Annotated in this window: 46 protein-coding genes, 4 pseudogenes and 2 CRISPR repeat arrays (2 of these 52 only partly in view); of the genes and pseudogenes, 25 read left to right on the top strand and 25 right to left on the bottom strand. The window is 72.7% G+C overall.

The annotated features are described in order from the left end of the window. From LX15_RS15140 to hisG, 4 genes are all read left to right on the top strand, one after another. On the top strand, positions 1-439 hold the 3' portion of the coding sequence (locus LX15_RS15140) for an SAM-dependent methyltransferase (RefSeq protein ID WP_253670225.1). The gene continues 401 nt to the left of window position 1, outside the view; only the last 439 of its 840 coding nucleotides appear in the window; the start codon falls outside the window, past its left edge; the stop codon is at positions 437-439. Beyond that, on the top strand, positions 436-1,350 hold the full coding sequence (locus LX15_RS15135) for a spermine/spermidine synthase domain-containing protein (RefSeq protein WP_253670224.1): 915 nt from the start codon (positions 436-438) through the stop codon (positions 1,348-1,350). Before LX15_RS15140 ends, LX15_RS15135 begins: the two co-directional genes overlap by 4 nt. Positions 1,351-1,374: 24 nt before the next feature. Then, positions 1,375-2,391, top strand: a complete 1,017-nt coding sequence (locus LX15_RS15130; protein WP_253670223.1) for a DMT family transporter — start codon at positions 1,375-1,377, stop codon at positions 2,389-2,391. 115 nt (positions 2,392-2,506) lie between these two features. Further along, the gene (gene hisG, locus LX15_RS15125; RefSeq protein ID WP_253670222.1) at positions 2,507-3,379 is read left to right on the top strand and encodes an ATP phosphoribosyltransferase; all 873 of its coding nucleotides are present in this window, start codon (positions 2,507-2,509) and stop codon (positions 3,377-3,379) included. Between the two features lie 148 nt (positions 3,380-3,527). Here the strand turns inward: hisG and LX15_RS15120 are convergent, their stop codons facing one another. Next, positions 3,528-4,352, bottom strand: coding sequence for an LLM class F420-dependent oxidoreductase (locus LX15_RS15120; protein WP_253670221.1), 825 nt, complete (start codon positions 4,350-4,352; stop codon positions 3,528-3,530). Positions 4,353-4,497: 145 nt separating this feature from the next. On the opposite strand from LX15_RS15120, the pseudogene LX15_RS33570 reads away from it, so the two are divergent. After that, positions 4,498-4,911: pseudogene (locus LX15_RS33570) on the top strand (acyl carrier protein); the annotation flags it as partial. A 22-nt stretch (positions 4,912-4,933) separates the two neighbouring features. Then, positions 4,934-5,186: pseudogene (locus LX15_RS15115) on the top strand (NAD-glutamate dehydrogenase domain-containing protein); the annotation flags it as partial. A 259-nt stretch (positions 5,187-5,445) separates the two neighbouring features. On the opposite strand, the gene LX15_RS15110 reads toward LX15_RS15115, so the two are convergent. Continuing rightward, on the bottom strand, positions 5,446-6,717 hold the full coding sequence (locus LX15_RS15110) for an alpha/beta fold hydrolase (RefSeq protein ID WP_253670219.1): 1,272 nt from the start codon (positions 6,715-6,717) through the stop codon (positions 5,446-5,448). Between the two features lie 155 nt (positions 6,718-6,872). Further along, positions 6,873-7,352 carry a CcdC protein domain-containing protein gene (locus LX15_RS15105; RefSeq protein WP_253670218.1) on the bottom strand — a complete coding sequence of 160 codons (480 nt, stop codon included), beginning with the start codon at positions 7,350-7,352 and terminating at the stop codon, positions 6,873-6,875. A gap of 68 nt (positions 7,353-7,420) precedes the next feature. Between LX15_RS15105 and LX15_RS15100 the strand changes: the two genes are divergently transcribed. Beyond that, a complete protein-coding gene (locus tag LX15_RS15100) occupies positions 7,421-8,116 on the top strand; it encodes a TetR/AcrR family transcriptional regulator (protein ID WP_253670217.1) in 696 nt (231 codons plus the stop codon). A 244-nt stretch (positions 8,117-8,360) separates the two neighbouring features. On the opposite strand, the gene LX15_RS15095 is transcribed toward LX15_RS15100, so the two are convergent. Then, complete coding sequence (locus LX15_RS15095; protein ID WP_253670216.1) at positions 8,361-8,798, bottom strand: hypothetical protein; 438 nt, start codon at positions 8,796-8,798, stop codon at positions 8,361-8,363. Positions 8,799-8,909: 111 nt separating this feature from the next. Beyond that, entirely contained in the window at positions 8,910-9,950 is a 1,041-nt protein-coding gene (locus LX15_RS33135; RefSeq protein WP_253670215.1) for a type VII secretion protein EccE, read from the bottom strand. A 181-nt stretch (positions 9,951-10,131) separates the two neighbouring features. Between LX15_RS33135 and eccB the strand changes: the two genes are divergently transcribed. The 6 genes from eccB to LX15_RS15060 all read left to right on the top strand — a co-directional run bounded on the left by eccB (position 10,132) and on the right by LX15_RS15060 (position 17,070). Then, positions 10,132-11,544, top strand: a complete 1,413-nt coding sequence (gene eccB, locus LX15_RS15085) for a type VII secretion protein EccB (protein WP_253670214.1) — start codon at positions 10,132-10,134, stop codon at positions 11,542-11,544. 9 nt (positions 11,545-11,553) lie between these two features. Further along, entirely contained in the window at positions 11,554-13,788 is a 2,235-nt protein-coding gene (locus LX15_RS15080) for a sensor histidine kinase (RefSeq protein WP_253670213.1), read from the top strand. Continuing rightward, on the top strand, positions 13,785-14,426 hold the full coding sequence (locus tag LX15_RS15075; RefSeq protein ID WP_253670212.1) for a DNA-binding response regulator: 642 nt from the start codon (positions 13,785-13,787) through the stop codon (positions 14,424-14,426). The genes LX15_RS15080 and LX15_RS15075 overlap by 4 nt, the downstream gene beginning before the upstream one ends. Before the next feature lie 96 nt (positions 14,427-14,522). Then, positions 14,523-15,170, top strand: coding sequence for a LuxR C-terminal-related transcriptional regulator (locus LX15_RS15070; protein ID WP_253670211.1), 648 nt, complete (start codon positions 14,523-14,525; stop codon positions 15,168-15,170). Between the two features lie 17 nt (positions 15,171-15,187). Next, positions 15,188-15,853 (top strand): sensor histidine kinase, encoded by a 666-nt coding sequence (locus LX15_RS15065; protein WP_253670210.1) that lies wholly within the window; start codon positions 15,188-15,190, stop codon positions 15,851-15,853. 89 nt (positions 15,854-15,942) lie between these two features. Further along, positions 15,943-17,070: a S8 family serine peptidase gene (locus LX15_RS15060; protein ID WP_372502727.1), complete on the top strand. Its 1,128-nt coding sequence runs from the start codon at positions 15,943-15,945 to the stop codon at positions 17,068-17,070. A 1,194-nt stretch (positions 17,071-18,264) separates the two neighbouring features. Here the strand turns inward: LX15_RS15060 and LX15_RS15055 are convergent. The 6 genes from LX15_RS15055 to eccCa form a co-directional block, all read right to left on the bottom strand. Continuing rightward, a complete protein-coding gene (locus tag LX15_RS15055) occupies positions 18,265-18,570 on the bottom strand; it encodes a hypothetical protein (RefSeq protein ID WP_253670208.1) in 306 nt (101 codons plus the stop codon). A gap of 16 nt (positions 18,571-18,586) precedes the next feature. Beyond that, positions 18,587-19,861 (bottom strand): WXG100 family type VII secretion target, encoded by a 1,275-nt coding sequence (locus LX15_RS15050; protein ID WP_253670207.1) that lies wholly within the window; start codon positions 19,859-19,861, stop codon positions 18,587-18,589. A 2-nt stretch (positions 19,862-19,863) separates the two neighbouring features. Continuing rightward, positions 19,864-20,202 (bottom strand): hypothetical protein, encoded by a 339-nt coding sequence (locus tag LX15_RS15045; RefSeq protein ID WP_253670206.1) that lies wholly within the window; start codon positions 20,200-20,202, stop codon positions 19,864-19,866. Between the two features lie 167 nt (positions 20,203-20,369). Further along, positions 20,370-20,672 (bottom strand): WXG100 family type VII secretion target, encoded by a 303-nt coding sequence (locus LX15_RS15040; protein WP_253670205.1) that lies wholly within the window; start codon positions 20,670-20,672, stop codon positions 20,370-20,372. A 63-nt stretch (positions 20,673-20,735) separates the two neighbouring features. Next, positions 20,736-21,077: a WXG100 family type VII secretion target gene (locus tag LX15_RS15035; RefSeq protein ID WP_308213470.1), complete on the bottom strand. Its 342-nt coding sequence runs from the start codon at positions 21,075-21,077 to the stop codon at positions 20,736-20,738. A gap of 298 nt (positions 21,078-21,375) precedes the next feature. After that, positions 21,376-25,392, bottom strand: coding sequence for a type VII secretion protein EccCa (eccCa, locus tag LX15_RS15030; RefSeq protein WP_253670203.1), 4,017 nt, complete (start codon positions 25,390-25,392; stop codon positions 21,376-21,378). Between the two features lie 143 nt (positions 25,393-25,535). Here eccCa and LX15_RS15025 point away from each other — a divergent pair, with 143 nt between their 5' ends. From LX15_RS15025 to eccD, 5 genes are all read left to right on the top strand, one after another. Further along, positions 25,536-25,922, top strand: a complete 387-nt coding sequence (locus LX15_RS15025) for a hypothetical protein (RefSeq protein WP_253670202.1) — start codon at positions 25,536-25,538, stop codon at positions 25,920-25,922. A 166-nt stretch (positions 25,923-26,088) separates the two neighbouring features. After that, positions 26,089-27,096, top strand: a complete 1,008-nt coding sequence (locus LX15_RS15020) for a WXG100 family type VII secretion target (protein WP_253670201.1) — start codon at positions 26,089-26,091, stop codon at positions 27,094-27,096. Next, positions 27,093-28,220, top strand: a complete 1,128-nt coding sequence (locus LX15_RS33130) for a polymorphic toxin type 44 domain-containing protein (RefSeq protein ID WP_253670200.1) — start codon at positions 27,093-27,095, stop codon at positions 28,218-28,220. The genes LX15_RS15020 and LX15_RS33130 overlap by 4 nt, the downstream gene beginning before the upstream one ends. A 10-nt stretch (positions 28,221-28,230) precedes the next feature. Beyond that, on the top strand, positions 28,231-28,593 hold the full coding sequence (locus LX15_RS15010) for a YbaB/EbfC family nucleoid-associated protein (RefSeq protein WP_253670199.1): 363 nt from the start codon (positions 28,231-28,233) through the stop codon (positions 28,591-28,593). Next, on the top strand, positions 28,590-29,972 hold the full coding sequence (gene eccD / locus LX15_RS15005) for a type VII secretion integral membrane protein EccD (RefSeq protein WP_253670198.1): 1,383 nt from the start codon (positions 28,590-28,592) through the stop codon (positions 29,970-29,972). Before LX15_RS15010 ends, eccD begins: the two co-directional genes overlap by 4 nt. 98 nt (positions 29,973-30,070) lie before the next feature. Here the strand turns inward: eccD and LX15_RS15000 are convergent, their stop codons facing one another. From LX15_RS15000 to LX15_RS14990, 3 genes are all read right to left on the bottom strand, one after another. Then, positions 30,071-30,670, bottom strand: coding sequence for a GNAT family N-acetyltransferase (locus tag LX15_RS15000; protein ID WP_253670197.1), 600 nt, complete (start codon positions 30,668-30,670; stop codon positions 30,071-30,073). Between the two features lie 1,078 nt (positions 30,671-31,748). Then, complete coding sequence (locus LX15_RS14995) at positions 31,749-32,795, bottom strand: metallophosphoesterase (RefSeq protein WP_253670196.1); 1,047 nt, start codon at positions 32,793-32,795, stop codon at positions 31,749-31,751. Positions 32,796-33,036: 241 nt separating this feature from the next. Further along, positions 33,037-33,849 (bottom strand): APH(3'') family aminoglycoside O-phosphotransferase, encoded by an 813-nt coding sequence (locus LX15_RS14990; RefSeq protein ID WP_372502725.1) that lies wholly within the window; start codon positions 33,847-33,849, stop codon positions 33,037-33,039. 453 nt (positions 33,850-34,302) lie between these two features. Here LX15_RS14990 and LX15_RS14985 point away from each other — a divergent pair, with 453 nt between their 5' ends. After that, a complete protein-coding gene (locus tag LX15_RS14985) occupies positions 34,303-40,077 on the top strand; it encodes an outer membrane protein assembly factor BamB family protein (protein ID WP_253670195.1) in 5,775 nt (1,924 codons plus the stop codon). Positions 40,078-40,097: 20 nt separating this feature from the next. Here the strand turns inward: LX15_RS14985 and LX15_RS14980 are convergent. Both LX15_RS14980 and LX15_RS14975 read right to left on the bottom strand, forming a co-directional pair. After that, positions 40,098-41,713 (bottom strand): annotated as a pseudogene (locus LX15_RS14980) (amidase). 23 nt (positions 41,714-41,736) lie between these two features. Continuing rightward, positions 41,737-42,924 carry a macrolide family glycosyltransferase gene (locus tag LX15_RS14975; protein WP_253670194.1) on the bottom strand — a complete coding sequence of 396 codons (1,188 nt, stop codon included), beginning with the start codon at positions 42,922-42,924 and terminating at the stop codon, positions 41,737-41,739. Positions 42,925-43,170: 246 nt separating this feature from the next. Between LX15_RS14975 and LX15_RS14970 the strand changes: the two genes are divergently transcribed. The 3 genes from LX15_RS14970 to LX15_RS14960 are packed head-to-tail and all read left to right on the top strand — an operon-like array spanning position 43,171 to position 43,875. Further along, positions 43,171-43,311 carry a hypothetical protein gene (locus tag LX15_RS14970; RefSeq protein WP_253670193.1) on the top strand — a complete coding sequence of 47 codons (141 nt, stop codon included), beginning with the start codon at positions 43,171-43,173 and terminating at the stop codon, positions 43,309-43,311. A gap of 4 nt (positions 43,312-43,315) precedes the next feature. After that, positions 43,316-43,525 (top strand): hypothetical protein, encoded by a 210-nt coding sequence (locus LX15_RS14965; protein WP_253670192.1) that lies wholly within the window; start codon positions 43,316-43,318, stop codon positions 43,523-43,525. Continuing rightward, positions 43,522-43,875: a hypothetical protein gene (locus LX15_RS14960; RefSeq protein WP_253670191.1), complete on the top strand. Its 354-nt coding sequence runs from the start codon at positions 43,522-43,524 to the stop codon at positions 43,873-43,875. Before LX15_RS14965 ends, LX15_RS14960 begins: the two co-directional genes overlap by 4 nt. Before the next feature lie 132 nt (positions 43,876-44,007). Next, positions 44,008-44,280: direct repeats of the CRISPR family, unit length 29 nt. A 207-nt stretch (positions 44,281-44,487) separates the two neighbouring features. Continuing rightward, positions 44,488-45,246: direct repeats of the CRISPR family, unit length 29 nt; unit sequence GGACTCACCCCCGCGTGCGCGGGGACGAC. A 355-nt stretch (positions 45,247-45,601) separates the two neighbouring features. Here the strand turns inward: LX15_RS14960 and LX15_RS14955 are convergent. After that, entirely contained in the window at positions 45,602-46,204 is a 603-nt protein-coding gene (locus LX15_RS14955; RefSeq protein ID WP_253670190.1) for a TetR/AcrR family transcriptional regulator, read from the bottom strand. A 141-nt stretch (positions 46,205-46,345) separates the two neighbouring features. Here LX15_RS14955 and LX15_RS14950 point away from each other — a divergent pair, with 141 nt between their 5' ends. Beyond that, the gene (locus LX15_RS14950) at positions 46,346-47,122 is read left to right on the top strand and encodes a class I SAM-dependent methyltransferase (protein ID WP_372502726.1); all 777 of its coding nucleotides are present in this window, start codon (positions 46,346-46,348) and stop codon (positions 47,120-47,122) included. A gap of 157 nt (positions 47,123-47,279) precedes the next feature. Here the strand turns inward: LX15_RS14950 and LX15_RS14945 are convergent, their stop codons facing one another. The 4 genes from LX15_RS14945 to LX15_RS14930 form a co-directional block, all read right to left on the bottom strand. Beyond that, positions 47,280-48,479, bottom strand: coding sequence for an MFS transporter (locus tag LX15_RS14945; RefSeq protein WP_253670188.1), 1,200 nt, complete (start codon positions 48,477-48,479; stop codon positions 47,280-47,282). Between the two features lie 527 nt (positions 48,480-49,006). Next, positions 49,007-49,591 carry a hydrolase gene (locus tag LX15_RS14940; RefSeq protein ID WP_253670187.1) on the bottom strand — a complete coding sequence of 195 codons (585 nt, stop codon included), beginning with the start codon at positions 49,589-49,591 and terminating at the stop codon, positions 49,007-49,009. 74 nt (positions 49,592-49,665) lie between these two features. Beyond that, entirely contained in the window at positions 49,666-51,081 is a 1,416-nt protein-coding gene (locus LX15_RS14935; RefSeq protein WP_253670186.1) for an MFS transporter, read from the bottom strand. Then, positions 51,078-51,530, bottom strand: coding sequence for a MarR family winged helix-turn-helix transcriptional regulator (locus tag LX15_RS14930; protein WP_253670185.1), 453 nt, complete (start codon positions 51,528-51,530; stop codon positions 51,078-51,080). The genes LX15_RS14935 and LX15_RS14930 overlap by 4 nt, the downstream gene beginning before the upstream one ends. 238 nt (positions 51,531-51,768) lie before the next feature. Between LX15_RS14930 and LX15_RS14925 the strand changes: the two genes are divergently transcribed. Continuing rightward, on the top strand, positions 51,769-53,085 hold the full coding sequence (locus LX15_RS14925) for a serine hydrolase domain-containing protein (RefSeq protein WP_253670184.1): 1,317 nt from the start codon (positions 51,769-51,771) through the stop codon (positions 53,083-53,085). Positions 53,086-53,228: 143 nt separating this feature from the next. On the opposite strand, the gene LX15_RS14920 is transcribed toward LX15_RS14925, so the two are convergent. The 3 genes from LX15_RS14920 to LX15_RS14910 form a co-directional block, all read right to left on the bottom strand. Beyond that, a complete protein-coding gene (locus LX15_RS14920) occupies positions 53,229-54,053 on the bottom strand; it encodes a class I SAM-dependent methyltransferase (protein ID WP_253670183.1) in 825 nt (274 codons plus the stop codon). Between the two features lie 85 nt (positions 54,054-54,138). Beyond that, the gene (locus LX15_RS14915) at positions 54,139-55,011 is read right to left on the bottom strand and encodes an alpha/beta hydrolase (protein ID WP_253670182.1); all 873 of its coding nucleotides are present in this window, start codon (positions 55,009-55,011) and stop codon (positions 54,139-54,141) included. A 245-nt stretch (positions 55,012-55,256) separates the two neighbouring features. Next, positions 55,257-56,417: an FAD-dependent oxidoreductase gene (locus LX15_RS14910; protein WP_253670181.1), complete on the bottom strand. Its 1,161-nt coding sequence runs from the start codon at positions 56,415-56,417 to the stop codon at positions 55,257-55,259. A gap of 276 nt (positions 56,418-56,693) precedes the next feature. Here LX15_RS14910 and LX15_RS14905 point away from each other — a divergent pair, with 276 nt between their 5' ends. Continuing rightward, complete coding sequence (locus LX15_RS14905) at positions 56,694-57,299, top strand: TetR/AcrR family transcriptional regulator (RefSeq protein ID WP_253670180.1); 606 nt, start codon at positions 56,694-56,696, stop codon at positions 57,297-57,299. 212 nt (positions 57,300-57,511) lie between these two features. Here LX15_RS14905 and LX15_RS33565 read toward each other — a convergent pair. Further along, positions 57,512-57,671, bottom strand: a pseudogene (locus LX15_RS33565) (IS5 family transposase) (its annotated part continues 173 nt past the right edge of the window); the annotation flags it as partial.

Raw genomic sequence — 57,671 nt, 5'->3', positions numbered from 1 at the left:
GTTCGACGGGATCTACGGGACGGGCGCGTTCTGCCACTTCGACCCGTCCCGGCTGTTCGCCCGGTGCCGGGACCTGCTGCGGCCGGGCGGGCGACTGGCGTTCATGGAACGGGTCCGCACCGGGGAACTCACCGACGACGAGTGGCGGCGGCTGACCGAGGAATGGGCGTGCCCGACCGTCAACACCGTCGAGGAGTACCGCCAGCACCTCGACGTGGCCGGCCTCCGGGTCGACGAGGTCCGCGACCTGACCCCGACCTTCCGCGACTGGCAGGACCGCTCCGTCGTGGTGCGGCTGCGCCGGCGCACCGAGATCGTCGCGTTGACCTCGGAGCAGTACTTCGAGACCAGCACCCGCCTCGCCGACCACGAGAACGCCGTGACCAAGGCGGGCAAGCTCGGCTACGTCCTGGTGACCGCGACCCGGGTGGACGGATGAGCGGGCTGTTCCCCCGACAGGTCGTGGAACCGATCACGCGGCACGAGGCGCACGTGCACGAGGTGGTGGAGGTGCTGGCGCACGGCCGCACCGCCGTCCAGTCCTACGAGATCGTGCGCCTCGGCGGCTACGGCCGGGCAATGGTGATCGAGGGCCGGGTGCAGTCCACCGAGGCGGACGAGGCGATCTACCACGAGGCGCTGCTGCTGCCCGCCTTCGTCCACGCGCCGCGCGCGGAGAGGGTGTTGTGCCTCGGCGGGGCGAACGGCGGGATGCTGCCGAGGATCCGCGCGCTGACCGAGGTGCGTGAGGTCGTGCAGGTCGACGTCGACCGCGAGCTGTACGAGCGGTCCGTGGAGTTCCTCCCGCACATGCACGGGGACGCGCGGCCGGACCCGCGTTGCCGCGTCCTGTTCGGTGACCCGCGTCAGGTGGCGTCGACCCTGCCGGGTCGGTTCGACCTGGTCCTGGCCGACCTGCCCGACTCCGTGGACGGCACCCACGTGCCGCGCATGTTCACCGCCGAGTTCTACGGCGAGCTGTCCGCTCTTCTGGCCGACGGCGGGGTGTTCGCCACCCAGGCGGGGCCGGCCAACCCCCTCGACCCGACCTTCCTCGCCAGCGTGCTGCGCACCGCGCGGTCGGTGTTCCGGCACGCGGCGGCGTACACCGTCTCGGTGCCCGCGTTCGGCATACCGTGGGCGTTCGTGGTCGCCTCCGACGGCGTGGACCCGGCGACGCTGACCGCCGAGGACTTCCACCGCAGGATGGCGCTGGTGGAGCCGGGCGCGGCGCGGACCTACGACTGGGAGACCCACCGGCACATGTTCGCCCTGCCGAGGCCGCTGCGGGAGGCCTTGACGGGGAACGGGAGGATCATCCGGGACAGCGAACCGTTGTCCGTCCCGTGACGGCCGACAGCCATGGAGACACCAGTGGTCAGCGCTGACACGTCGAGGACGTCCGCGGGCGTCGTGGTCGGGATCGCCGCGAACATGACCTGGGGGCTGGCCTTCCTGGTCCCGGTGCTGCTCGCGGAGTTCAACCCGGTGGCGATCACCGTGGGCCGGTACCTGTGCTACGGCCTGCTCTCGCTGGTCATCGCGCTGGTCACCGGGAACAGGCTGCGCTATCCCCGCGCGGTGTGGGGCAGGGCGGTGCTGTTCGCGGTGACCGGCAACATCGGCTACTACTTCCTCGTCGTCCAGGGCGTCGAACTGGTGGGCGCGCCCGTGGTCGCGGTGATCATCGGGACGCTGCCGGTCACCGTGGCGCTGTACGGGAACTGGTCGCACCGCGACGTGCCGTTCCGGCTGCTGGCCCTGCCCCTGGTGCTGATCGCGTGCGGACTGGTCGTGGTGAACGCGGTCGAGGTCGACTGGTCGGGCGTCGGGACCCGCTCCCTGCCCGCCCAGCTCCTCGGCGTCGCCTGCGCGCTGGCCGCGCTCGCGCTGTGGACCTGGTTCGGGGTGGCCAACTCCACCTTCCTCAAGGCCAACCCCGGGATCTCCTCGGCGGAGTGGTCGACGGTGATCGGTGTCGTGACGTTGGCGCTGTCGCTGGTCGTGACGCCGGTGTTGTTGTCGGGGCGCGGGGTGGCCGCCGCCGGCTCGGCGGCCGACCTCGCCTGGTGGCCGCTCGTGGTCGGCAGCGTCGTGCTCGGGCTCCTCGTCTCCTGGGGCGGCACCCTGCTGTGGAACAGGGCCTCGCAGCTCCTCCCCGTGTCCGTGGCGGGGCAGCTCATCGTCTTCGAGACCATCTCCGGGCTCTGCTACGTCTTCGTCGCCACCGGGAAGACGCCGCCCTGGTTGGAGATCGCGGGCATCGTCCTGGTCCTCGGCGGTGTGCTCGTCAGCCTCCGCCGGCTCCGCCAGGGCAGCCGGGGCGGTCGGGGCGGTCGGGGCGTCACGGGCGCGCGCTCGGACACCACCCGGGAGCGCGACAGCGCCTGACGACCCGTCCAGGGTTCCGCGACCGCCCTCGGGACGGTCGGACCGGCCCGCCGGCGATCTTCCCTGGTCAGGGACTGGGCTGGCTGTCCGATGTGGATCTGCCAGACTAGGGGTCATGACTCTGCGTATAGCGGTACCCAACAAAGGGTCACTGAGCGCGAAGGCGATCGAGCTGCTCCTCGACGCCGGCTACCGCGCCCACCGCCGCAACCGCGAACTGCGCGTCACCGACTCCGCCAACGACATCACGTTCTTCTTCCAGCGCCCCAAGGACATCGCCACCTACGTCGGCTCCGGCGACCTGGAGGTCGGCATCACCGGGCTGGACCTGCTGACCAACTCGGCCGCCCCGGCCCGGCCCATCCTCGACCTGGGCTTCGCCCGGTCGGAGTTCCGGTTCGCCGCCCCGCCCGGCACCATCACCAGCGTCCCCGAGTTGCAGGGCCGGCGGGTCGCCACCAGCTTCCCGGTCCTGGTCGAGAAGCACCTCGCCGACCACGGCGTGCGGGTGGAGCTGATCCGGCTGGACGGCGCGGTGGAGAACGCCATCGAACTCGGCGTCGCCGACGCCATCGCCGACGTCGTGGAGACCGGGGAGTCGTTGCGCAGCGCCGGGCTCGTCCCGTTCGGCGAGCCGGTGATGCGGTCGCAGGCGATCCTCATCCAGAGCACCCGGCGGGCCTACACCGACGACCAGGCCGTCGCCATCCAGGCGCTGACCCGTCGGCTGCGCGGCGTGCTGGACTCCCGGCTGTACGCGGTCATGGACTACAACTGCCCGAAGGCCGTGCTCGATCGGGCGTGCGCGCTCACGCCCGGCATCGAGTCGCCGACGATCTCCCCGATGGCCGACCGGGGGTGGGTGGCGGTGCGGTCCCTGGTCCGCAGGGACGAGGCGCAACGCGTCATGGACGAGCTGGAGGCCATCGGCGCGAAGGCGATCCTGGTGACCGCGCTGGAGGGATGCCGGATCACCCCGGCCCCGTGACACCGGGGGTCATGGGCGGGCACGGCGTGGTCCGGACACCGGGCGGCGACGGCGTCCGGACCGGGAACCGTGAGACGCGCGGGGCGACCGGCGTCGCGAGCGAACCGCGGGGAGCCGGGCTTGGGACGCGAGCCGTGTCCCTCCGGGCTCAGTCCTGGTAGCGGGCGATCACGTCCGCGAGGGCGTCCAGCCTCCGGAGCCCGTCGGACTCCGGCAGGGTCGTCAGGTGGAAGGTCACCCGGTCCGCGCCGGCCGCCACGTACGCGTCCACCGACGACGGGTCGTCCGGGTCGGCGACGACGTTGATCACGACGCCGGTCCTGCCCCGCTCGGCCAGCCACTCGCGCACCCGGCCGATCTCGTCGGGAGCCAGCTCCGTCGGGAACCAGCCGTCGCCGTGCGCGGCCACCCGGGCCAGGGCCGCCTTGCTGTTGCCGCCGACGTAGAGGGGCGGGTGCGGCTTCTGGACGGGCTTGGGCCACATGGTCAGTGGGGAGAAGTCCACGTGCTCGCCGTGGAACTCGGCCTCCTCCTGGGTCCAGATCAGCTTGAGCGCGGCGAGCTGCTCGTCCATCCGGCGGCCCCGGGTGCCCGGGTCGACACCGTGGTTGCGCATCTCCTCGCGGTTCCAGCCCGCGCCGACGGCGAGGATCACCCGGCCGCCGGAGAGCAGGTCGAGACTGGCGACCTCCTTGGCGGTGTGGATGACGTCCCGCTGCGGCAGCAGGGCGATGCCGGTGCCCAGCAGCAGCCGTTCGGTCGTGGCCGCGGCGGCCGTCAGCGCGACGAACGGGTCCAGGGTGCGGTAGTACACCCGCTCCAGCTCCCTGCCGTCCGGATACCGGGTGCCCACGGGGATGTGGGAGTGCTCGGCCAGGAACACCGCGTCGAATCCCCGGTCTTCCAGCGCGCGGCCCAGCACGTCGGGTCGGATGCTCTCGTCGGTCACGAACGTCGAGATGCCAAACCTCATGTGATCTCGAACTCCGCGCGCCGGCCGCGCTATTCCCCGGACCGGATGGTGATCGACGCGCCGACGGCGGGGTGAACCGGTCGGGCTCACCTGGTCGGACCAGTCAGGGTGGGCATTTGGTCGCTGTCGGGCGGGGAGGCCGGACATGGCGGGGCACGGGGCCGGGGGAGGGAGCTTCAGGGCGGCGGGCTGGCCGGCGGGCGGCGGGGACGCCGTGCCGCGAGACCGGAGACCCGCGCGGGCGAGGACCTGTCCGCCCAGCGGAGCCGGGAGCGCCACCACGGCCGCACTGTCCACTGTGGATGGTGATCATGATGGGAACCACCCCGTGCTCGCGGGTGACCGGACTGGCGGTGCACCTGCCGACCACCCGGCCGTCCACCGACGAGGTCGAGGCGCGGCCGGCCGCGCGCGACCCCGGGTGCCGCTTTCCCTCTCCCCCCAACACACACAACGGATCGACCGGACGAAGTCCCTCGACGAGCGGGGCGTGGACTCCCTGATGGGTATGGAACTGCTCGTGCTGGTCCGCAAGCGGTTCCAGCACCAGATCTCGCCGATGGAGCTGGTGCGGACCTCCGGTCGCGGCGTTCGACCACCGGCACGTGTTCCTCGACCCCGACCCGAACCCCTCGGTGTCGTTCCGGGAGCGCAAGCGCCTGGTCGAGCTGCCGCGCTCCTCGTGGGACGACCACGACCGGAGCAAGATCAGCAAGGGCGGCGGGGTCTTCCCCCGCACCCTGAAGTCGATCCCGGTCAGCCCGCAGGTCAGGGAGGCGCTCGGCCTGCCGGACGGCGTGAGCCGGCGCTCCTCCCGAGCTGATCAAGGCGATCCGTGGCCGCCACTACGAGCTGGCGGCCTGCGCCGACGCGTCCCGGCCATGGCCGAGCTGGCCCTCGCCCATCTGGAACGGCTCGCGACCGAGGAACACCGGGCCTGACACGGTGATCACGGGACACGGTGATCACGGCACACGGTGATCACGGGACACGGTGATCACTGCTGACGCGGTGATAGCGGCTGACGTGTGGTCGCGGCTCGCCGGTGCTTCCACGGCACCGGCGAGCCGCGATCGTCGCGGGGTGGCGAGGGTCAGACTCGACCGGCGGCCATGTCCATCAGCCGGGACAACACGCGGTCACCGGACGCGCGCACGCCGTCGTGCTCCCACTCGTTGGTGATCCAGGCGCGCAGCGCGCCGACCGACCGTGCGGTGGCCAACGAGATCTCGACGGGCACGTACATGTCGTCGTGGTAGACCGCCGCCGCCACCGGCACCTCGTTGGCGGCCAGCCGGGCCGGGTCGTACAGCGGGGGCCAGTCGGCGCGCTCGGCCAGCAGCCCCACCGCCTCGGCGAACGGCCGCAGGCCGGCGATCTCCTCGAACATCCAGGGGTACATCATCTCGCCGGTGAACAGCAGCGGGTCGGCGTCCTCGGCGAACTCGGGGAAGGCGTCCATGGCGCGGGCGGCGGCCCACGCGGTCGCGCCGCCCTGCGCGTAGATCGACTCCTGGAGCACCGCGTACAGCGGGTTCTCCACGAAGCCGGTCAGGTTCATGACCTGCTGGAGGAAGGCCGGCGAGAGCGCGTCGCCGTGGATCGCCTCGTCCAGCAGCCAGTGCAGGCGCTCGAAGCCGTCGCCCATGCCCAGCATCTGGCCGAGGACGCGCAGCCGCCGCACCGTGAGCCGGTCGCCGTCGGGCAGCAGGACGGTCTCGCGGTCGAGCAGGTCCGCGATCCGCCGGACCCGCTCGCGGTCGCCGGGGTAGCGGGAGTAGTAGGCGGTCACCTTCTCCCGCACCTTCGGGTAGGTGAGGGCGTAGACGTCGTCGGCGGTCGTCTCCAGCCCGGAGAGGCCACCGGTGACGTAGCAGGCGCGCAACCCCTCCGGGGCCTGCGAGAGGTAGGTGAGGGTGATGAACCCGCCGAAGCTCTGCCCCAGCGTCTCCCACGGCTCGTCCCCGCAGAGCCGCCGCCGGACCAGTTCGGCGTCGGCGACGATCGAGTCGGCGCGGAAGAACGCGAGTCTGTCCGCCAGCTCGCGACCGGAGAGCGCGGAGGCCGTGCGGGAGGTCACCGGCGTGCTGCGCCCCGTTCCCCGCTGGTCCAGCAACAGGACCCGGTGGGTCTTCAGGGCGTGGCCGAGCCAGCCGCCCGCCACGTCGGTCGGCCTCGGCGCCTTGCCGCCGGGGCCGCCCTGGAGGTAGAGCAGCCACGGCAGCTCCTCCGAGGCCCGCGTGGGGTCCACCAGCTCCCGCGCGAACAGCTCGATCGTCGGCCCCGAGGGGTCGGCGTGGTCGAGCGGGACGGTGAACGTGTGGTCGGTCACCGCCGCTCCCGGCATGCGGTAGCTGGTGCTCATGCGGTCCTCTCCTCGCATCCAAGATCCGGCTGCCAGGCGACCCTATGTCCCGGGTCGCCGCATGCGAGGCTCGGGCTCCTCGGCGGGGCGGCCGCCGTGGTCGCGGTTGAGGGCCGGGGTGGGGGAGCTGGGGAGACGGTGGGGCGGACCGTCGGTCAGCGGTGACGCCTCTCGGGGGCGAAGGGGATACCCGTTGCCATGCCTTTGCGGACCATGACCAGGGACTCGCCGAGGAAGCCGACCCCGACGGAGAGCTGGATCGGGCGCGCGGCCTCGTGCATCCCCATCGCGACCGCGAGGAAGCCGAAGCCGGCCATGACCACCAGCGAGCCGACGATGACCAGGAACGTCCACCCCGTGTAGCGCTGCCACAGCACGCCGTCCCTGGTGAAGACCTGGATGGTCGTGGCGCGAACCGCGCCCAGCGCCATCCCGAGCAGGGAGCCCGCCGCCACCCACACCACGTCGGTCGGGGTGAGGTCCTCGACGTGCCGGAGCGCCCACAGGCCCAGCGCGGTGAGCACCAGCGGCGGCACCACCAGGTCCCGCAGGTTGAGCGGTTCGCCGCGCAGGCGCCTCACCACCACCGCGACCGCCACGACGGCGATCAGCACCGCCAACGCCGGACCGCTCATGTCGTCCCCCCGTTTGTAGCTTGACCATGCTAAAAAAGAATTTAGCGTGGGCGTGCTATAAAGACAAGGTGCCGAAGATCGTCGACCCCGAGGCCCGCCGCCGCGCCGTGGCCGACGCCGTCTTCCGGGTCAGCGCCCGCGACGGCCTCGAACACGCCTCGCTCCGCAACGTCGCCGACGAGGCGGGGCTGGCCATCGGCTCGGTGCGCCACTACTTCAGCGACCACGCCGATCTCATGATCTTCGCGATGCGCGAGCTGGGCCGTCGCGTCAGCGAGCGCGTCCTCGCCCACGCCGAGCGCCTGCTGAACCCGGAACCCGGCCAGACCAGCGCCCACCGGCGTGACGCGGCCGAACGGTTGTTGGGGGAGCTGCTCCCGCTCGACGAGTCGCGGCGGGAGGAGGCCGTGCTCTGGCTCACCTTCACCACCGCCGCGCGGACCCGCCCCAGGCTGCGCCCCTTCGCCGAGGAGATGGACGAGGGCATCCGCACGGTCGTCCGGCGCGTCCTGACCGAGGCGCGTCGGGCCGGTGGCCTCCCCTCCGACCTCGACATCCCGTTGGAAACCCAGCGGCTGACCGCCCTGCTCGACGGGCTGACGCTCCACGCGGTCCTGCACCCCGAGCGGGTCACGCCCCGGACGATGCGCGCCGTCCTGCGGCGACACCTGGACGAACTGGCCCGGTCGGGCCGTGGTCGTCGGCCTCCGTCGTCCCCGAGGCGAAGTGCCCGGAAGGTCCCGGGACCTCCGGACGCGAGGTAGGGACTTTCGACCAGGGCGCGACCCCTGCCCGCTCTGCCAGGCTGGTGCCAGCGAGCCAGACCGGATCGTCCCGAACCGGAGCGGGACCGGTGACGGAAGGCGGGAGGCTCGCCGGGGACCAGTCACATCCTCGCGGTCCCGTCAGGGCAGGGCTGACGGGTGGCGGGGTCACGAGGCGGGGTGGTCAGACGCGCGGTCGGCCACCCCGCCTGTTCCCGTCCCACCGCGCTCCCGCGCCTCCGGGTCAGGGGACACTCGCCCAACCAGGCCAGCTCCCGCGAAGCACCGGCGACGCCGTGCGGACACGGGGCCAGAGACGGATCCGGTAGGAGTCCATCCCTTCGGCGCCCTGAGCCGCCGCCGAATAACCGCGCCCCGAGACGCGAGCGCGGTAGCACCCCGACGACACCCGCCCCTCGCACCGGGTCGGCGTGAACCCGCCGGAGGGCTCGAACACCAGCAGACCGTCGCGCACGTCGAGATCGACATCGACGACGTGGTCCCAGCCGTCGTCCGACGGAGGCTCATCAGCCCACACCTCGACCCGCATCGGGGCGCCGAAGCTCTTCCGGAACGGGACGACGAGATCAACCAGTCCGGCATCGACACCGACCCACCTGCCGGACCGTCGCGCGTCGTCGAGCGCCCGCAGCACCGCGTCGCTCTGGGGTCCTCGTCCCACGGGGCACGGGAGTAGACGTAGAGCTGACCGTGGTCGATCTCGACTCCGCCGGTTCGCCGCCTCCGCTCGTCACAGCGTCCGTCGGCGAGGCTCCGCTGAGGGAACGAGGGATCAGAGCGCGAGGGGGAGGGTCGCGACGACGTGCTCCCCGTGCCGTCCCGTGACCGGACGCAACGGCACCTCAGGAGGCGCGGCGGCGAACGTGCGGCCGTCCCACGGGCGGTCACGGGGGATGGCGACGCGGATCGCGGCACGCCGCCGGACCTGACCCCTCGACGTGCGGTCCACCGTGTAGGAGGTGCAGGTGAGCACGGCCCCTGGCGCGCACCACCCGAGGACGGAGGTCAGGTCGGCCCCCCGCTTCGGCACCAGGCACACGTGCCGGAGCCAGCCGACCGACCAGTGCCGCCAGGTCTCCTCGACCCTGTGCCGGCCGTGGCCGCCGTGCGCCGAGTCGGGGTTGGAGCCCAACGCCACGAGAAGGTCCTGGTGCAGTTCGAGCGTGTCCAACACCGAACCGGCGTGACCGGCCTCCGCCAGGTCGTTGACCAACCGGAGCGCGGCGGCGGACACGGCCTTCCGCGCGCCGGTCTCGCCGTCGCCCCGCGCGAGCGCGGCCGACGGGTCGTCCCCGGTCCGGTAGCGCAACGCCAACCAGTGCACCCGGATCGGCGTGACGGCGTGCGTCCGGGGGTCCGGGGGACCGGGAACCGCCCACACCACGAGCTGCGCGCTCGCCAGCCGGACGTCCGCCCGCTCAAACGCCTTGTGCAGCAAGGAAACCAGCGTGCGCGGATCGGGGTGGGAGGAGGGCGCGACGCGCACCACCGCGCTGTGCGACGCGCCCTGGTCCACACTCACCACGCCCACGGGATTCCCCGCCCTGTCCACCTGCGTGGCGAGGTCCAGACGCGGGAGCACCGCCAGGAGCGGGGTGGCCGCCTCCTGCCCCGACCTCGACGGCCGTGACAGGAACCTGACGTGGACCACCGCCCACTGGTACAGGCACAACCCGCCGAAACGCACCGAGGTCGCGAGCACCGCGAGGACGGCGACCGCGACCACCGCGACGCCCAGCGCGTCGAACGGGAACCCGAAGGCGAGCACGGACAGCGCGGCGACCTCCCACACCGCCACCTGGCCGACGCTCACCGGGAGGAGGCGCCTTCCGTAGTCCGGACGGAGGTCGGGAATACGACTGGTGGTCGACAAGACGTTCACGGACACGCACCGTCCCCGGGCCTGTGAGGTGCAAGAGTGGGGAACAAGATCCTTCCGCTCAGTAGTATTCCGACACCTGACCGCAACGCCAAGTGCTCGCCGGGGGTCGCCCGTGTGGACGCAACGAGACCAGGTGCAGGCCGCCCAGTTCCTGCGGAGGCGGCTGGTCTCCGCCCTCGTCTCCGCCGACCCCAACCACCCGGTGTCCCCGGTGCGCCGCGCGGTCCTGGGCACCGCGCTGGGACTGGCGGCCCTGCTGCTCGTCTCCGGCGTCGTGGGGGTCGTCGGCCTGCTCCGGCCGGGGTCGGCGGGCAACTGGCGGCAGGGCGGCCAGGTGATCGTCGAGAAGGAGACCGGCGCGCGGTTCGTGCTCGGCGAGGACGGCGCGCTGCACCCGGTCCTCAACTACGCCTCGGCCCGGCTGCTCGCCGGCGGCGACGGCAAACGAACGGTGACGCTGTCGGCCAAGGCGCTCGCCGACGCCCCGCGCGGCGCGGCACTGGGCATCCCCGACGCCCCCGACTCGGTGCCCGACAGCTCCCGGCTGCTCGCGGGCTCGTGGGTGAGCTGCACCCGGCGCTCCCGCGACCAGCCCCACGACGCCGAACCCACCTCCACTGTCCTGTTAGGACACTCGGTCGGCGGTGACCAGCTCGCGCCGGGGCAGGGCCTGGTGGTCGGACTGGGGACCGGAGCCCGCTTCCTGGTCACCGAGGGCCGACGGCACCTGCTCCCCGACAACCGCGCGATCACCGCGCTCGGCTACGCCTCCACCACCCCGCTGCCCGTCTCCTCGGCCTGGCTCAACACCGTTCCGGTCGGCCGTGACCTCGGCGTCGTCGCCGTCGCCGGCAGCGGCTCGGCGGGACCCACCGTGGGCGGGGTCGCCACCCGCGTCGGCCAGGTCCTGGTCTCGACCGGCGCGGACGGCACCGAGGTGTTCTACGTGGTGCGGCGGGAGGGCCTCGCGGTGGTGACCGAGACCGAGGCGAGCCTCGTGCTCGGCTCCCCGAGCGCCGCCGCGGCCTACGGCGACGCCGTGCCCCGCCCCGTCCCGGTGACCGCCCTCGACGTGCCGACCATCGCCCGGCCCCACTCCGGCGACGAGGGCGAGTACCCGCCGCGACGCCCGACGCCGACGCGCGTCGCCGACGACACCACGGTGTGCGCCACCGACATCGAGACGGGCAGGACCAAGATCCTCGTGGGCGCCGCGGTGCCGGGCGGCGACCACGCCAAGCCGATCCGGGTCACCCAGCCCTCGCCGCGCACCGCCACCGAGGTCTACGTCCCCGGCGGGGCGGGCGCGCTCGTGGCCGAACAACCCGCGCCGGGCGTCGGCGTCGGCGGCGTCCACCTCCTCACCGACACCGGCTCCCGGTACCCGGTGCCGGGCGAGGAGGCCGTCAAGTCCCTCGGCTACGGCGGAGTGACGCCGAAACCGGTCCCGTCCACCCTGCTCGCCCTGTTCCCCTCCGGCCCGGCGCTGGACCCCGCCCGAGCGCGGCGCGCGGTCTCGGGCTGAGCCGCGGCGATGCGATCGGCCGAACGGCAGCTCCTGCGGACCGGACTGCGCTACGCCCTGGGCATCCGGACCGTCGTGCCGGCCGTCTCCAGCCTCGCCGTGCTGGTGTTGGAGACGCCGAGGTCGCCGGCGCTGACGGTGGCCGTCGTCCTGGCCCTCAACGCCTGGAACCTCTGGTTCGCGTACCGCTTCCCCCGGGGCTCCGGCCGGTGGCTGGTCCCGGTGGACGTGCTGGCGCACTGCGCGGTCTGCCTGTCGCAGGCGTGGACGGTCGACCCCGAGGTGAACGCGAGGGGCACGAACTGGGTGCTCGTCGTCGCCTCGATCACCGTGGTGTCCTACCCGTGGCAGCTCTCGGCCCGCGCCCTCGCCGCCGCGACGGTGGCGATCATGGCGGCCTACGTCGGCGGCGCCGCGCTGGCCGCGCCCGACCCGTGGCAGGTCCTGACCCCGATCCAGCTCTGGATGGGCGTCGAGGCCCTGCTGTCCCGCGCCCTCTACCTGCTGGTCCGGCGTGGGGCTAAGGCGGCCGACGAACTCGTCGCGCACGGCGAGCGGCTCCGGCGGGACGCCGCCGTCGCCGCGGCGCGCCGCGCCGACGAACGCGAGTACCTGGCCGCGCTGCACGACACCGCCTCGGCCACCCTGTTCATGGTCGGCGTCGGCGTGGTCGGCGGCAGGGAGCAGTGGCTGTCACGGCAGGCCGAACGCGACCTGAAGGTCATCACCGGCTACGCGGAGGTGCCCGACGGCGAGGCCGACCTCGTCGCCCTGCTCCACGAGGTGATCCACCACGTCCCGCTGCGGGTGCGGTGCGCCGCGCCGGAGACCCTGCGGATGCCGGCGGTCGAGGCGGTCGCCCTGTGCCACGGGGTCCGCGAGGCGCTCACCAACGTCGTGCGGCACGCCGGCGTCGCCGAGGCCGAGATCCGCGTGGAGCGGCGCGGCGACCTCGTCGTCGTGGAGGTCGCCGACCGGGGCCTGGGGTTCGACCCGGCACGCGTGACCGGGCACCGCTACGGCGTGACCCGCTCCCTGATGGAGCGGATGGCCAGGACCGGGGGCCGCGCCGAGGTCGTGAGCAGCCCCGGCGCGGGGACCGTGGTGCGCATGGAGTGCTCGCTGGCCGCGCCCGCCCCGCCCGAGGGCGACGCCGAGGTCATCGCCGGCCGGTACATGCAGGGCCTGCGGTGGGCGGTCCTCGGCATGAACCTGGTGATCCTCTACGCCCTCGACCTGCCCAAGCTCCTGGCCAACCTGGACTCCTACGACCCGTGGTGGGCGCAGCCGTCGGTGATGGCGGCCCTGACCGGGGTCACCGCCGTGGCCGGCGTCGCCACCGCCCGTCGCCGCCCGCTCGGCTGGGCGCGGTGGCCCCTGCTGGCCGTGGTGTTCGCCGCGTCGGTGCTGGGAACCGCGTCGGTGCGGGCGGACCACCGGCTCGGCGTCGCGCACTGGTCGGAGGGCGACGCCGCGTGGTGGGTGGTCCTGCTCCTGCTCGACAGCGGGCTGCCGGTGTTCGTCCTGGTCGTCGCCGCCCAGTACGCGACGACGTTCGCGCACGTGGCGTGGCTGGGTGGGTCGGCGCTCACCCTCGCCAACGTCGTGCACGCGACGATGATCGTGCTCAGCTTCCAGATCACCGTCGGGGTGATCGCGGCCGTGCTGCGGCCCATCGCCCGCTCCGCCGCGCGGATGGCGGCCGAGGAGGAGCGGCTGCGCACCGCCGAGGTCGTGGCCGGGCAGCTCCACCAGGACCGCAAGGAGCGGTACGCGGCGCTGGGGGAGACGACGACGCCGCTGCTGCGGGGCCTGGCCTCGGGCGAGCTGGACCCCGGCGACGAGACGGTGCGGCGGCGGTGCGCGGTCGAGGCCGCCAGGATGCGCCGGCTGTTCGCCGAGGACGCCACCGTGCCCGACCCGTTGCTGCATGAGCTGAGGGCGTGCATCGAACTGGCGGAGCGGACCGGGATCACCGTCCTGTTCGCGGAGCGGGGCGAGCGCCCGCCGGTGCCGAAACACGTGCGGCTGGCGTTGACCGAGCCCGTGGTCGCCGCGCTGGCCACCGCCGCGAGCAGCGCGCGGGTGACCGTGGTCGGCGCGCGCGACGCGCTGACCGTCAGCGTCGTGGCCGACGCGCCGCCGGAGTCGGTCACCGCCGTCGACCAGGCCGGGGTGATCACCTCGGTGGTGACCGACGGCAGGCAGGTCAGGGTGAAGGCGACCTGGCGAGGAGGGACATGATCACCGTCGCGGTCGTGGACGACCACCCCGTCGTCGTGGCGGGCATCCGCACCTGGTGCTCGCTGGCCGACCCGCCGATCACCGTGGTGGACTCGGGCCCCACGGTCTCGGTCGCCTGGCTGGAGCCGGGGGCCAGCGCCGACGTGGTCGTGCTCGACCTCCAGCTCGACATGGGCGGACCCGCCTACGGCGACCTCAAGCGCCTGGTCGACGCGGGCCGCCAGGTGGTCATCTACACCATGCGCGACGACAAGGAGACCGCGCTGACCTGTCTGGAGATCGGCGCGTTCACCTGCCTGACCAAGGCGGAGGGGGAGGCCCACCTGGTCGCCGCCGTGACCGCCGCCGCGCGCAACGAGCCCTACACGCCGCCGGCGCTGTCCGGCGCGCTGGGCACCGACACCCGGCCCAACCGGCCCCGGCTCGCGCCGAGGGAGGTCGACGTGCTGCTGGAGTGGTTCCACTGCGAGTCCAAGGAGATGGTGGCCAAGGAGCTGAACCTCTCGGTGCGCACGGTGAACTCCTACCTGGCCAGGGTGCGGGTCAAGTACGCCAACGTCGGCCGGCACGCGCCCACGAAGGCCGCCCTGGTGGCCAGGGCGATCCAGGACGGGTTGATCAGCGTCGACGAGCTGTGAGGTGAGGGTCGAACGAACCTCATCGCCCCCGTCCCCTCCTGGATAGCGTGACGACGAAGATCGGCTTCGGCGACGGGAAGGACGGGGGCCACGGCGATGAGGGACGTCGGGCGGACCAGGGTCGGGGTGATCGAGGACCATCCGCTCTACCGGGCGGCGGTGTCGCGGGTGCTGGCGGACGCGCCCGACGTCGAGCTGGACGCCGTCGCCGAGTCCGTGCCGCAGTTCGCGGCCCGCACGAGCGGACCCGGCGGCGTCGTCCTGCTCGACCTGAGGTTGCGGGGCGTGTCCGACACGGCGGCGGTCATGGAGGTCGTCGCGCTGGGGCACCGGGTGCTGGTGCTCTCGGCGCACGCCAGCCAGTCCGAGGTGCTCGGCGCGGTGGCCGCCGGCGCGCGCGGCTACCTGTCCAAGGAGGCCGACGGGACCGAGATCCTCCGCGCGGTGCGGGAGATCGCCAGGGGCAACAGCTACGTCTCGCCCATGCTCGCCTCCGTGGTGCTCAACGCCTCCCGGGGCGCGTGCGGCCCCACCGCCGAGCTGTCGGCGCGGGAACGCCAGGTGCTCGCGTTGCTCGCGGCGGGCGACCGCGACCAGGACATCGCCAGGGCCATGGCGATCAGCGTGCGCACCGTCCGCTCCTACCTCGACCGCATCAGGGACAAGACGGGCCGGCGCCGCCGTCCCGAGCTGACGCGGTTCGCGATCGAGGAGGGCCTGCTCCACGAGGCCAGGACGGCCTGAGGCGGCGTGGGGTCGTCATGGCGGGTTTCCTGGTGGGCGCGCTCGTCGGCGCGCTGGTGGCGGCGGCCGCCGCCGCGTGGGCCTTCCACCGCGGGGTCCGACGCGGGCAGGCGGCGGAACGGGACAGGAACAACCGGTTCGTCCACGACACGGCGCTCCAGGGGCTGGAGGCGATCGCGTTGCTCGCCGCGCCGGGCACGCCCACCGGTCCCGACCGGGTCGCCGAGATCCACCGGATCGCCAGGGCCGGCGCGACCGAGCTGCGCGCCAGCCTCACCGCGGAGGCGACCTCGGGTCGGCCGGCCCGGCTCGGTCAGCGCCTGGGCAGCGCCGTCGTGGACCTCGCCAGGGACGGGCTGCGCGCGCAACTGATCATGGGCGAGGTCGACGACGTGCTTCAGGAGCCCCGGTGCCTGGCGCTGGACGGGGCCGTGCGGGAGGCGCTGCGCAACACCCTGCGCCACGCCGCGACGGATCGGGCCGTGGTGCGGGTCCGCGAACACGACAGCGGCATCGAGGTGACCGTCCGGGACCACGGCGCGGGGTTCGACCCGGCCACCACCGAGCTGGGCTTCGGGATCAGCCAGTCGATCCTGGCCCGGCTGCGCGAGGTGGGCGGGCGCGCCGACATCGTCTCCACCCGGGGCCGGGGCACCCTGGTCACGTTGTGGGCCCCCCGATGACCCGGATGGCCTCGATGACCCGGATGACCCGGATGGCCTCGATGACCCGGATGACCCCGATGGCCCCAATGGCCACACGGTGCGGGGGAGTGCTGTTGACCGCGCTCGTCGTGGGCGCGTGCACGGTCGCCGGGGAACGCCCCGCCGTGGCCGCGCAGTGCGCCGCCCCGGCCGGCGTGTACCGGGACCCCGTCGGATGGGCCACGCGCCTGGTGGACCCCGCGCGGATCTGGCCGCTGACCACCGGAGCAGGGCAGGTCGTCGCCGTCGTGGGGACCGGAGTGGACGCGGGCAACGCGCAACTCGCGGGCGGGCAGCTCCTCCCCGGCCCCGACAACCAGGACTGCGACGGCAGGGGGACGTTCGCCGCTGGCATCGTCGCCGCGCGACCCGACCCGTCGACCACCTTCTCCGGCATCGCGCCCGGGGCGCGGGTTCTCGCGCTGCGCGCCGCCGAGTCGACGACCGAAGGGCCCGCCGAGGGCGAACCCGACGCCGTGGCCGGCGCGATCACCCGCGCCGCGGACTCGGGCGCGTCGGTGATCCTGGTCGTCACGCCGACGCGTCGGAGCAGCCCCGCGTTGGAGGCGGCGGTGCGGCACGCCCTGGCGCGGAACAGCGTGGTGGTCTCGTCCGTGGTCGGCGACAAGCCGGACGCGCGCAGCTACCCGGCGGCGCTGCCCGGGGTCGTCGCGGTCACCGGCATCGACCAGTCGGGCACCCCGGTGCCCGCCGAGTCCGGTGATCACGTGTCGATCGCCGCGCCGGGCAAGGACCTGGCCGGCACCTCCGCCGGGGCCGGCGGGCGGATCGGTCACCGGTGGGGCGTCGCCGACCCCGCGCTGTCCGCCGCCTCCGTGGCGGCGACCGTGGCGTTGCTGCGCGCCTACCGGCCGGGCCTCACCCCGTCCCAGGTGGTGACGCGCCTGACGGCCACGGCGGTGCGCCCGCCACAGGGCGTCCGTGACTCGCGGCTCGGGTGGGGAGTCCTCAACGCCTACGCCGCCGTCGCCGCCGAGGGCCTGGACGGTCCTGCCCCCTCGGCCGGCCCGTCCGAGCGGGCCGGGACGGTGGCGCCGGCGGCGGGGCCGCCGTCCCTGCCGCCCCAGCCACGGCTTCCCGGGGCGCTGGCCCTCCTCGCCGTGGTGGTCGCCGCCCTCGCCGCGCCCGTCGCGCTCCTCGTCCGCAGGGGGCGCGCCCGCCGCTGGAGGGCGTGAGCCGCTCCGGAGCCCCCCGCTTTCGGTCCACTGTGGACGGCCCGTGTGTACTCGTGTGCACTCGTGTGCACTGTTGCCCGACAGTTGTCCACTGTGGATGCTCGTGTGTGGATGGGGAAGCGAACGAGGCGAAGCGAGACGCACCCACGTCACCAGTTCAGCCTGACCACCGACATGCCGGCCTCCTTCTGCGCCCGCGTTTCACCCTGGCGGCGCGGCAGCAACGAGAGGAACCCGTGGCGCGGAGCGAGTGGCACCGCATCTTCTTTGACGGGAGGAGTCTGGTGGGGTTGCTGGGTTACTCGGAGAACGCGTACTTGCGGGGGCGTTCCGTTGAGTTGCCCACAGCGGCCTGCTGGACGAGCACCCTGACCGAGGTGACTTGAGAGAAGCTTGCTGAGCACTCGGGTCTGTCCCGTCATCGGTGGTAACGGGCAACGAGGACGGGCAACCATGGCGACGGTGGAGATCGACCCTTGTAGGCAGCTCGTGTGGTGTAACGGGTAGCCAGGCGGCGGAACTGCTTCAGCCGGTTGGAACAGCGCTCGACGACGTTTCGACCCACACAGACGTTCTGGTCGAACCCGGGCGGCCGGCCCTCACGGGAGCCTCGCGCGCGGCTCGGGTCGGCGGATGGGAGGAGGCCCTGTCGGCGATCACCTGCTCCGGTCTCGTGCGTGGCCGGCCGGGTCCATCCCGCCGCGCCATGATCGCCTCCAGCGGTGGCGGCAGGGGTGGGTTGTCGCCGGCCTGGGGTGAGCGGGATCGACATCGGTAGGCCACGTCCGTCGACGGCGAGGTGGGGACTTGCTGGTCAGCTCGCCGCGGGATCGGCCGAGGGCTTCGCCGTCGGGCGGCGAGCCGTTCGGTCCACTCGCTGGCGCAGCCCCCCTTGCGCGGCTTCTCCAGGATCGCGGTGATCACCTGTCGGTGATCCCGCCATCCGCGGCCACGCCCCGACGCCCGTCACAGCGGCTGGATCGCCGCCCACGCCCGGTCGGTCAGTTCACCACGGCCAACCCTGCGCCAGAACTCGCAGACACCCTGATCACCGACTTGCAGGACACCCGTCTAGACCCCGCGGTCGGGCCATCGCTGGGTGTGCTCCACCGCCGGACCCCGCAGGGCTCCCACGGGATCGGCGGTGTTGTGGCAGCGCCCTCGTCGGCGGCAGGAGCATCGTCCCGACCAGACTCACCGCGCCCGGTTGATCTCCTCGGACGTCGCCCGGTCGGTCGCCTCGTACTGCGCGGCCGCCTCGTCGAGGCGACGCAGGATCTCGTCCAGATCCCTGGCGGCGGTGTCCAGCCGCGCGCCGATCTCGGCGAGGTTCCGCCGGTGGACGTCGGCCGCCCGCTCCGAGGAGGGAAGCTCCCCGAAGGCCGTGGCGGGCGGCGTGTGCGCGGCCACCTCGGACCGGGTGCCGGTCAGCTCCTGGCGGGAGGGGGCCACGTTCGCCGCGGTCGCCCTGATCGCCCTGGTCTCGACCTCGAACGCCATGACCTGCCTCCCGCTGTCAGAGCCGTCGTCCCGCCGGCGGTTCCTGGTCGGGCTCGGGGGCCTCCCCGATCACCGAGGGCGTGATCGCGGCCGACTCGCCCCAGACCTCCTCGGTCTCGGTCAGCCACGGCGGGACGCGACGCCCCGAGCCCGCGTCGCCGGCCGCTCCGCCGAACGGCATGAGGGGCATCATCGGCATCGCGCCGGGACCCGACCGCTGATGCCCGGCCGCCGCCCCAGCGGCCAACGCGCCCGCGCCGGCCGCCGCGGTGAGCGGGGACACGCCGCCGAGCATCCCGGGATGCGCGGACGGGGGAGGAGGCGCGTCGCCGCCGAGCGAACCGCCACCACCGGCGGCGAGGCCCGCGCCGAGGTCGGCCCCGCCGAGACCACCACCGCCGAGACCACCGCCGCCACCGAAGTCCGCAGGGGACGCGCCCTGGGGGTCGGGAACCGTCGCCGACGGCGGGGGCGACGGCGCGGCGTCCGCCGGGTCGGGCCGACCGTCACCGGGTTTCCGGTTCGCCCCGCCCGGCAGCGCCCAGACCGGCACCCGGGGGAGCCGGCCCCCGACCCCGAACCGGCCGGCCGCGGCGGCCGAGGCCGCGGCCAGGCCGGCCGGAAACATCCGACTGAACAACGGACCCCCGCCGGACGCGGCCCCGGCGCCACCGCCGCCGGTGGCGCCGGGGGCGGGCCTGGCCGGCACACCGTCGGCCATCGAGGTGGGGACCGCGTTCTCGGCCGTGCCGTAACGTCCGGCCAGCTCGGTCATCACGGCCACCGCCCTGGCGTGGGCGGCGTGGGAGACGCGCAGCGCGTCCTGGTGGGCGCGCACCGCGCCGGCCGCCTCCGACTGGAGCCGTCGGGCGCGGGCCACGTCGTCCGACGACGCCCAGGCGCCCAGGTCCACCGGCAGGGTCGCCATGCGGACCGTGGCGGCCGGCAGGTCGGGCACGGGCACCGGAGCCGGCATCGCGGCCTGGGCCCTCGCCAGGGCGTCGGCCGCGTCGTGCACCAGGTTCCTCAGGGTGAACGCGTTGTCGGCGGTGCGGCGCAGCCCCCGGCACAGATCGGTGATCATCGCGAAGTACTGGTCGGCCGCGCCGCCCCGCCACCGGTCCCGGAACTGGCGGAGCTGGGACTCCAGCACGCCGGCCTGCTCGTGCAGCCGGCGGGCCACGGCGTCCCACGACTCGGCCGCCGCGCGCGACCGGTTGGGGTCGCCCGCCCGCAGCATCGCATGGAGCTGCTGGTGGCTGTAGCGGGAGAAGTCGGTTCTGGCGCGCATGGTCAGGTCCTGTCGCCGTGCGGGCGCAGGGGGAACAGCTCGGCCGCGACCTGGTGGTCGACCCGCTGGTACGAGGAGGCCACCGTGCCGGTGACGTCCTCGGCGAAGTCGAGGGCCTGGCGGGCCCGCTCCAACACGCCGCGGAACTCGCGGACCGCCCCGCCGTGCCGTTCGGCGAGCGCGTCCGCCTCGCCGAACGCGCCGAACGGCAGCGCGGCCGTCGCCATGGCGTCGAGCCGGGCGAGCAGCGCCGCCGTGCCCGCGAGCTGGGTCCCCAGCTCCCTGGCGAAGTCGGTGAGGGAGTTCAGGTGAACCTGGAAGGAAGGGTTGTTGGCCGGCACCGCGACCTCCTCCGCCGTGGTCGGTGTCCCGTGGCCGGAGCCGGGGACGGACGGCGCCCCGGGCGGACGACCCGGTCCCGCGACGGCGCCCGGTCGCCCACCCGGAGCGGGAGTGACATGTGGACAGTGCACAGTGGACAATCAGTGCCGGGGTCGGCGGGGAGGCCTCAGCGCAGGCCGAAGTTGGCCGCCCTGAGCTGCTCCTCCCGGTGCTGCCGGGCGACGGCCTGCTGCACCGTGTCGGAGAACCGGTGCAGCGTCAGCACCGTGCTCCTGACCGCGCCGGCCAGCTCGTCCTTGGACCGGAAGAGCGCCTGGGCCGACTCGCTGCCGGACTCCAGCCAGATGCTGGCCAACGGCTTGAGCGAGTCCTCCAGCCGCCCCTGGCACGCCTCCAGCGCCCTGGCCTTGGCCGCCAGGTGCTCGGCGGCGCCGGCCAGCCGGGTGAAGTCAACCTTGATCTCGGACATCTCGGTGTCATCCCTTCCGAGGAGCTTGTCGGGTCATGGCCGGCACGGGTCCCGGCCGAGGGCCTACTGGGCGCCCCGCAACCGGTTCAGCACGTCGCCGCCGTCCCCGCCGTTCACCAGGCCCCGCAGGCCCTGGAAGTCCTGCCGGAGCTGGTCGTCGGTCTGGAACATCTGCCGGGAGCTGTCCTGCACCCGCTCGGACAGGAACTCCAGGCAGCTCCGGACCTTGGCCTGCTCGTCCTGCAACTCCTGGTGCAGCAGGCGGAACGCGTCCGCCTGCGCGCCCTGGTAGCCGGTCAGGGCCCACGCGGCCAGCTCGGACTGGAGCGCGTCCATCTGCGCCTTCATGGCGCTCGCCGCGTCCTGGAAGTCGCTGACCGCCTTGGCCATGCTCCCAGCTTCCACGTTGAAGCCACTGTTCACCGTTGGTCGCCTCCCGCCGCTCGTCTCGTTGGTTTCCCCACGACGCGGCCAACCCTAGGTTCGACGCGACCCCTGGTGGACGGCACAACTGCCGGTGGCGGTGGCGGCACTATTACCCGCATCCTCCGGCCCATCCGCCCGGGTCCGCCCGGTCGGCAACCGCGATCCCTAAGGTCTTCACGGCCTCCGCGATCACCACGGGCTCCACGATCACCACAGGCTCCGATCACCACAGGCTCCGATCACCACGGGCTCCGATCACCACGGTCACCCCGCGGCCTCACTGGTGCGGCGGCGTCCACGCCACCTGCACCAGTTCCGTGCCCGTCCGCCGGCTCACCAGGTAGCCCCTGCCCGGGGGTTGCGGCGTGGTCTTGACGTCGCCGAGCAACACGCCCTCGTCCCTGCTGCCCGACATGACCAGCCCCGGCGACCCCAGCTCCTTGATCCGGGTGAGGACCGGGTCGAACATGCCGCGCGCCGCGCCGCCGCTGCCCCTGGCGACGACCAGGTGCAGGCCGATGTCCCGCGCCTGCGGCAGGAACTCCAGCAGCGGGGCCAGCGGGTGGGACATGCTCGCCTGCGCGGCGACGAGTTCGTAGTCGTCGACGAGCAGGAACAACTCGGGGCCGCTCCACCAGTCCCGCGCGCGGAGCCGGTCCGGCGTGACGTCCGGTCCCGGCAGCCGTTCCCGCATCGCCTGCGCCACCTGCGTCACGTAGCCCTCCAGCGCCGGCCCCGACCCCGCGTAGCCGAGCAGGTGGTCGCCCCGGACCGCGTCGAGCAGACCTCGCCGGTAGTCCACGACGAGGATCGCGGCCTCCTCCGGGGTGTAGCGGCGGACCAGTCCGGCCGCGACCGTGCGCAGCAGCGCCGTCTTGCCGCTCCCGACGTCGGCGAACGCCAGGAAGTGCGGCTCCAGGTCGAAGTCCAGGAACACCGGCTTGAGGTCGGACTCGGCGAGCGCGAACGGCACGGCCCGGCCGGGGCGCTCGGCCGCGGTGGGCATCTCCTCGTACGGCACCTCGCGCGGCAGCAGGCGGACCGGGGGAGCGGGCCGACCCGGCCACGCCTCCGTGATCCGACCGACCAGGTCGGCGGTCCCGGCGGCCAGCGTGCCGGGGTCCTGGTCGGAGTCCAGCCTCGGCAGGGCGCCCAGGAAGTGCAGCCCCTCCGGCGTCAGGCCCCGCCCCGGCGCGCCCACCGGCACGTTCTCCGCGGCGCGCCGGCTCACCAGCGAGTCGGAGGGGTCACCGAGCCGCAGCTCCCAGCGGGTGCCGAGGGCGTCGAGGAGCTGGGACCGCACGGTCATCCAGCGGTTGGCCGAGATCACCACGTGCACGCCGAGGCCGAGCCCGCGCAGGGCGAGCCTGGTGATCGCCTCCTCCAGGTTCTCGTACTCCTCGCGCAGCGTGCCCCAGTCGTCGACGACGAGGAAGACGTCGCCGAACTCGCGCTGGTCGTGGACGAGCGGGGCGACCTCGGCGCGGCGCGCGCGGAAGGTGGTGATCGAGTCGATCCCGTGCTCGGCGAACAGCGTCTCCCGCTCCTCCAGGATCGTGGTGACCTCGGCGACCAGCCGTCGGCACCGCTCGGGGTCGCGGCGCGGCGCGTGCCCGCTGACGTGGGGCAGCCCCGCGACCGGGCCGAGCGCGCCGCCACCCATGTCCAGCAGGAAGCACTGCACCTCCTGCGGGGTGTGGGTGAGGGCGAGCGTGGCCACCAGGGTGCGCAGCAGCGTGCTCTTGCCGCTGCGCGGGGCGCCGAGCACCAGCGCGTTGCCGCCCGCGCCGGCCAGGTCCGCCCACATCAGGTCGCGGCGTTGCTCGAACGGCTTGTCCACGACGGCGACCGGGACCATCAGGCGGCCGTTGCCCTCCCAGCCGACCGGGCACAGGCCGCGCGCGGGGTCGATGCCCAGCGGGGGCAGGACCTGGTCGAGGGTGGGTGGCCGGTCCAGCGGCGGCAGCCAGATCTGGTGCGCGGGCGGCCCGTTGCCGACCAGGCGGGAGATCATCGCCCCCATGATCGTTTCGCCGCCGCCACTGCCGCCGCCACTGCCGCCGCCGTTGCCGCCGCCGTTGGCGGGCGTGGCCGAGGGGTTCTGGGCGGCGGGCGCGGTGTCTGGTGGCTCCACGCGCGCCAGCGCGAACGGCAGGACCCGCCGGCCGGGCGGTGGCGCGGCGGCCGGACCGGCCGCCCTCGGCGGCAGCTCCCCGGAGACGTAGGCGGCCTTGAACCGTTGCAGCGTGTCCGTCCCGCTCTTCAGGTAGCCCGAACCCGGGATCGCGGGCAGGTGGTAGGCGTCGGGAACACCCAACACCGTCCGGCTCTCCGACGAGGAGAAGGTGCGCAGGCCGATCCGGTACGACAGGTGCGCCTCCAGCCCGTGCAGCCGGCCCTCCTCCAGCCGCTGCGAGGCGAGCAGCAGGTGCACGGCGAGGCTGCGCCCGAGCCGGCCGATCATCACGAACAGGTCGACGAACTCCGGCCGGCTGGACAGCAGCTCGCTGAACTCGTCGATGATCACGAGGAGGGACGGCAGCGGGGCGAGGTTGGCCCCGCCCTCCCTGGCCCGCTCGTAGTCGCGCACCGACGCGAAGTTCCCCGCCGCGCGCAGCAGCTCCTGCCGCCGCACCAGCTCGCCGTTGAGGGCGTCGGCCATCCGGTCGACCAGCGTGAGGTCGTCGGCGAGGTTCGTGATCACCGCGCAGGTGTGCGGCAGTCCCGTCATGCCGGCGAACGTGGCCCCGCCCTTGAAGTCGATCAACGCGAGGTTCAGCGTCTCCGAGGAGTGGGTGACCGCCAGCCCGGTGACCAGCGTGCGCAGCAGCTCGCTCTTGCCGGAGCCGGTCGCGCCGATCACCAGGCCGTGCGGCCCCATGCCGCCCTCGGCCGACTCCTTGAGGTCCAGCTCCACCGGCCGCCCCTCGGGGTCCAGTCCGATCGGGACCCGCAGCCGGTCCCTGGGCGCGCGGGGGCGCCAGGTGACGCGGGTGTCCACGTCCCTGGGGTCGTTGATCCCCAGCAGCCCGGCGAGGCCGAACACCGTGGGCGCCGAGGACCGGGCGGTGGTCACGGCCCGGTGGCGCGGGGTCATGGCGCGGGCCAGCGCCTCGGCCGAGGCCTCGTCCAGCCGGTCCGGCCGGCCGAGGAACTCCACCCTGGCCTCGGACCCCGCGCCGGTCATCCTGCCCATCCGCTCGCCGGCCACGCGCAGCCGCAGCGCGGTCGGGTCCGGCGGCGTCGCGGGGTCCACTTCGGACACGACCACCACGGTCACGCCGTGCCGCCCGCCGGCGGGGGCCAGCCGGGTGTCGCCGTGGGTGCGGCCCCCGTCGACCACCACGAGCAGGTGCGCGTGGTCGAAGCCCATGCCCGTCCGCCGGGTGAAGGCGGGGCGGTCGCCGAGGTCCGCGCCGAGCAGGTCCGCCAGCGCGTCGAGGTTGTCCGCGACCAGCCGGCCCGGACCGGCCGCGTCGGCCGCCGCCGGGTCCTGGGCGTGCGGCAGCCACTTCACCCACTCCCAGTCGGCGTGCCGGTCCCACGCCAGGCACAGCGCCAGCCGCAGGTCGACGGGGGAGTGGAAGACGACCGTCTGGGCCAGCAGCGCCCGGAGCAGGTCCAGCGACCGCGCCCGGTCGCCCACCAGCTCGACCCTGGCGAAGGAGCGCAACGAGATCGCCACCGGCAGGTCGGGCACGGTCGAGTGGGCGCGGATGAAGTGCCGCAGCGACGTGGAGGAGACCGGGTCGAGGTCCTCCAGCGGCACCGTCTGCGGGGCGCGCAGCCGGGTGGCCAGCCGTTGCGGGCCGAGGCCGAGCCGGACCTGGCCGAAGTCGGGATCGGACCGGGACCGCTCCCACAACCGCTCGCCCTCCACGAACGTCCACAGGTCGCCGGGGTCCGGTTGGGCGAAGAACAGCGCCGCGCGTTGCTGCCCCGCCACCTCGCGCACCCGTCGCCGCAGCCCCGCGAGGTACCGCTGGTAGTCCCGCCGCTCCTCGTTGATCTTCGTCCGGGTGGCCCTGCCGCCGCCGGCCAGCGTGGTGACGATCATGCCGACCGTCACCACGACGAACAGCCCGCCGAAGACGTAGGTCATGGCGCCACCGTCGCGTCCGATGTAGACGAACGACATCGCGCCCATGCCCAGCATCATGGGCAGCAGGAACAGCATCTGGAGCGCGGCCTGGTGCGAGCCCCTGGTCAGCGCGGGGGGCGACTGGAGCTGGATCTCCCCGGTCGGCTGCCGCGGCGCGCGCGCCCGCCGTGCCCTGGTCGGCCGTGGTGCCATGCCCCGCAGTCTGCTCGGGCGCGACGGACCCGAGGTGGGTACTTTTGCCGTCCGCCGACCCCTCGACCGCGCCCTACTCTCGCCGCCGAGCGACGACACGGCCGGCACCGGCCGTGGGACGACACAACTGGGAGGCGACCGGGATGGGCGGCGACGACCGAGGGAGGAACATCCCGTCCGAGCTGCGGCAGGTCCACGTGCGGACCGACGGGGTGGCCAAGGTGGCCGGCAACATCAGCGGCATCCTCGTGGAGACGCGGACGCTGGTGGACCGGCTGGACGCCACGCGCGTGCCGGCCGAGGCGTTCGCCGGCATCGGCGGCGTCCTCGCCGCCGTGAACCAGCGGCTGCACGACGAGATCACCCGCACCCTCGTCCAGATGTGCTCGGTGTGGCAGGCGGTCAACGAGCTGACCGAGGACGACGCGGTCCACTACCGCCGCAACGACGCGGGCATCAGCGACGCGATCACCCGCCTCGGCCGGTCCTCGGTGCGGCCGGGGGAGTGGGGCCTGTTCCGCCGGGGCTAGACCGGCCGGCGGGCCGTCCGCCGGCGGCTGGTGCCGACCGCCGCCGGCTGATGCCGGACCGTCGCCGTCTCGCCGTCGTCCGGTGGTGCCCGGCGTCGTCCCCGTAGTGTCGGTGTTGTCGGTGTTGTTGTTGTCCGGCCGATCGTGGAAGTGAGGTGAGGGACCGATGTCCGGAGCACTGTCCTGCGGCTGCGTCGGCCGGCTCAACGGCGCGATCTTCCCGGTGATGCGGTCCGTGGAGACCGGCGCGCCGGAGCGGATCATGTCCCACGCGCGCCAGCTCGCCGAGCAGGCCGTGCGCCTCCAGGAGCTGCGCGGGCGGCTCCAGACCGCGGCGCGGGACCTGCGCGAGGTGTGGCCGGCGGGCGGCAAGTCCGCCGACACGCAACGCAAGCTGGCCGAGCTGCTGGGCCGGTTCGACAACATGATCAGCCTTCTCTCGGGCACGGCCGAGGTGCTCACCAGCGCCGCCGACGTCATCCAGCGCAGCCGCGTCGCCTTCGCCAAGGGCATCGCCGCCGGCGACGCGCGGATCATCCCGCTGCTCGCCGCCGCGGCCGCGGGCAAGCCGGGGGCGATGGCCAAGGCCAAGATCACCGCCGCGCAGACGACCATCTCGCTGCGCGGCATCATCAACGGCTTCGCCGAGATCCTCAAGGGACTGGGCCTCCAGGAGGCCGGCACGATCCTGAGCAAGGTCGCCGAGATCGCCGGGCTGTTGCAGGAGCTGTTCGAGCACAACTCCGCGCAGGCGGGCGAGAACAACGGCGCCGGCCAGCTTCCGGGCCCCACGCCGGGGCCGACCCCCGTGCCGCCCCCCGGCCAGAACCCCTCGCCCGCGCCGAGCCCGGAGCCGGCGCCCACGCCCCTGCCCCTGCCGGTGGGCGCGGACGCGGCCTCGCGCATCCCCGACGCGATCACCAACTACCGCCCGCCCGCCCTGTTCCCGACCCCCGGCGGGACGCCCGGCTCCGACCTGTCCTGGATCCCGGTCGACCAGCCGGGCCCCGGCGCCGCCGCCGGCCGCGTGGAGGTCACCGTCACCACCAAGGACGGGGCCACCACGACCGTCAGGGCGATGCCGGGACAGGACGCCGTGTTCGACATGAAGGTGGGCGCCGACCAGGTGCGGGTCGCCATCGACGGCGACGCCGACGGCCGGGTGACCGCGTGATCACCCCGGAGCAGGCCGCCCGGTCCAGGGCGGTGCTCGCGGCGCACACCCAACACTTCCTGGACGAGCTGGAGAAGATCCGGCGGAGCGTCACCGGGGACCCCTCGGAGCTGGAACGCCAGGCCGAACGCCACCGGATCCACGCCGACCGGCTCCAGAAGGTCGTCGAGTCGGTCGGCGCGCACACCCGGTCGCTCGGGCGCGACTGGACCGGCCAGGCGTACGAGGAACACGCCGCCGGCGTGCGCCGCTGGACCGCCCGGCTCGGCCACGTCGTGCGGGCGCTGCGCGCCGAGAAGAACTGGCTGTACCGCTGCTCCTACGCGCTCCGCACCGCCCACGCCCGCATGGAGCAGGTGATCGCCGCGTTCCGGCTGGGCGCGCAGCGCGTCGCCGCCAAGGCCGCGCTCATCCCGCTGCCCCTCCTGCTCCACGCCCTGAGCGACGAGGTCGCGTACCAGTCCTTCATCCAGGCCAGGAACGTGCGGGACTGGCTCGCCAGGATCCTCGACGAGGCGGAGGTGCGGAAGTTCCCCACCACCGTCTCCTCGGGCACCCGCAACCCGCCCCTGCCCCCCGCGCAGGGGTGGGGGCTGGGCACGGGCACCGAGTTCACCGACAGCGTCGAGTTCCTGACCTGGCGGATGCGGACCGACGCCGCCAGCCCCGAGGCCGCCGCCATCCGGGGCAGCGGCGGGGTGGCGCTCAACCTGCGCGCCTTCGTCGACCTGTACGAGGACGGCAGGAAGTGGGACCTCAAGCCGGACTTCCTGCGCATGTGGGACATGCTCGGCCGCAACGAGCTGTCCACCCCGCTGCCCCCGGAACTGGGCACGATCCACGGCCGCCAGGCCGCCATGCCGTTCGACCTCCTCGGCAACGTCCACTTCGGATACGTCTCCGCCTCGCTCGGCCTCGGCTCCGGCAGCGTCGCCGCGTGGGGCGCGGACGTCTGGGACGTCTGGAAGTACGGGAAGGTCGACCGGGGCGACCAGATCGGGATCGAGATCGGACGCGAGCTGTACGCGCGGCACGGCGCGGCCGTGCGCCAGGAGCACGTCGTCGAGGAGCTGCGACGACGGTGGGACGACCTGGTCGAGGTCGGCAAGATCCACGTCAGGTGAGGAGGGAGCCATGGCCGAGCACCGCGACGACGTCATGGACGTCGAGGACATCATGGAGCAGGTCCGCCGGCAGCAGGAGGAGCTGGAGCGCGTCGAGCGCGACGTGCGGGGCATGGAGGTCCGGGGCCACTCGCGCGACCACGAGGTGACCGCGACCATGCGCGGCGACGGGCGCTTCACCGACATCGCCATCGACCCGGACACGGTCCGCCGCCACGACCCCGAGGAGATCGGCGCCATCGTGCTGGAGGCGGTCAACAACGCCATGGACCGGCTGGCCGAGGCGACCACCGCCAGCTACGCCCCGCTGATCGAGGCCGCCACCAGGGCGGCCGACCTGCCCGACTGGCCGCTGGAGGCGCCCCGGCCATGACCACGCCGTCGGCGCCGTGCCGGGTCACCGTCGTGGCCCCCAGCTCCAGGATCGACGTCGCCCTCCCCCGTGAGTGCACGCTCGCCGAGGTGATCCCGCAACTGGTCCGGCTCGCCGGCGCGCCGCCCCAACCCGGCGACCACAGCACCGGCTGGGGGCTGTCCCGGCTGGGCGAGCCCGCGCTCGCGCCCGGCCTGACCGTCTCCGCCGCCGCGCTGCGCGACGGTGAGGTCCTCCACCTGCGGCCCCGCGAGCGGCACGAGCCCCCGCTGCTGTTCGACGACGTCGTGGACGCCATCGCCAGCGCGGCCGAGAACCGGCGGGGCTCCTGGCGGCCCGCCGTGGGGCGCCGGCTGGCGTTGACCGCCGCCGCCCTGTTGTTCCTCGCCAGCGCCCTGCTCGTGCTCGCGGGCCTGTCCGGGCGGCCCGCCGTCGCGTGGGGCGTCGGCGTGGTCAGCCTGCTGCTGTTGCTCGCCGGCGGCGGGCTCGTGCGCGGACTGGGCGACCCGCAGGCGGGCGTGGCCTGCGCCGCCGCCGGGCTGCTCGCCGCGCCGCTGGCCGGAGCCACCGCGCCGCCACCGTACGTGGCGTGGCCGCCGGAGGCGGGGTCCCTGGCGCTCGCGCTGGGAGCGACCACCGTGTACGCCGCGCTCGCCGCCACGGTCGTCGCGCACGCGACGGCGTGGTTCGTCGCGGTCGCGACCGCCGCCGGCTGCGGTGCGCTGGCCACGGCGACCGTCCTGCTGTTCGACGTCCGACCCGCACACGCCGCCGCCGTGACCGCGCCGCTGGTGGTCGCCCTCGCGGCGGCGGCCCCGATGGTGGCCCTGCGGCTGGCCGGACTACCCCGCCCCCGGGTGCCCAGCGACATGGAGTCCTTCCGCGCCGATGACCAGCCGACGCCCGGCGCGGAGGTCCTCGGCAGGACCGAGGCGGCGGCCGACCTGCTCACCGGCCTGGTCGGCGCGCTCGGCGCCGTGGCGGCCGGCTGCTGCGCCGTCCTGTTGCTCGACGCGCCGTCGACCTGGTCCGCGGTGCTCGTCGGCCTCACCGGGCTCGCCTGGCTGTTGCGCTCCCGCGCCTACGCCGGGGCCGCGCAGCGCGTCGTGCTGGTCGTGGTCGGACTCGTGATCCTGACCGGGCTCGGACTCCTTCTGGCGTCCACAGTGGACTGGACATGGCTGCTCGGCGTCGCGGCGGCCGTCGCCGTCTCGGGCGCGGTCTGCCTCTGGTACGCCCAGCGCGTCGCCAGGAACACGCACTCGCCCGCCACCGCGCGGTGGTTCGACGCGCTGGAGTACGCGGCGCTGATCGCGCTCGTGCCGGTCGCCGGCGCGGTGCTCGGCGTGTACCAGGCGGTCCGGGAGGCCGTCGGCTGACCGCCGCCCCTGCCCGGCGGTCCCGAAAGATCCCGTCCTGTCCAGTCCTGTCCCGTCCTGTCCTGTTCGTTCCGGTCAGGAGCGGGGCGTTCTCCCGTTCACCACAGCTTGTCGATCTCGCCCGAGTACAGCTCGATCCGGGCGTTGTGGAAGGAGAGGTGGTTCTCCCGCGCTCTCGGGGAGAAGAAGTCGCCCATGACCACCGCGTCGAGATGTGGCTGGTCGCTGGGGTAGGGCGCCTCGCGGGTCCCGCCCACGAGCACCGCGCCGGGGAACAGGTGCCAGCCCGCGCTCTCGTAGAACCGCCGCACCGGCCGCGCGCAGGTGAACACCCCGACGTCCAGACCGGACGCCGCCATCGTCTCCCGGGTGGCCGTGACCAGGCGTCGCCCGTACCCCCGGCCCCGCACCGACCGCCGGGTCACCACACTGCCCAGCCCACCGGCCCGGTAGTGCTGGCCGGCGTGCGCGATCTCCTTGGTCAGGATGTCCAGGGCCGCCAGCACCACGCCGTCGTCGACCAACAGCATGGATCGCGGGTTCAGCGCCGGATCATGGGTGACGACCCGACCCCCGCGCTCGGCGGGGTCGAGGGGCGGGATCACCGCCTCGCCCGGCCACGCCTCGTGTTGGAGTTCGATGACCTGGTCGCGGAGTTCCGGTGGGGTCTCCGCCTCGGGGAACGACAAGATCCGCACTTCGCCCATTGTGCGCGAACTCCCCGCGCCGGCAAGGTCTCCGCGCCGGCGCACGGAGCCGTGCCTTCCCCGCGCCGGCGGCCGAAGACCAGCAGGGGAACCCCGTGTCGCCGTTCTCACCTGTTCCTGGTCGCCGCTCCCGCCGGCGCGAGCCCCGGGGCCTGCCCCAAAGCCAGATGGGCAGGGTGGTCAGATCGACCATCCCTCGGTAGGAGATGGCGGTCTTGTCGCCGCGGGTGGCGACCGCGCGATCTGCTTCAACCGGTTGAAGCAGGGTTCGACCACGGTGCGGCGTGGGGAGTCACGGGATCGGAGGTGGGTGGGCGGCCACCGATCCGGGCGCGACGGGCACGGTGGGCTCGCTGGTCACGGTCGTTCGGGGATGTTGGCGCGGATGCCCCGCTGATGAAGCTGAGTGCGACGAGCGCGGCTGGAGTTGCCCTTGTCCGTGATCACCCGGTCTGGGCGGGTGTGGGGCCGCCCCGGCCCCGGTGGCCGGAACCGCACGGCTGCCAGCGCGGCCTCCAACATGGCGCGGTCGTTGACGTTGCCGCCGGTCGACACGACCGACGCGGCCGTCGCAGGCGAGGTGGATCGTCGTGTCGGGTTCGCCGTGGGCGTGTCCGATGGCGTGATCAGTTGGCTCACGGTGCCTGCCGCCCTGGTATGGTCCGCGCCCCGTGGGGGCGCGGAGGTGCGGCGCACCGGCGGTGTGTTGTGGACGCACACAGTGCTGGAGTCGACCCCGGACCTCCCGGTTGAGATCGTCAATCGCCCTCGCCTTCGAACACAGCGTTGTCAGTGTGCCGGTGCGTGACCACCGCCAGAGCGGGTTGTCGACACCTCTCCCCGGGCTGGCCTATGCCGTTCCGGCGGGTCATGCCCGTCTTCACCTTGACTAGCACCCGGTTGATCACGCGACGCCTCATCCAGCCGTGGGCGTCCCTTCACACCGGAGGCGGGCAGCAGCGGTTCGATCGCCTGCCCGCTTCTCGCCGGTCAACTCGTGCCCGCGTACGACGCCCCAGGATCAAGATCAGCCACACCAACGTTCTTCGCGGACAGGCTCTGGCGCGGTTCAGCCTGCGCGGGTGCGGCTGAAGGCGAGCGTGGGACGGGACGTGGCGACGTCGACGGTGTAGGCGTCGAGGACCACGCGGTCCTCGCGGATCTTCATCAGCATGAAGCCCAGGCTGGCGAGGTCCTGCCAGAACGCCTTGTTGGTCCGCCGGCCGGAGCCGTCCCCGTGCTTGGCGGAGGCGCCGCAGACGACCTGCTCGGTGCCCTTCCAGTCCGGGCCGGTGTCGAGGAGCTGCATCGTGTGGTCGTGGCCGGAGAGCACGAAGTCCGCCCGACCCACCACGATCTCCCGGTACAGCTCCGCCAGGTGCCGGCCGCTGGTGTAGTCGCCGATGACGATGCCGTCGTACTCGCCCGCGTTGCCGTGCTTGCCGTTGTTGCGGAAGGGGTGGTGCGCGAGCACGACCTTCCACGTCGCCGTCGACTGGGCCAGCGCGCGGTCCAGCCACGCCCGCTGGGCGCGCATGAACGGACCGTTCCAGTGGTAGTGCGGGTCGGTCTGCATGACCGTCGACGCGACGGGGTTGGTGTCCAGCGCGAAGAACTCGACCACGGGGCGGTCCGACCGCTGCGGCAGGGCGACCGAGTAGTACCGGGCCGGCATCCACCAGCGGGCGGACCGGGAGTGGTAGGCCACCTCGTGGTCACCCCGCGATGGCCGGCCGCCGCTCCCCGGGATGATCCCGCTACAGTCATGGTTCCCCAACACCATCAGCCACGGCACGTCCAGTCCGGCGTTGGGCAGCTCGAACTTCGTGTGGAACTCGTCGTCCTCCGGGCTTTCCGGGCCGTTCTCGTAGATGTTGTCGCCCAGCCCGACCGCCAGCGACACGCCCTCCCTGGCGCACACCTCCTTCGCGGCCCGCGCGACGGCCCACTGCCCGTCCGCGCCGGTGCCGGCGTCCCCGGTGACGAGCACCGTCAGCTCCCGCCCGGTCGGCATCGGGAACTTCCGCACCGACTCCCCGGCCCGCGCCACTCCGGGCAACGCGCTCCACGCCGCGATCGCCACCGCGCCGGCCAGGACCTTCCACCGCTCCAACATCCGGGTCGCCTCCGTCCGCTCCGCTGCGGCGTTGTCTATCGGGCGGGGAGGAACCGGCGACCACGGCCGGATGAATCCGTGGCCAACATGTGATCAAGACCGGGAGTGTCTGTCTTCCTCCTTTCCGCCCGCACGGCGCGCATGCGGGCGCTGGTGATCACACGCCCCAGACCGGACCGCAGGCGCACGTCAGCCCCGGCATGCTCCGGTCGTGCGGGACCTCGCCCGCGTGCGCGACGCATCAACCCCAGGTGAGCGGGTCGAGGTGGAGGTAGAAGCGCAGGCGCGCGGGGTCGATGCGCTCGGCTCCGTAGGTCTCTTCGAGGACGTGGTCGGCGCGGGCCTCGTCGTCGCCGACCCACGTGTCGCGGGCGTTGGCGCGGAGCAGGGCGAGGTCGACATGGCGGTCCGCGACACCGAGCCGGCCGAGGTCGATGACCCCGACGCAGGACAGGGTGTCCGGGTCGACCAGGAAGTTCGGCAGGCAGGCGTCGCCGTGGCACACGACGAGGTCGTCGGCCTCCTGGGTCAGGCGCTCGTCCAGTTCCGCGCGCAGAGCCTCCAGCAGGGCCGTGGGCGGGATGTCCTGCTGGTCCTCGGGGAGGAAGTCCGGGTTGACGGCGTCACGGCGCACGACGTCCTCCGCGAGCCGGAACATGGACGGGAGAGTGCGGTCGAAGGGGCAGTCCGTCGCCGGCAGGTCGTGGATTCGGCGCAGCACGCGCACGATCGACGGCCACGCCGTCAGCAGCGCGCCGGAGGACAGTTCGCTGGCCGGGACTCCGGGGACGGTCGTGGTCACCAGGCACGCGCCGAGCGGCGTCACCGTCCACTCCAGCACCGAGGGGCCAGGCACGCCCGTGCCGGTCAGCCACAGGACGCGGTCGTGTTCACCGCGCAGCTCGTCAACGCCGTCCGGGCTCACGCACTTGGCGAACGCGACGCCGTCGTCCCGACGGAACACTGATGCTGTCGACTCGCCGGTGTTCACCGGTATCCACTCGCGGCCCGCGGGGAGTGGTGGCAGGAGAGCGGCGAACGGTGAGTTGGTCACGCCGTCATTGTCCTCTCGCGCACGCGGGCGATGGCCCTGTGCTCCGGGTGACGGCCGCGCGTCTGGTCTGGCAGGGCGCGAACGCGGAACGTTTTGGTCCTTTGTGGACTGTCCTCTCCGGTCTCCGCGTCGGGCGTGGACAGTTGTGGTCTGTCGTGGGTGATGGAGGAACCGCTGTCCTGGTTGGGAGCGGCTGGTGTCGGGAGGTGGTGTTGGCCAGCGGGGTGGAAGGGTGGGGACGCCCCTCCACCCCATCCGTGTTCGGCCCCTCGTTCACGGGCGTGAGGCGTGAGTGCCTGTCCAGTGTTGTCAATCCCCAGATCTAGGGATGGTAGGCGGAGGCGCGGTCGAACAGGGTGGAGAGGACACCGAGGCGGTGGCCGTGACGCGTTGGCTGCGGGCAACCAACCCGGTGGTTGGCCAGCATGTCGGGCGTCGTGATGAGGAGTGAGGATGACCAGCGAATCCGGAACAGCGGCGTTCACGGCGGCCACGGGGTTCACGGCGTTCACGGTGGAGCGGGTGGTCGTGCGGGAGCACGTCGCCTTCCGGCCGTCCGCGTCCGTGCTGGGGGTCGGCAGGGACGGCAGGGCCTACCTGGTCGGGTACCAGTCGACGGGCCAGGCCAACGTCAACTACATCCTGGCGACCACGATCGACGGTCGTGACCGGCGCGGGCTGGCCTACCAGCAGGGGAACGAGATCCCGTGCTCGGTCACCGCGAACGACGCGGCCCACGGACGCTACCTCGCCAGGGCCGAGGCCCACTTCGCGGGCGCGGTCAGCGTGCTGGGCCCCGACCTGGACCCGCAGCCGGTCGGCCGGTGGGTGGGCGCCTACTTCGGCGACGACGTGGGCTGGGACGCGCCCTACCGGGTGGAGGCGGGGGAGGTCAGCGGCCGGTTCTACGCGCTGGCGCAGTACGGCCTCTTCCCGCCACCCGGATCGAGGCCGGGGACCCCGCCGGACCGGCGGCCGACCGTCGTCGTGATCGGCAGCCCACCGGAGCCGGTGACCAGACTGGCCAGCCACCCGCTGCCCTTCGCGCCCGAGAAGGTCACGGTGCTGGACTTCCGGCTGCGCGAGGGCGGCACCGCCGGTGATCCGCAACCGCTGTTCTACGTCCTCTATACGAACAAGGAGAGGAACACCCGACACCTGGCCAAGATCGACGCGAGTGGTCGGGTGCTCTGGGACCGAACGGACCCCGTGATCCAGAAACTCAGGGGCGACTACTACAAGCCGGGCGGGTTCGACGTCGACCAGGCCGGCTACCTGTACGTGGTCGAGCCCGAGGGGGCGGTGGTGCACCGCTACCCGGACGACGGCACGGGCGCGGCCGTCCCGCTGCGCCTGCCCGCCGACCGACCCTCACCGGTGGGCGCGCCCTACCGCGCCCTGCGGGTCTGGGGACGTCAGATCCTGCTCCAGCGGGCCCATGACCGCGAGCTGTACTCGGTCCTCACCCTGCCAGATCCGTCCACATCGGACACCGACGTGGTGTTCGGCCAGTCGGTGCACGCCGACCACGACGTCGTCCGGGCGGAGTTCGGCGACGAGCCAGCCGTCCGGGGCGCGCCGTGGACGGCGGGACGAACGGTGACGGCACGCCTGACCATCGACCGGTACGGCCGAGGCACGCAGCAGCGGGTGCCGGCACCGAGATGGCGGGCGTGGCTGCGCTCTCCCGGAGGCCAGGACCACCGCGAACTGACGGTGACGCCCGACCCCGGCGACGACACCCTCTTCCGGATCGCCGTGCCCGCCGACGCCACCGGACTGTCACAGCTCACGCTCAGCCCCGACACCGGGCCGTCCCGCTCGGGCGATGAGATGGACTACCGGTTGCACCGCTTCGTGGAGATCCGACCCGAGTCGGCCACCGGCTCGGTCACACTGAGCACGGTCTCGCGAGCGGTGGTCGGCACATCGTCCAACAACCCGACGGACCACCCGTTGAACCGCACCCGCTACGCGCGCGGCGAACCCGTCGTGGTGACCGTCTCGGTTCGCCAGAAGCCGGCCACCATCGAACAGATCACGCTGCGACTGGACGACGTCTCGGGCAGCGCCCCTGTCACGGTCGCGCGCACCACCCTCCCGGTCTCCGCCGAGCCCGTCACGATCACCGTCCCCGCCGCGCTGACGGAGGTGCTGCGGCCGGGGCGATACCTGCTCACGGCCGAGGCGCCCGGCCTCACGATCGCCCCGCAACCACTGGAGTTCGGACCGGCCCAGCCGGTCAGCGCCTATCGCCGGGTCTGGTTCGAGGACCTGGCGCGCATCGTCCCCACCACCGCCGACCTGTGGAACGCCGCCGACACGGTCGCAGCGCACCTGGAGCGGGTGCGCAGGCAGGGATGGACGATCACCGTCGAGCGGCTGGGCAGCAACCTCAACCGGTTCCTGGTCCTTCCGCTGGAGTGGGACACCGCGGTGCTCGGCCCCCTGCGCGCCCGGCTGCTCGCCGATCCGGTCGCGGTGGACCCGATGAAGCTCTGGCGGCTGCCGTCCACTCTGGACGTCATCGCCGGGCTCGGCGCGCTCGGCGTGCGCGAGCGCGGCGTGCTGGTGATCAACGACGCGACCCTGCCGCTGCCGGAGGAGATCGACCCGCGCGGCAACGAGGACAGCCGCACCCCGATCCTGCGCTACTTCGACCTGTTCCAGGCCAACGGCGTCTGCTCGGCGTACCCCGCGTTCCAGGGTTGGCACTGGGCCGCGAACTGGCTGCGCCTCGAAGTCAGCGTCGACCAACTGAACAAGTACGCCAAACCCCGCGCCAGGGAACTCTACTCGCGGGAGCTGGTGGCCACGCGCACTGACGGGACCTGGCGGCCGCTGGTGGCCGCGATGTTCACGCACGCCCTCGAACACGCCCCGGCGGCCCAGCGCCTGCTGCGCGAGGTCCTCGACGCGGGAGCGGACGCCGGCGCGGGCTCCGCCGAGCTGATCACCTCCGTCGCCGGGCCGTTCCGCTTCGCCTTCGTCTACCCGCCGGAGACGTTCGTCGAGGTGGACGAGGTCGACCTCCAGGCGCAGTGGGAACAGTTCCCGCTCATGCTGCACACCGCCTTCGCCGTCGACTACTACGTGCGACCCGGCCGGCCGAGCACGTTGCACGAGGACAACTGGAACGACAGCGGCACCGGCGACCAACTCCTCAGCCAGGCCTTCGCCGCGCTCATGCGGGGTGGCGACACCAGCGGCCACAGCGCCCCGGTCCCCATCTTCCGGCAGCAGTCGCTCGTGCCCGACCCGAGGAACACCGCCGGTGGCTGGCCGTCGATGGTCCGCGTGCTGGCCGGTGTGCTCCACGAGTACGGCGAGTGGATCAGCCGGTTCCGCGGCGCGGACCAGGTGGCGATCCTGGTGTCCCGGCGTCAGTTCGCCGTCGAGACGTGGTTCGCCGCGATGCCCGAGCACTTCGGTCGGATCTTCGAGGCGTACCTGGGCCTGCTGTACGCCCACCTGCCCGCGAGCATCGTCTTCGTCGAGGACCTCGGCACTCCGGGGGTGCGGCCGCTGACCGACTACGCGGCCGTGGTGCTCGTGCATGAGCGGATCGCGTTCGACACCGACGTGCTCACGGCGCTGCGCGAGGCGGCGCGCGCCGGTGTGCGCGTGTTCCACGACGGCGAATGCCGCGACTCCGTGGTCGCCGAGGTGGGCAGTGCCCCGCTGCGCTCGCCGACGAACCTGACCTTTGACAGGAGCTTCGTCTTCGACGCGGTCGATCCCGCCGCCGCGCTCTTCCCCCAGGCCGGCAATGACGCCTCCTACCACAGCTCCAACCCCAACCCGGTGCTGCGGAGCTGGTACCAGATCTGCCTCGACCACGGCCGTGACCTCCGGTCGGCCCTCGGCGACGTGGTCAGCGGCCCGCGAGCCACCGCCGACGACCCCCAGGTCCTGGTCAGCGAGCGCACCCTGGGCGAGGCGCGGATCGTCGTCGCGCTGAACAACTCGATGTTCGACGTGGACAACGCGATCTTCCGGAGGGCGGAGAACTTCAGCGCGGTCCGCGCGCCGCTGACCTGCCGGCTGCGGCTTCCCGCCGCCAGCGGCGTGGTGTACGACGTGCTCGCCGGCGCGCGGGTGTCGCCAGCCGAGGACGGCACGGTCACCGCGGACTTCCGGCACTGGCCGGTCGCGATCTACGCGCTGCTCCCCGCACCCGTCCTCGGGCCGGTGGTCACCGCGACCACCCGCGCCGACGGGCCGAACGGCACGTCCCGCGTCCACTGGTCGGTGCGCATGCGCGGCGCTGACCCTGATCTGCCTTTGCCCGTCCGGGTCCGGATTCGGGGCGAGGCCACCACCGTGCTGTGGGAGACCCACACCACCGCGCCCGCCGAGGGAATCCTTCCCGCGCCGGTCAACGCGGGCACCAGGCTGTGGGTCACCGCCGTCGACCTGCTCAGCGGCCAGACCGACACCACCGACGTCGCCGTCGTCGTCCCCAGCGAACCGATGGACCTGCTCACCGGACCCGAGGCCCTCGTCGCGGATCGGTCGACCTCGACCGCACTCCCGCCGCAGGAGAACTGGGAGCCCGCGACCCAGCGACTTGGCGCTCACGTCAACGGCATCGCGCTGACCGGCGACACAGCCGTGCTGACCACGTCGAACTGGGACAGCAACCTGTACGCCCTCGACCTGACCACCGGAGCGCAACGCTGGCAGACCCGGATCGGCCAGCAGTACACCTTCAGCCCCCGCACCATCTCCGGCGGTGTCGCGGTCCACGGCATGGCCCTCGACACCCACAACGGCTACGGGCTGCACCTGGTCCGGGCCGAGAGCGGCACCGTCGAGCGGCGTTTCGACCTGCACGGCACCGCGCCCCGCTGGTTCCACCGCATCAGCTCGAACAGGTCGGACGGCCTGCCGCCCGCGTTCGCGACACCGCCCAGCGGCGCCTGGGTGGTGACCGCCGGCAACCTCGGCCTGGCCGCCTGGCGTCGCGACGGTACCCCGCTGTGGCACCAGGACTGGTGGCAGGAGCCGCTGTCCCAGCGGCCCGGCGCCGCCAGCGAAGCCCATCTCACGGCGGTGGACGAGGACACCGTGCTCCTGGTCGCCCGGCAGAAGGCCGTCACCTACCAGGTCAGCACCGGCGCCGAACGCTGGAGCCGTGATCTGGCTCCGCTGGTCACCACCATCGGCGGCAAGGCGACGTCGGCCGCCCGGAGTCCGGACGGCCGCCTCCTGGCCGTGGCCACCACCTACGACACCGGCCGACTGTTCCTGCTCGACCGCGCCCACGGCACGCTCGTGGCCACCCTGCCCGCCACCGCCGACGAACTCGCCTGGAGCCCGGACAGCCGGACCCTGATCACCCTCCAGGGGACCCGGGTCATCCTGTTCCGCGCCACCGCCGGAGTCTGGTCGCAGCACAGCTCCTACCCGGCCGCCGACGTCCTCCACCACCTCGACGTCGCCGAGGACGGCCGGATCGCCTGTGGCGACGAACAGGGCAACCTCGTCGTGCTCAACCCAGAAGCCGAACCACTGCTGGTCACCGACGTCGTCGGGCTCCCCGTGCCGACATGGCTGCCGGGAGGGGACCTGCTGGTCGGCACCTGGCTCGGCCTGGTCAGCCGGATCGACGGCGTCACCTACCAGCGCAGGTGGACCACGCTGCTGCGTTCCACCGCCGCCACCATGCGCGAGAACCTGCTCGCCCCCGAAACGGCCCCTGTCACGGCCGTGACCGGCTCCGGCAACGCCATTCCGCCGGTGACCGCGCCCAACCTCCTCAACGACCCCGCGCACACCGTCGTGCAGTTCGTCGGATGGGACGAGAAGAGGCCCGTGGCACTGCGGGCCGACCAACTACTGGCGACCACGCCCAACCCCACACCACCGGCCATGCCGTTGCTGTCCGACCCGATGATCGAGTTCACTGCGGAGTCATTCGCCCTGTGCTACCTGCACATCCGCCCTCCGGAAGCCGTCACCTTCGACGCGCTCACGCTGTGGGACGACCCGGCGCATCCCGAGTCGTGGCTGCGTCACCTGCGACTGGACGTTCGGCGCACCCCCGACGATGTGTGGCGGCCGATCACCCACCTCGTCGCGGGCACCGCCAGCCGCAGCTACCGGATCACCGACCCCGCCCAGCCCGTCTCGGCGTCCGCGCTCCGGCTGGTGGTGCCGCCGGGCCTCGCCGGGAACCTCCGACTCGCGGGAATCGCGCTGCACCGACTCGGCACGACACGATGAGCCACGACACGATGAGCCGGTCAGTTCGTCTCCGGCAGGTTGGGGAGGAACCGGGGAGCGCGCCGTGCGGAAGCGACCCGCTCGAACGCCGCCGCGAGCGAGAGCACCTCGGCGTCCGCCCACCGGCCCGCGAAGATCGACAGGCCCACGGGAAGCGGTCCCACGAAGCCGGCGGGCACGGTGGTGTGGGGATAGCCGGCCACGGCGGCGGGCGTGGAGGACGGGATGATGTCGTTGTCGCCCCGCACACAGTCGATTCGCCACGCGGGTGGATTTGTCGGCGCGACGATGGCGTCCAGCCGGTGCTCCTCAGGGTCTCGTCGATCGACCTCCGGGACAGCTCGGACAACCTCGCCCGTCGGGCCTGGTACTCGGGGTCGTCGGGCCGTGGTGCGGCCTCGGCCATCTCGAACAGTTCCTGGCCGGGGAAGCAGGTCCGCTCGGCGGGATCGGACCGGTTGTAGGCGATCAGGTCGGCCAGGGTGCGCGGACCGCCCCGCCGGGTCGCCAGGTAGGCGTTGACGTCCCTGCGGAACTCGGTGAGCAGCGCCGGCATTTCGTCAGCCGCCAGCTCCTCCTGGAACGGCAGCGACACCTCGACCACCGTGGCGCCGCTCGTGCGGAGCCTGTTCACGGCGGAGGTCATCACGGCGTCGACCTCCGGACCCAACGCCGGCAGGCGCCACATCCCGATCCTGGCTCCGCGCACGGCGTTCGGGTCGAGTGCCCTGGCGTAGTCGGTCGGCTGGTGGTCCGGGACGGCGTGGGTCGCCGGGTCGTCAGGGTCGCGAGCCCGCAACGCCGACAGCGTGATCGCGAGATCGACGACGTGCCGCGCGATCGGCCCCGTCGTGTCCTGCTCGGCGGAGATCGGCACCACCCCGGTCCGGCTCACCAGCCCCAGGCTCGGCTTGTGCCCGGCGACACCGGTCATCCCCGCCGGGCAGACGATCGAGCCGTCGGTCTCGCTCCCGATGGCCACCTGCGTCAACGAGGCGGCGACGGCCGCCGCCGAGCCGGAGGAGGACCCACACGGACTGCGGTCCAGCACGTGGGGATTGGTGGTCTGGCCGCCGACGGCGGACCAGCCGGACGTCGGCTTGGTGGAGCGGAAGTTGGCCCACTCCGACAGGTTCGCCTTGCCGAGGATCACCGCGCCCGCGGCGCGAAGCCGCGTGACCTGGAAGGCGTCCCGCTGAGGGCGGGAATCCCGCAGTGCGCGTGATCCGGCGGTGGTGGGCATCGCGACGGTGTCGATGTTGTCCTTGAGCAGCACCGGAATCCCGTCGAGCGCGCCGAGCACACGACCGGAACGCCTCCGCGCGTCGCTCGCGGCGGCCTCGGCGAGTGCTCGTTGGTTGACCGCGACGACAGATCGCACCCTGTCATCGACGTCGTGGATTCTGCGCAGGTAGGCGGCGGTGAGCCGGACGGAGGTGAGCGTCCCCCGGTTCATCCACTCCTGGAGGTCGGGGATGGTGGCGGCGTCGAGGTCGAAGCCGAGCGCGGCGGGCGCGGGGCTGGTCGCCGCGTCGGCCACGGACGCAGGGGAGGCCGGGGAGGCCGGGGAGGCCGCGAGCACCACGGTCGCCGTCAGGAGCGAGGTCGCCACGAGGAGCTGACGCACGCGGTTCATTGGACGCCCAGCGGTCCGGCGGGTCAACCTGTGGTTGTTCCGAGCCCGAGGTACTGCTCGATTTCGTCAGCCCCTCGGACCGCGCCACCACTCCGCCGGATGGCGTCCTGCATCCGGTCGAGGTTCGCGCGTACAGCACCGCTGGAGGCCACACGCGTCACCACCGCGCGCAGTTCCTCAGGGGAGGGGGTTGCGCTGTCCAGCCGTTCGCCCAGTCCGAGTTCCTGGACCCGGTTGGCGTTGATGACCTGCTCCGGCGTGTGCGGGAAGGCGACGATCGGAACCCTGAAACACAGCGCCTCCATCGTCGAGTTCATCCCGGCGTGCGAGACGAACGCCGAGGCGTGGCCAAGCACGGCCGGCTGCGGGAACCACGGCCTGATGTCCACAGTGGACGGAATCGGTCCGAGGGAGGCGGGGTCCACGTCCCGCACGGTCATCGCCACCTGCCACGCGCCGTCGCGGAAAGCCTCAAGACAGGTGCGGTAGAACGCCGCGTCCGTGAAGACACTGCCCAGCGACACGAACAGCACCGGAAGATCCGGAACCCTGGGCGTCCACGGCTCCTTCCGCTCCCGCTGGCCCAGCAGCGGGCCGACGAACCGGAACCGGTCGTCGAAGGTCTCGCCAGCCGGCTGGAACTCCCGGGGAACGAACACCAGGTTGAGCGCCTCGACCACGTCCATCGTCCCGGCGAAGTCCAGATGGACGCCGTGCTCGTCGGAGAACCTCGCGCACTCGGCGGCGAGCGCCACCATCACGGGATGATCGGCGTCGATCCCACCCATCAGATCGTCGTCCAGCGAGAACGCCTCGTTGGACGCGAGGTTCGGGATGCACCGCACGGGCGGGATGCCGAGCTTCTCGGCCACCAGCCGGCCCGGCCAGTTCGTCGTGTCGTAGCAGACGGCGTCCGGTCGCGTCGCAGAACAGTGCTCGTACAGCACCGGGTACGTCGCCGACATCGCGGCGAAGTAGTGCTGAAGCCAGCTCAGGATGGTCTCGGAGCTGACCCGTGCGGGCGCCGAGAACGGCTTCAGCGACGGCAGCGGCACCCAGCGCGCACCCGCGCCCACCACCGCATCCGCGTACTCCGAGCCGGTCGCGTAGTCCACCCGGTGGCGACGGCGGACGAGTTCCTCGACCAGCGGCAGGGACGGGGTGACGTGCCCCTGCCCGGCCAGGGTGACGAACACCAGACGCTTCGGCATGGTCGACGAGCATAGGAGCGTCCACCACCCCATCACCCGCGAACCAAGAACAACCCTCCCGCATCCACCCCCCGCCTGCGCAGGCAAGACTGCTCGTGGATGTCGGCCTGTGGTACCGCCGGGAACCACCCCCGCCTGCGCGGGGACGCGCCCCCAACGGTGTCGTAGCGCAGCGTGATCACGTTCGGGGGATCTGTGTTCGTTCCCGCCGCGCTGGTGCCCGCCCGGTGGCTACGGTCGCCCGCCATGCTGGCCGAGCTGATCCACGACCTCCAAGGCGTGCTGGACACGACCGACTCGGCGCGGGACCCGGTGGTGGCCGCCGCGAACATGCTGGAGGAATGCCCGACCGAAGAAGATGCCGACCCGGGAAGTGTGGTCCACTGAGGAGTTGGCCGAGATCTACCGGGCCCTCACCGAGGGCGGCGTGCGGCAGGACCGGCCGGACTACATCGGCACGGCCGTGATCCTCAGCGACAAAACGTTCGTGGGATGGCGTACGAAGAGTGCGACCAGCCCAGAACCCACTATCGACATGCGCAGCGTCACCGGTGGGCGGCTGAAGATCCATGTGAACACCGAAGGATGGGATGACGAGTGAGCGCGACTTGGCCCGAGCCCCTGATCCGCAGGGTCGCGGACGACGTCCTGGTCGCGGCCGAGGAAGAGGGCGAACCGCTGTACTTCTCCGATATAGCGTCGCTCGCATGTCAGCTCACGGGCCGGGATGACGGCCCCGAGGTGTGGAACCTCGCCGTCGAGGCGACCGCCCGGCTGCTGCGGGACGGGCGGCTGGTCGCTGGCTCGTACGCCCGCCCGCACGGCTGGCAACCATGGGACGGCACCGCAGCGGACCACGTCCGGCGTATCCGGGACGCGGTCGCCGAGCTGGCAGCGGCCGCCCGGCCGCTGTACCCGGGTGATGTGTGTGCGATGGTGTCGAAAACGTGAGGTCAAGCAGTGTCGTCCCCGCATGCGCGGGGATGACGCGGACCCCACTGGTGTGGAAGCTGGCGATGGGGACTCACCCCCCCGCGTGCGCGGGGAGCACGCGGCCTCCGCACTGAGACAACTGCGAGGGAGAGGCTCACCCCCGCGTGCGCGGGGAGCACACCAGGTCTTTGATCATCTCCAGTGTCTCGTCCGACTCACCCCCGCGTATGCGGGGAGCACTCGGCCTCACCGAGTCGGCCCCGGAACGGGTCGGACTCACCCCCGCGTATGCGGGGAGCACGAGGCGCCACAGGAGGTGTCGCTGCTGGAGCTGGACTCACCCCCGCGTATGCGGGGAGCACCGCGCCGCCGGTGTCGCCCCGGGCGGCTACCACGACTCACCCCCGCGTATGCGGGGAGCACCCTACGTGACCTGCGCTCCTGTCCCGTGTGCAGGGTAGGCGGACACCAGTTGGTTCAGCGGACCAGGCTCGGCTTCCCACTCCACCGTGATCGATTATCCCCGGTACGCGCGGGGAAGATGACGATCCGCGCGAGGGTCAGTTTGGGCAGCGACCACCGCGTGCGCAGTGAGGACCCATCGGCGGTCGGCGAGGATCCGCACGACACGCAACTCACCCCCGCGTGCGCGGGGAGCACAACGTCTCGATGTACGTCTCGTTCTCCAGCAACGACTCACCCCCGCGTGCGCGGGGAGCACGGCAGAACCGACGGCGCCGGAAACCCGTGGCGCGACTCACCCCCGCGTGTGCGGGGAGCACGGGGCCGTCGGCCCCTGCCCGGCACCGATAGTCGACTCATCCCCGCGTGCGCGGGGACGACGCACTCGACCTCGCTCGCGAGATCCGACTGAAGGACTCACCCCCGCGTGCGCGGGGACGACACGGGTAGGAGTGCTCCGCCATGGTGTTTTACGGACTCACCCCCGCGTGCGCGGGGACGACGAAGGCGTGGCCGCCGAGGACCCCCACGGACTGGACTCACCCCCGCGTGCGCGGGGACGACGCGAACGACCCGGACGACCACCTGGCGCGCAGGGACTCACCCCCGCGTGCGCGGGGACGACCCCAGGAACCGCGTCATCAAGGCCTGCACTCGCGACTCACCCCCGCGTGCGCGGGGACGACCTACAGTCCTACCGGTATCGCGACGCGTCCGGGGACTCATCCCCGCGTGCGCGGGGACGACCCACCGATCGCGTCCTCCCTGCGTACGCGGGACTCATCCCCGCGTGCGCGGGGACGACGTGTGGGACGCGGTCCTGCACCTCTCGTAGGGGGACTCATCCCCGCGTGCGCGGGGACGACGCCCCGCTGATCACGGCCCTGACCGAACACGTGGACTCATCCCCGCGTGCGCGGGGACGACCCTTTGTGACCTGCGCTCCTGTCCCGTGTGCAGGGTAGGCGGACACCAGTTGGTTCAGCGGGCCGGGCTCGGCTTCCCACCTCACCGTGATCGACTAGTCCCCCGCGTGCGGGGAGGACGTCCACACCAACGGCCCCGGCGCTGGTCCCTGGGACTTACCCCCGCGCGCGGGGAGCACGACGCGATGACCGGTCAGTTCGCGCTGCTGAGCGACTCACCCCCGCGTGTGCGGGGACGACAGCAGGCGCACGTGCAGGTCGGTCGATACGGGCGACTCACCCCCGCGTGCGCGGGGACGACCCTTCGGGGGCTGCGTTCTTGTTCCGTGTGCAGGGTAGGTGGGTGCCGGTGGGGTTCAGCGGGCCGGGTTGGGTGTGACGCCGGCGAGGACGGTGGTCACCATCCTGTGGACGTCCTCGCGCTCGGGCGGTGTGCCGCTCCTGTCGGCGAAGAGCAGGTGGCCGGCCCCGACCAGGGTGGGGGCGAGCGCGTCGATGTCGGCGTCGGGCGCGATGCGGCCCAGTTCCCGTTCCGCCGTGAGGTAGGCGGCGACCATGTCCGCGGCCTCGGTGGCGAGGGGGATGCCGGGGGTCGGTCGGGCCGCGCGGAGTCGGGCGCGCAGGTCGTCCCGGAAGGTGATCAGAGCGACGATCGACACCGTGACCGAGTGGAACACGGTCCTCAGCGCGTCGGTGAGGTTGTCGGCGACGGTGCCGGTGCCCGCGGCCTCGCGCAGGGCGGTGGCCTGCTCGGCCATCCTGTCGATCCGGTCGAGGACCAGTTCGGCGAGGAACGCGTCGAAGTCGGCGAAGTGCCGGTGCAGCACGCCCTTCGCGCAGCCCGCCTCGGTGGTGACCGCCCGACTGGTCAGCGCGTTCGGTCCGTCCCGGAGCAGGACGCGCTCGGCGGCGTCGAACAACTGCTCCCGCACGTCTCGGATGTGCACCCCAGTCGGCACCCTGCCTCCTTTTCGCTCACCGCGAACCCCGACCCTGCCCACGTCCTCTAGTGGGCATGCGCCCACTAGAGTGGGCGCATGCCCACTTTACCGCGAGAGCACTCGGACCCCGCTCCGCAGGAGCCCCACCGCCACCGCCAGATGGCCGAGTCCTTCGGGGTGGACGCCGATCGTTACGACCGGGCCCGGCCCCGCTATCCCGACGCCCTGGTGAACCGGATCATCACCGACCTGTCCGCGCCCACGGTCCTCGACGTCGGCTGCGGCACGGGCATCGCGGCCCGGCAGTTCCAGGCGGCCGGCTGCGCGGTCCTCGGCGTCGAGCCCGACGCGCGGATGGCCGACCTCGCCCGCCGCACGGGGGTCGAGGCCGAGGTGGCGACGTTCGAGGACTGGGACCCCGCCGGTCGGGTGTTCGACGTGGTCGTCGCCGCCCAGGCCTGGCACTGGGTGGACCCGGTCGTCGGCGCGGCCAAGGCGGCGCGTGTGCTGCGTCCGGGCGGCCGGCTGGCGGTGTTCTGGCACGTGTTCGAGCCCCCGCCCGCCGTGGGCGACGCCTTCGTGGAGGTCTACCAGCGGGTGGTGCCCGACTCGCCGGTCAGTGTCCTGTCGAAGAGCGGTTCGCGGGCGTCCGCCGAGGACATCTATCAGAAGATGGTCGCGAAGGCGGCTGACGGACTCCGCGAGGGTGGAGGGTTCGGCGAGCCGGAACAGTGGCGGTTCGACTGGGAACGCTCCTACACCCGTGACGAGTGGCTGGACCTGCTGCCCACCTCCGGCGTCCTCACCCAGCTCCCGCCGGACAAGTTGGGTGCGGTCCTGGAGGGCGTTGGCGCGGCCATCGACGCGATCGGGGGCAGCTTCACGATGTCCTACGCCACTGTGGCGATCACGGCGGTGCGAGCCAACAACCCCTGACCTGCCCACTCCTCCCGCACGCGGACTACACGGGCGACAGGGACCTGAGCGGCAAAGCGAAAGGCTGGTCACCAACAGGGGTGACCAGCCTTTCGCCTCTTCTGAAGCCTGTTCGCCGAGGTCTGTCCGGCGATGCGTGCCCGTGCCCGAGCCGTCCTCAGCCGACCGACACGGGCTCCTCGACGCGGTCGGCGGCCGGGGTCTCGGACCGCTGCGGTCGGCGGTCCAGCCAGCCGGAGAGCAGCGCGAAGCCCAGGCCGACCACGGCCAGCGCCGCGCCAACCCAGCTCGGGGCGGTGAGCCCCAGGCCGGCCGCGATGACCAGGCCACCGAGGTAGGCGCCCAGCGAGTTGGCGATGTTGAAGGTCGACTGGATGCTCGCCGACCCCAGCGCGGGAGCCTCCTTGGCCTGGTCCAGGATGCGGGCCTGGATGCTCGGGATCGCCGCGAACCCGGTCGCGCCGATCAGGAACACGGTGACCGGCGCCAGCACGGCGCTGTGCGCGGTGGCCGCGAACAGGGCCAGGGCGGCGGCCAGCGCGGTGAGGAAGACGTACAGCGTCCTCATCGGGTTGCGGTCGGCCAGTCGGCCGCCGACAGCGGTGCCGACGGTCATGCCGACGCCGAACACCGCCAGCAACACGGTGACGGTCGTGGGGGAGTAGCCGGTGACGTCGGTCAGCACCGGCTTGACGTAGCTGTAGAAGGAGAAGGTGGCGGCGAAGCCGAAGATCACGACCGCGAAGGCCAGCCAGACCTGCGGTCGGCCGAACGCGCGCAGCTCGCCCCGCAGGCTGACGTCGGTGGGCTTGGGCTGCCACGGCACCAGCGCCGCCACCGCGGCGAGCGCGACCACGCCGATCACCGCGACCAGGCCGAACGTCCAGCGCCAGCCGAACGCCTGACCGAGCAGGGTGCCGAGCGGGACGCCGACGACGTTGGCCACGGTCAGCCCGATGAACATCAGCGAGATCGCCTGCGCGCGCCGGTCCTGCCGGACCAGGCTCGCGGCGACCACCGCGCCGATGCCGAAGAACACGCCGTGCGGCAGGCCGGCGAGGAACCGGGCGCCGAGCAGCAGTTCGTGCGTCGGCGCGAACGCCGAGAACAGGTTCCCGACGGTGAACAGCACCAGCATGCTCAGCAACATCGTCTTGTGTCGGGCGCGCATCCCCAGCATGGTCAGCAGCGGCGCGCCGACCACGACACCGAGCGCGTACAGCGAGATGTAGCCACCGGCGTCGGGGATCGAGACGTGCAGGTCGTCGGCGATCTCGGGCAGCAGGCCCATCATGACGAACTCGGTCGTCCCGATCCCGAACGCGGCGACGGCCAGGGCCAGCAGGGCGATGGGCAAGGAAGTCTCCCCTGGAACGGACGTGCGGTGCTGGTCTCGCCTCCTGGCGTCCCCGCCCCCGGTTCGACGTCGTCCGCGTCGTGTTCCCGGTGGCCGAGGGCCCGACTTCGTCGAAGTCGACCGTCGGTGGCGCTTCCCTACGCAACAGGGGCTGGAGCGATCATATTCCTGAATCGATGCATGACCCACGCCACGTCCAGATTGTCGTGTTTGTCGCTGCGGGTGGATCCGGAACGTGTTAGCGCTGTCACCGCAGGTCAGAATCTGTCAGAGAGGTTTCGTGGAGGTTTCGTGGCCGCTGCGCGTCGCCGTTGGCGCAGGCAGTCGGCCCGCATTCTTGGATCAGTGCTCGCGGTGGGCGCCGCCGCCTCTCGTCAACGTTGTCCGCCCGGCTTTCCCCTGGGGACACCGCACGCCACGTGCGGTGTCCCCAGGGCCTTTCTTCGCATTTCTGGCCGTGTGTCAGCTCCGTCCGCGAGGGAGAAGATCCGAAACGGCGGCGCGAGGAGCGGGGCCAGATCTCGCGATCAGCCGTGGGTCGTGGCGAGCAGGTTGAGGACGTCGGCGGTGGAGCCGGTCTCGCCGAGCCGGGGGAAGATCCGCTCGACGCTGTTCTGGTGGGCCCGCGCGTCGCGGTCGGTCATGGCGTCGGTGACCAGGGTGACGTGGTAGCCGTGCTCGTGCGCCGCGCGGGCGGTGGACTCGACGCCGATGCTGGTCGCGATGCCGGTGAGCACGATCTGGGTGATGCCGCGCCGGCGTAGGTGCAGGTCCAGGTCGGTGCCGTAGAAGGCCGACCAGTTCCGCTTCGTGACGAGGATGTCCTCGGGGTGGCCGGCGAGGTCCTCCGCCAGGGTGTCCCAGCCCGCGGGCAGGGCGCTGGTGGGGCGGGGAGCCTCGGTGCGGCCTCCCGGGCTGTCCGATCCGTCGGGAGCCGAGGTGACGCGCACGAGCACGACGGGCAACCGGCGGGCGCGGAACGCCTCGGCCAGTGTCACCGTGCGGGCCAGGACGTCGGCGGTGCTGTGCGGGGTCCCCGGCGCGGCGAGGATGCCGTTCTGGAGGTCGATGGCGACCAGCGCGGTCTTCGGGTCGAGGGTGGTGACGGCCATGGCCGTGTCCTTTCCGATCTGGTGTGCGGTGTCGGAGACAGGTGTGAGGAGGGAGCGGTGGTGCCGGCGGCCCGTCAGGCGGCCGCCGGCCCCACCGCCGGGCCGATGCGCCGGAGAGACCGGTCGGCCAGGGTCGTGACCAGGAACAGCGCGGCCACGACGAGCAGGAACCAGCTCAGGTGGTGCAGGCCGAGGGTGGTGGCCCCGTGCGGGAAGACGGCGGCGGTCGCGGCGGAGGCGATGATCGCGCCGAGGTACATGAAGGTGCGCAGCAGGCCGGCCGAGGAGCCCATGCGGGCGGGGTCGGCCTGGGCGTAGAGGGCGTTCTGGTTGGCCAGCCCGTTCAGGCCCTGCGGCACGCCGATGACCGCGCCGATGGCCACGAGCACCCACAGCGGGCTGCTGGAGTCGGCCAGCAGCAGCGCCGCCGAGCCCACGAGCTGGACGACGGCTCCGATGACGAGCTTGCCGCGCACCTCGGCCCGGCGTCCGGTGAGCGCCGTGACGACGATGGCCGCCGCGGACATCGGCAGCAGGACCAGGCCGGCCGTCGACGAACTCAGCGCGCGCCCCTCCTCCAGCCACTGCGTGAAGCCGTACAGGAAGGAGTAGGAGGTGACGTAGGCCAGCAGTTGACGGCCGTAGGTGGCCAGCAGCGGGACGTTGCCGCTCAGCACCCGCAGGTCCACGAAGGGTTCGGCCGCCCGCAGCTCCCGCAGGGCGAAGGCCGCGCCCGCCACGACGCCGACCAGCAGCAGGGGCCACGCGCTGAGCCGGGGTTCCATCAGGAACACCATGAACGCGGTCAGCGTGGCGGCGAACAGGACCATCCCCGCGACGTCCCCCCGCCGCCGGGTCGCCGCCGGGGCGTTCTCCTGGAGCGCTGTCCGGCGCGGCAGGAGCGCCGAGCCCAGGACCAGGCACGCCACCGAGAGCGGGACGTTCACGCCGAAGATCGCCGACCACCCGCCGGTGCTGATCAGCAGCCCGCCGAGCGTCGGGCCGACCACGGCGACCACCTGGTTGCAGATGGACAGCGCCGCCAGGATGCCGCCGGGGTTGCGCAGCCCGGTCCGCGCGGACTCGGCGCGCAGCAGGGACATCGACGCCGGGTACGCGGCGGAGGTCCCCACCCCCAGCAGCACCCGGGAGAGCACCAGGACCCACAGGTCCGGGGCGAACACGCCCAACAACCCGGCCACGCCCACCAGCGCCGTGCCCACCAGGTAGGGCAGTCGGGGGCCGTAGGAGTCCACCAGGCGCCCGATCACCGGCTGCGCCACGGCGGTCGCCAGGTACAGCCCCGACACCAGCCACGCGGTCTGCGAGGGCGGCGCGCCGAAGGCCTGGCCGATCGGGATCAACGCCACGGCGAGCATCGAGGAGTTGATCGGGTTCAGGATCGAGCCCAGGATCATGGGCGCGACCAGCTTCCGGTCGAACCCGTCGCCGCGCCGCGCCCGCCCGCGTTGTTCCGGCAGGTCGGTCATGACTGCGCCACTTCGTCCAGCAGCGCCATCGCCTCGATGATGGTGCGGCACTGCTCTTCCGTGCACCGCTCCTGCAACGCCCGCGCCAGCCACTCCTGGCGGGCCCGGCGGTCGCCCTGGCGCCGCTTGAGCCCCAGCCTGGTCAGGGTGACGAGCTGCCGGCGCCCGTCCTCGGGGTCCGGACGCCGCTCGACCAGTCCGGCCTGCTCCAGCGCGGCGATGATCTTCGCCGCCGACTGCGGCCGCACCCGCTCCGCCGCGGCCAGCTCACTGGCCGAGGCCGGGCCGTGCTTGTCCAGCCGGGCCAGCACCGACGCCTGCGCCGGCGTCAGGTCCTCCTCGGTGGCCAGCTCCTTGAGCCGCCGTCGCAGCCGGCTGACCACCACCCACACGTCACCCGCCGCGCGGACCGCCGACGGCGAGACCGCGCCCCTCCTGCTCTCGATCATGTCTCCACGGTAGAACTCGTCAGCCCAGACTGTCCAGTTTCAGGTGTGCACCCCAGGCTGGCGAACGCGCGCCACGCCGTACACCGGCCTGGCCGCCGGTGTCGACGACACATGGGCCGGGAATCATCGGCAGAAGGCCGAGTCCGGGTTGGCCGCTCGACCGATGTGACCCTTTCGTCTTCTTGATCACGATGGGCGGGAACGCGCCAACCGTTCACCTCAGGGAAAGGAACCCATCGTGAGACTGCGCATCCGCCGGCTCACCGCCGCCGCCCTCGCCGCCACGCTGGCGACCGGGCTGCTCGGCGCGGCCACCGCGGTCGCCGCACCGGCCGACCCCGCGGCGGAGACGTCCGCCGAGAGGTCCGGCGAGTCGTCCGCTGAGGAGTCCGCCGCCGAGACGCAGGGTCGGCAGGACCGGTCGGCCCTGCGGCGGGCGATGAGGGAGGTGACCGACGCCGGCGTCGCCGGGCTCCAGGTCCGGGTGCACGACGACCAGGGCGACTGGGTCGGAACCTCCGGCGTGCGGGAACTCGGCCGCCACGAGAAGGTCCCCGCCAACGGGCGGTTCCGGGTCGGCAGCATCACCAAGACCTTCGTGTCCACCGTCGTGTTGCAGTTGGTCGACGAGGGCAGGATCGGACTCGACGACCCGGTCCACCGGCACCTGCCCCAGTTCAGGATCGACCCCCGCGTCACCGTCCGCATGCTGCTGCAACACACCAGCGGCATCGCCGACTACCTCGCAGGGGACAACCCCGACGGCACGCGGGGACCCGGCATCCCCGTGGACGGGCCGGAGTTCTTCCCGCACCGCTTCCGGACCTACACCCACGCGGACCTGGCCCAGATCGGGACCTCGCAGCCCGCGCTGTTCGAGCCGGGGAGCAAGTGGTCCTACTCGAACACGAACTACGCGCTCATCGCGCTGCTGATCGAGAAGACGACCGGCACCCCCTACGCGACCCAGGTCGAGAACCGCGTCCTGCGGCCGCTCGGCCTGCGGGAGACCAGCATCCCCGGCACCCGCGTGTCCATCCCCGGCCCGCACGCCCACGGCTACCTCGCGTTCACCCGTGATGGCAAGCGCGAGGTGCACGACGTGACCCGGCTCAACCCGTCCTGGGCCGGCGCGGCCGGTGAGATCATCTCCACGACCAGGGACCTGGACCGCTTCATCTCCGCCCTGCACAACGGCCGGCTCCTCAAGCCGGAACTGCTGGCGGTGATGCGGCAGGCGCAGCCGGTCGTCGGGAACTTCAGCTACGGCCTCGGCCTGGAGATCGTCGACTTCGGACCGGCCTGTGGCGGGGTCTTCTACGGGCACAGCGGCGGGATCCCCGGGTACAGCTCCTACGTGTACAGCACCCCGGACGGCAGCAGGCGGATGGAACTCTCGATGTCCGAGGGCAACTTCGACCCCAGGGACAGCGGGGCGGCGCAGAAGCTGAGCGCCAAGGTGCAGAACCTGCTCGACGCCGCCGCCTGTGGTAAGGCCGCGCCGAGCGACTCCCAGACGGCTCGGTCCGCGCCGGCCCGGCCTCACCGGTTCTGAGCAGGCGCCGCGCGCGCAACGGGACGAGGTGTCCTGCGGGGTCCGCGCCGACGTGGTGGGTGGCCAGGTCGGCGCGGAGCCCCGGCGCGGAGCCCCGGCGCGGAGCCCCGGCGCGGTGGCCGACAGCGCGCTCCGGTCCCTGTTCAGGAGGCGGTCTCCTTCTCGAGGGCGGTGCCGTCCGGTGGCCCGGGCCGCCACAGGTGCAGGACGTCCTGCTCGTGGGACATGGTGTAGCCACCGTCGTCGTCAGCGAAGTGACGGAGGACGTAGGCGCGCAGCGCGGTCCTGTCGATGTTGGTCGGGTGGTCTTCCTGGCGAGGGACACTGAGGAGGAACTCGGCGACCACCAGGGCGTCCGAGAGGCTCGTCGTCCGGTAATGGGCGGGCAACAGCTCGTGCCGCACCGTCCCCACCAGTTCGGCGGGAGCGTCGCGGAGCCGCCGACGCAGCGACGAGAGGTCGAAGCGCGCCCCGGTGAACCGCTGGACCATGCGCATGCAGGGGTTGTCGGGGTTCTGGAGGATGATGACCAGTCGGCCGCCTGGCCGCAGCCAGCCCATGATCCGCAGGACGATCGACGCCCACTGCTCCTCGGGCGCGTAGTACAGCACGTGCGAGAGGAGCGCCAGGTCGACGGGCACGTCCACCTCGGCGTCGAGCACGGGTCGTGTCAGGACGTCGGCGTCGGGGCAGGTCTGCCGCAGCAGCTCGCGCATGGGGGCGCTGGGCTCGACGCACAGCGTCCGCTCGAAGTGTCGACCCAGCAGGTGGGTGGTCCTCCCGTCTCCCGGGCCGACGTCCAGCAGGACCTGCCGCTGGGGGAGGGCCTCCACCACCCGGAGCAGGGAGGAATGAGCGATCTCCTTCTCGTTGGTGCCGGCGAGGAAGGTGGTGAACGCGTCCCGGTAGGCGTTCCCGTCCACCGGCAGGGCCGGCACCGGACCCGTCCACGTCTGAGCGTTCCCCATGGCAGCGCCTCCGTCCTGCCCGTCGACCCCGGTGGCCCCGGGCGCCCTTCAGGAGACCACTGTCCCCGTCTGAGTGGCGACGGGTTCACTCGTTCGAGCGCCCGCACGTCAACTGATCGGCGTCGAGGAACGGCAGCAGCAGACGAAGCAACGCCTGGGGGCGGTCCAACGGGATGATGTGGCCACAGTCCGGAATGACGTGACCCACCAGCTCGTCGGCGATGGGGCGGAGTTGTCGCTCCAGAGCGTCGCCGACGGGGTGAGCCCCGATCGCCATGGCGGGCACGGTGAGCCGGCTCCGCGCCACCGCGTCGCGGACCTGGTGGGCGCTGGTGGGGAGGGCTCGGTAGTAGGAGAAGGCGCACCGCAGGGAGTCGGGCTGGGAGTAGGCGGCGACGAAGGCGTCCCGGATGTGGTGGGGGATGCCACGCCCCTGCGTTCCGGCGTTGAGGAACCAGTCGACGTACTCGGCCTCGTGTCCAGAGAGGACGGTCTCGCCCAGACCCGGAACGGAGTGGAAGCCGAACCACCACGGCGGGCCGCCCGCGAGGAACTCCTCGGCGCCGGGCAGCGCCCCCACCAGCGACTCCATCACGACCAGCCGGCGCACCCGGTCGGGCCGCCGCATCGCGAGCAGGAACGCCGGCGGGGTGCCCGCGTCGATCCCGACCACGGCCGCGGTGGGTTCGTCGAGGGCGTCGAGGATTCCCTCGACGTCGACCGACAGGGTCTCGGCGTCGTAGCCCTCGGCGGCGCGAGTGCTGTCACCGAAACCCCGGAGGTCGGGGGCGATCACCCGGAAACGCGGGGCCAGATGACCGATGACCTCGCTCCAGAGCCGCCAGGTGTGGGGAAAGCCGTGCAGCAGCACGACCGCGGGTCCGGTGCCGGCGATGGCGACGTTGGCCTCGATGCCGTTGGTGGCGATCCGACGCACCGTGATGTCAGGGGTGGACACGTCAACTCCTGTGGTTACCGTTGGTGACCACCGCACGCTAGGTGACCTGTACGGCCTCGCCAAGACGGCACTTTTCCCTCAGGAGGTAACGCCGGGGTAACCACGGCATGTGCCGGCCCCGTGGGGAGCGCGAACCGCGATGGCTCGTCGTCTCTCTGTCCTCTGTGGAGAGTGGTTCGCCGGATGTGCTTGGCTGGCAACGATTTCGGAAACGTGAGATCGCCGGCACTGTTGTCTGGTGACGTTTACCGGTCCGACTCCCGAGCCGCCTCGTACAGAGCATCGAACATGTCGACCAGGGACCGCGGGGCGTCCTGGTGGAACATGACGTCGAGAGAGGCGGCGCTTTCCCGGGCCTTCTCCTCGGCGCGCGCGAACATGATCGCCTCGTAGTCGCTGAGCGCGGCCTCGGTGTCCTCGGGGTGTTCGGCGAGGAGACGGCCGAGGTCCGCGCCGTCGGCCATGGCGAGGTTCGCGCCCTCGCCGGCGAAGGGCGACATCAGGTGAGCGGCGTCGCCCAGCAAGGTCACCCCTGGGACGCGCTCCCAGCGGTGTCCGACGGGGAGCTGGTGGATGAGCCGAGGGACGAGGGGGGCGTCGGCTTCGGTGATGAGGGCGCGCAGCGTGGGCGCCCAGTCGGCGAAGTGCTCCAGGAGGGCGGCCTTGGCGGCGTCGGTGTCGGTGAAGTCGATGGCGGCGAGGCCGTCCTCGGGCAGTTGGAGCGCGACGTAGACCTGAAGGCTGCCGTCCGTCTCGCGGTGGGCGAGCATGCCCTTGCCGCCGGCCACGGCGAAGAACATGCCGCCGCCGATGAGCGCGGCGCACTCGGGGTGCCGGGTGTCGGCGTCGTGCAGGGTCAGCTCGACGAAGGAGATGCCGGTATAGGCGGGGGTGGCCGGGGAGAGCAGGGGGCGCACGCGCGACCACGCGCCGTCGGCCCCGACGAGCAGGTCGGTGGTGAGCGCGGTGCCGTCGGCGAGGGTGACCTCGTGCCGGCCTTCGCCCAGCGAACGGACAGAGGTGGCCTTGGAACCCCAGCGCACGGTGCCGTCGGGGAGTGAGGCGAGGAGCAGGGCGCGCAGGTCGCCGCGGTCGATCTCGGGGCGCCCGCCGGTGCCGTCGTCGGCCTCCTCACGCAGGACGTTGGCGTGCTGGTCCACGACGCGCATGGCCTGCCCACCGGGGTTCACCTTGGTGAGGAACTCGTCGTGGAGGCGGGCCTCGCGCAGGGCGACCTGCCCGGACTCCTCGTGGATGTCGAGCATGCCGCCCTGGGCGCGAGCCAGCGGCGACGGGTCGAGATCGAGAACGACGGACTCGATGCCGTGGACGTGCAGGACGCGGGCGAGGGTCAGGCCGCCGAGTCCTGCGCCGACGATGACCAGGGGGTGGTGTGCGGTGCTCATGGGGCTCGCTCCTTCTGTGCGGCGCCGGCGGCGCGTGCGGTGGTTGGCGCGGGTGGCGCGCTTGTGCGGATTCAGGTCGTTGTGCTGTGCGGCCGAACCGATCAGCGGGTGTGGTGGTCAGTCGTGCATGGGCTTCGCGGTGCGCGCGTCTCGTGGCGTCCGGCTTGCGTCGTGGCGCCTCGGGGCGCGTGCGGCGGGGTGTCGGGGTGGTGACGGCTCCCACCATAGAAGATTTTTTGAGTGACACAAAATTTTGTGTGGCTCTACTATGGTCGGGTGGGACTTCGCGAGACCAAGAAGCAGCAGACCCGCAGGGCGATCGCGGACGCCGCGCTCCCGCTCTTCCTGGAGCGCGGCTTCGACCGGGTCACCGTCGCCGAGGTGGCGCGTCACGTGGGTGTCTCCGCGCAGACGGTCTTCAACTACTTCCCGACGAAGGAGGACCTGTTCTTCGACCGGCAGGCCGAGGTCGAGGGCGAACTCGCCGCGATCGTCCGGGACCGGCAGCCGGGCCGCTGCCCGGTCGAGGCCGTCCGCGACCAGCTCGTGGAGGCGCTGGAACGGGACCGCTCCGAGTTCCCGACGTCGGACCTCGGTCTCCGCTTCTGGCAGGTCCTCCAGGACAGTCCCGCGCTGCGCGCCAGGGAACGCGAGATCGCGGAGGGCGTCGAACTGGCCCTCGCCGCCGAACTGGAGAAGGAGGGAACCGTCCCCGTACCCGCGGTGTTGGCCGGTGCCATCGCCGGCATCCACCGCGCCGTCCAACGCGAGCTGCGTCGCCGCGTCATGGCGGGGGAGGATGGCGCCCAGGTTCGCCGCGAGCTGGTGACGGTAGCGCGCACCGCCTTCGACACCCTCTGCCACGGACTCCACGGCGCGTGAGCGCGGTTCCGGCAGGGTGCGGCCAGGGAACGCCTTCGGCGGTGCGCGCCAGCTCGGTGCCCGCGATCGTCCGGAGAGCGCGGCATGCGACCGGGATTGCTAGGCCGTGTTCTCATCGTCGGATGAGCAGGGTGACCAAGTCGATCATGCCTCGGTAGGGGATGGCGGTCTTGTCGTCGCGGGCGGCGATCGCGTGGAACTGCTTGGGCCCGGTTGAAGCAGGGTTCGACCATCGTGCGGCGTGGGTGGATCACGGGATCGGAGGTGGGTGGGCGGCCACCGATCCGGCCATGGCGGGCACGGTGGGCGTGCTGGCCCTGGCGTTCGGTGAGGTGGCCCGGATGCCCCCGACGAAGCTGAGTGCGACGAGCG

Source organism: Streptoalloteichus tenebrarius (assembly GCF_024171885.1).
Classification (GTDB): domain Bacteria; phylum Actinomycetota; class Actinomycetes; order Mycobacteriales; family Pseudonocardiaceae; genus Streptoalloteichus; species Streptoalloteichus tenebrarius.
The sequence above is the reverse complement of the archived record's forward strand: the minus strand, read 5'-3'. Positions and strand labels throughout refer to the sequence as shown.

Excerpts from the sequence above, each read along its gene's own strand:
- LX15_RS14995 (WP_253670196.1), bottom strand. The coding sequence starts at position 32,795 with ATGTTGGAGCGGTGGAAGGTCCTGGCCGGCGCGGTGGCGATCGCGGCG.
- LX15_RS14930 (WP_253670185.1), bottom strand. The coding sequence starts at position 51,530 with ATGATCGAGAGCAGGAGGGGCGCGGTCTCGCCGTCGGCGGTCCGCGCG.
- LX15_RS15065 (WP_253670210.1), top strand. The coding sequence starts at position 15,188 with ATGGCGGGTTTCCTGGTGGGCGCGCTCGTCGGCGCGCTGGTGGCGGCG.
- LX15_RS15120 (WP_253670221.1), bottom strand. The coding sequence starts at position 4,352 with ATGAGGTTTGGCATCTCGACGTTCGTGACCGACGAGAGCATCCGACCC.
- LX15_RS15010 (WP_253670199.1), top strand. The coding sequence starts at position 28,231 with ATGGCCGAGCACCGCGACGACGTCATGGACGTCGAGGACATCATGGAG.
- LX15_RS15025 (WP_253670202.1), top strand. The coding sequence starts at position 25,536 with ATGGGCGGCGACGACCGAGGGAGGAACATCCCGTCCGAGCTGCGGCAG.
- hisG (WP_253670222.1), top strand. The coding sequence starts at position 2,507 with ATGACTCTGCGTATAGCGGTACCCAACAAAGGGTCACTGAGCGCGAAG.
- LX15_RS14985 (WP_253670195.1), top strand. The coding sequence starts at position 34,303 with ATGACCAGCGAATCCGGAACAGCGGCGTTCACGGCGGCCACGGGGTTC.
- LX15_RS14975 (WP_253670194.1), bottom strand. The coding sequence starts at position 42,924 with ATGCCGAAGCGTCTGGTGTTCGTCACCCTGGCCGGGCAGGGGCACGTC.
- LX15_RS14940 (WP_253670187.1), bottom strand. The coding sequence starts at position 49,591 with ATGGCCGTCACCACCCTCGACCCGAAGACCGCGCTGGTCGCCATCGAC.
- LX15_RS15070 (WP_253670211.1), top strand. The coding sequence starts at position 14,523 with ATGAGGGACGTCGGGCGGACCAGGGTCGGGGTGATCGAGGACCATCCG.
- LX15_RS15075 (WP_253670212.1), top strand. The coding sequence starts at position 13,785 with ATGATCACCGTCGCGGTCGTGGACGACCACCCCGTCGTCGTGGCGGGC.
- LX15_RS15105 (WP_253670218.1), bottom strand. The coding sequence starts at position 7,352 with ATGAGCGGTCCGGCGTTGGCGGTGCTGATCGCCGTCGTGGCGGTCGCG.
- LX15_RS15020 (WP_253670201.1), top strand. The coding sequence starts at position 26,089 with ATGTCCGGAGCACTGTCCTGCGGCTGCGTCGGCCGGCTCAACGGCGCG.
- LX15_RS15135 (WP_253670224.1), top strand. The coding sequence starts at position 436 with ATGAGCGGGCTGTTCCCCCGACAGGTCGTGGAACCGATCACGCGGCAC.
- LX15_RS15050 (WP_253670207.1), bottom strand. The coding sequence starts at position 19,861 with ATGCGCGCCAGAACCGACTTCTCCCGCTACAGCCACCAGCAGCTCCAT.
- LX15_RS14910 (WP_253670181.1), bottom strand. The coding sequence starts at position 56,417 with ATGAGCACCGCACACCACCCCCTGGTCATCGTCGGCGCAGGACTCGGC.
- LX15_RS14935 (WP_253670186.1), bottom strand. The coding sequence starts at position 51,081 with ATGACCGACCTGCCGGAACAACGCGGGCGGGCGCGGCGCGGCGACGGG.
- eccCa (WP_253670203.1), bottom strand. The coding sequence starts at position 25,392 with ATGGCACCACGGCCGACCAGGGCACGGCGGGCGCGCGCGCCGCGGCAG.
- LX15_RS14950 (WP_372502726.1), top strand. The coding sequence starts at position 46,346 with ATGGCCGAGTCCTTCGGGGTGGACGCCGATCGTTACGACCGGGCCCGG.
- LX15_RS15080 (WP_253670213.1), top strand. The coding sequence starts at position 11,554 with ATGCGATCGGCCGAACGGCAGCTCCTGCGGACCGGACTGCGCTACGCC.
- LX15_RS15055 (WP_253670208.1), bottom strand. The coding sequence starts at position 18,570 with ATGGCGTTCGAGGTCGAGACCAGGGCGATCAGGGCGACCGCGGCGAAC.
- eccD (WP_253670198.1), top strand. The coding sequence starts at position 28,590 with ATGACCACGCCGTCGGCGCCGTGCCGGGTCACCGTCGTGGCCCCCAGC.
- LX15_RS15110 (WP_253670219.1), bottom strand. The coding sequence starts at position 6,717 with ATGAGCACCAGCTACCGCATGCCGGGAGCGGCGGTGACCGACCACACG.
- LX15_RS14920 (WP_253670183.1), bottom strand. The coding sequence starts at position 54,053 with ATGGGGAACGCTCAGACGTGGACGGGTCCGGTGCCGGCCCTGCCGGTG.
- LX15_RS14970 (WP_253670193.1), top strand. The coding sequence starts at position 43,171 with ATGCTGGCCGAGCTGATCCACGACCTCCAAGGCGTGCTGGACACGACC.
- LX15_RS15040 (WP_253670205.1), bottom strand. The coding sequence starts at position 20,672 with ATGTCCGAGATCAAGGTTGACTTCACCCGGCTGGCCGGCGCCGCCGAG.